54 protein-coding genes (2 of these 54 running past the window's edge) are annotated in these 55,643 nt (G+C 62.6%); 35 read left to right on the forward strand and 19 right to left on the reverse strand.

Annotated features, from left to right (window positions below):
• Window positions 1–1,709 carry the 5' portion of a S41 family peptidase gene (locus tag AACW87_RS18010; protein WP_241325720.1) on the reverse strand. The gene continues 1,441 nt to the left of window position 1, outside the view, so the window shows 1,709 of its 3,150 coding nt (coding positions 1–1,709); the start codon lies at window positions 1,707–1,709; its stop codon lies off the left edge, out of view.
• 262 nt (window positions 1,710–1,971) lie between these two features.
• Between AACW87_RS18010 and AACW87_RS18015 the strand changes: the two genes are divergently transcribed.
• The 6 genes from AACW87_RS18015 to AACW87_RS18040 all read left to right on the forward strand — a co-directional run bounded on the left by AACW87_RS18015 (window position 1,972) and on the right by AACW87_RS18040 (window position 6,728).
• A complete protein-coding gene (locus tag AACW87_RS18015; protein WP_042869032.1) occupies window positions 1,972–2,448 on the forward strand; it encodes a L,D-transpeptidase family protein in 477 nt (158 codons plus the stop codon).
• A gap of 150 nt (window positions 2,449–2,598) precedes the next feature.
• Window positions 2,599–3,318 (forward strand): AzlC family ABC transporter permease, encoded by a 720-nt coding sequence (locus AACW87_RS18020; protein ID WP_241325721.1) that lies wholly within the window; start codon window positions 2,599–2,601, stop codon window positions 3,316–3,318.
• 2 nt (window positions 3,319–3,320) lie between these two features.
• Window positions 3,321–3,662 carry an AzlD domain-containing protein gene (locus AACW87_RS18025; protein WP_043140686.1) on the forward strand — a complete coding sequence of 114 codons (342 nt, stop codon included), beginning with the start codon at window positions 3,321–3,323 and terminating at the stop codon, window positions 3,660–3,662.
• A gap of 116 nt (window positions 3,663–3,778) precedes the next feature.
• Window positions 3,779–5,305 carry a YjjI family glycine radical enzyme gene (locus AACW87_RS18030; RefSeq protein ID WP_098980813.1) on the forward strand — a complete coding sequence of 509 codons (1,527 nt, stop codon included), beginning with the start codon at window positions 3,779–3,781 and terminating at the stop codon, window positions 5,303–5,305.
• A 40-nt stretch (window positions 5,306–5,345) separates the two neighbouring features.
• Window positions 5,346–6,197, forward strand: coding sequence for a YjjW family glycine radical enzyme activase (locus AACW87_RS18035; protein ID WP_241325799.1), 852 nt, complete (start codon window positions 5,346–5,348; stop codon window positions 6,195–6,197).
• Between the two features lie 207 nt (window positions 6,198–6,404).
• Window positions 6,405–6,728 (forward strand): DUF1820 family protein, encoded by a 324-nt coding sequence (locus AACW87_RS18040; protein ID WP_241325722.1) that lies wholly within the window; start codon window positions 6,405–6,407, stop codon window positions 6,726–6,728.
• A gap of 111 nt (window positions 6,729–6,839) precedes the next feature.
• On the opposite strand, the gene AACW87_RS18045 is transcribed toward AACW87_RS18040, so the two are convergent.
• The 3 genes from AACW87_RS18045 to AACW87_RS18055 all read right to left on the reverse strand — a co-directional run bounded on the left by AACW87_RS18045 (window position 6,840) and on the right by AACW87_RS18055 (window position 9,589).
• Window positions 6,840–7,763, reverse strand: a complete 924-nt coding sequence (locus AACW87_RS18045) for a LysR family transcriptional regulator (protein ID WP_241278923.1) — start codon at window positions 7,761–7,763, stop codon at window positions 6,840–6,842.
• Between the two features lie 153 nt (window positions 7,764–7,916).
• Window positions 7,917–9,113 carry an amino acid aminotransferase gene (locus AACW87_RS18050; protein WP_241325723.1) on the reverse strand — a complete coding sequence of 399 codons (1,197 nt, stop codon included), beginning with the start codon at window positions 9,111–9,113 and terminating at the stop codon, window positions 7,917–7,919.
• Window positions 9,114–9,313: 200 nt separating this feature from the next.
• Entirely contained in the window at window positions 9,314–9,589 is a 276-nt protein-coding gene (locus AACW87_RS18055) for a metal/formaldehyde-sensitive transcriptional repressor (protein WP_005313657.1), read from the reverse strand.
• Window positions 9,590–9,660: 71 nt separating this feature from the next.
• Here AACW87_RS18055 and dmeF point away from each other — a divergent pair, with 71 nt between their 5' ends.
• Window positions 9,661–10,617, forward strand: a complete 957-nt coding sequence (gene dmeF / locus AACW87_RS18060; protein WP_241325724.1) for a CDF family Co(II)/Ni(II) efflux transporter DmeF — start codon at window positions 9,661–9,663, stop codon at window positions 10,615–10,617.
• A 62-nt stretch (window positions 10,618–10,679) separates the two neighbouring features.
• On the opposite strand, the gene AACW87_RS18065 is transcribed toward dmeF, so the two are convergent.
• Window positions 10,680–11,090, reverse strand: a complete 411-nt coding sequence (locus AACW87_RS18065) for a hypothetical protein (RefSeq protein ID WP_043140700.1) — start codon at window positions 11,088–11,090, stop codon at window positions 10,680–10,682.
• Window positions 11,091–11,355: 265 nt separating this feature from the next.
• On the opposite strand from AACW87_RS18065, the gene pulA reads away from it, so the two are divergent.
• Window positions 11,356–15,009, forward strand: a complete 3,654-nt coding sequence (gene pulA / locus AACW87_RS18070) for a pullulanase-type alpha-1,6-glucosidase (RefSeq protein WP_241325725.1) — start codon at window positions 11,356–11,358, stop codon at window positions 15,007–15,009.
• A gap of 195 nt (window positions 15,010–15,204) precedes the next feature.
• On the opposite strand, the gene AACW87_RS18075 is transcribed toward pulA, so the two are convergent.
• On the reverse strand, window positions 15,205–17,640 hold the full coding sequence (locus tag AACW87_RS18075) for a zinc/cadmium/mercury/lead-transporting ATPase (RefSeq protein ID WP_241325726.1): 2,436 nt from the start codon (window positions 17,638–17,640) through the stop codon (window positions 15,205–15,207).
• Window positions 17,641–17,878: 238 nt separating this feature from the next.
• On the opposite strand from AACW87_RS18075, the gene tpx reads away from it, so the two are divergent.
• Window positions 17,879–18,379, forward strand: a complete 501-nt coding sequence (tpx, locus tag AACW87_RS18080; protein ID WP_043140547.1) for a thiol peroxidase — start codon at window positions 17,879–17,881, stop codon at window positions 18,377–18,379.
• Between the two features lie 67 nt (window positions 18,380–18,446).
• Here the strand turns inward: tpx and AACW87_RS18085 are convergent, their stop codons facing one another.
• Window positions 18,447–19,265 (reverse strand): transporter substrate-binding domain-containing protein, encoded by an 819-nt coding sequence (locus tag AACW87_RS18085; RefSeq protein ID WP_043140550.1) that lies wholly within the window; start codon window positions 19,263–19,265, stop codon window positions 18,447–18,449.
• A gap of 170 nt (window positions 19,266–19,435) precedes the next feature.
• Between AACW87_RS18085 and AACW87_RS18090 the strand changes: the two genes are divergently transcribed.
• Window positions 19,436–20,656, forward strand: coding sequence for a DEAD/DEAH box helicase (locus tag AACW87_RS18090; RefSeq protein WP_241325727.1), 1,221 nt, complete (start codon window positions 19,436–19,438; stop codon window positions 20,654–20,656).
• A gap of 85 nt (window positions 20,657–20,741) precedes the next feature.
• Window positions 20,742–22,214 (forward strand): alkaline phosphatase D family protein, encoded by a 1,473-nt coding sequence (locus tag AACW87_RS18095; protein WP_241325728.1) that lies wholly within the window; start codon window positions 20,742–20,744, stop codon window positions 22,212–22,214.
• A gap of 74 nt (window positions 22,215–22,288) precedes the next feature.
• On the opposite strand, the gene AACW87_RS18100 is transcribed toward AACW87_RS18095, so the two are convergent.
• The 6 genes from AACW87_RS18100 to AACW87_RS18125 form a co-directional block, all read right to left on the reverse strand.
• Window positions 22,289–23,080, reverse strand: a complete 792-nt coding sequence (locus tag AACW87_RS18100; RefSeq protein WP_241325729.1) for a hypothetical protein — start codon at window positions 23,078–23,080, stop codon at window positions 22,289–22,291.
• Window positions 23,077–24,393 carry a sphingomyelin phosphodiesterase gene (locus AACW87_RS18105; RefSeq protein ID WP_241325730.1) on the reverse strand — a complete coding sequence of 439 codons (1,317 nt, stop codon included), beginning with the start codon at window positions 24,391–24,393 and terminating at the stop codon, window positions 23,077–23,079. The genes AACW87_RS18100 and AACW87_RS18105 overlap by 4 nt, the downstream gene beginning before the upstream one ends.
• 216 nt (window positions 24,394–24,609) lie before the next feature.
• On the reverse strand, window positions 24,610–26,169 hold the full coding sequence (locus AACW87_RS18110; RefSeq protein ID WP_241325731.1) for a methyl-accepting chemotaxis protein: 1,560 nt from the start codon (window positions 26,167–26,169) through the stop codon (window positions 24,610–24,612).
• Window positions 26,170–26,395: 226 nt separating this feature from the next.
• Window positions 26,396–27,226, reverse strand: a complete 831-nt coding sequence (locus AACW87_RS18115; RefSeq protein WP_241325732.1) for a CPBP family intramembrane glutamic endopeptidase — start codon at window positions 27,224–27,226, stop codon at window positions 26,396–26,398.
• 207 nt (window positions 27,227–27,433) lie between these two features.
• Window positions 27,434–27,733: a hypothetical protein gene (locus AACW87_RS18120; RefSeq protein WP_005313598.1), complete on the reverse strand. Its 300-nt coding sequence runs from the start codon at window positions 27,731–27,733 to the stop codon at window positions 27,434–27,436.
• Between the two features lie 50 nt (window positions 27,734–27,783).
• Complete coding sequence (locus tag AACW87_RS18125) at window positions 27,784–28,158, reverse strand: YacL family protein (protein ID WP_043140571.1); 375 nt, start codon at window positions 28,156–28,158, stop codon at window positions 27,784–27,786.
• A 208-nt stretch (window positions 28,159–28,366) separates the two neighbouring features.
• Here AACW87_RS18125 and AACW87_RS18130 point away from each other — a divergent pair, with 208 nt between their 5' ends.
• The 7 genes from AACW87_RS18130 (at window position 28,367) to AACW87_RS18160 (ending at window position 35,778) form a co-directional block, all read left to right on the forward strand.
• The gene (locus AACW87_RS18130; RefSeq protein WP_098980801.1) at window positions 28,367–29,482 is read left to right on the forward strand and encodes a sugar diacid recognition domain-containing protein; all 1,116 of its coding nucleotides are present in this window, start codon (window positions 28,367–28,369) and stop codon (window positions 29,480–29,482) included.
• Between the two features lie 119 nt (window positions 29,483–29,601).
• On the forward strand, window positions 29,602–30,864 hold the full coding sequence (locus AACW87_RS18135) for a GntP family permease (RefSeq protein ID WP_241325733.1): 1,263 nt from the start codon (window positions 29,602–29,604) through the stop codon (window positions 30,862–30,864).
• 9 nt (window positions 30,865–30,873) lie between these two features.
• Complete coding sequence (locus AACW87_RS18140) at window positions 30,874–32,007, forward strand: glycerate kinase (protein WP_241325734.1); 1,134 nt, start codon at window positions 30,874–30,876, stop codon at window positions 32,005–32,007.
• Window positions 32,008–32,219: 212 nt separating this feature from the next.
• Window positions 32,220–32,783 carry an NnrU family protein gene (locus AACW87_RS18145; protein WP_241325735.1) on the forward strand — a complete coding sequence of 188 codons (564 nt, stop codon included), beginning with the start codon at window positions 32,220–32,222 and terminating at the stop codon, window positions 32,781–32,783.
• A gap of 65 nt (window positions 32,784–32,848) precedes the next feature.
• Window positions 32,849–33,382, forward strand: a complete 534-nt coding sequence (locus AACW87_RS18150) for a glutathione peroxidase (protein WP_098980798.1) — start codon at window positions 32,849–32,851, stop codon at window positions 33,380–33,382.
• 82 nt (window positions 33,383–33,464) lie between these two features.
• On the forward strand, window positions 33,465–34,400 hold the full coding sequence (locus AACW87_RS18155; protein ID WP_181003630.1) for a LysR family transcriptional regulator: 936 nt from the start codon (window positions 33,465–33,467) through the stop codon (window positions 34,398–34,400).
• A 181-nt stretch (window positions 34,401–34,581) separates the two neighbouring features.
• On the forward strand, window positions 34,582–35,778 hold the full coding sequence (locus AACW87_RS18160) for a NupC/NupG family nucleoside CNT transporter (protein ID WP_042869087.1): 1,197 nt from the start codon (window positions 34,582–34,584) through the stop codon (window positions 35,776–35,778).
• A 611-nt stretch (window positions 35,779–36,389) separates the two neighbouring features.
• On the opposite strand, the gene AACW87_RS18165 is transcribed toward AACW87_RS18160, so the two are convergent.
• Both AACW87_RS18165 and arfB read right to left on the reverse strand, forming a co-directional pair.
• Window positions 36,390–36,884, reverse strand: coding sequence for a methylated-DNA--[protein]-cysteine S-methyltransferase (locus tag AACW87_RS18165; RefSeq protein ID WP_241325736.1), 495 nt, complete (start codon window positions 36,882–36,884; stop codon window positions 36,390–36,392).
• Window positions 36,885–36,927: 43 nt separating this feature from the next.
• Window positions 36,928–37,344, reverse strand: a complete 417-nt coding sequence (gene arfB / locus AACW87_RS18170; protein WP_042038790.1) for an alternative ribosome rescue aminoacyl-tRNA hydrolase ArfB — start codon at window positions 37,342–37,344, stop codon at window positions 36,928–36,930.
• A gap of 201 nt (window positions 37,345–37,545) precedes the next feature.
• On the opposite strand from arfB, the gene glnK reads away from it, so the two are divergent.
• The 6 genes from glnK (at window position 37,546) to AACW87_RS18200 (ending at window position 43,080) form a co-directional block, all read left to right on the forward strand.
• Window positions 37,546–37,884 carry a P-II family nitrogen regulator gene (glnK, locus tag AACW87_RS18175; RefSeq protein WP_042869091.1) on the forward strand — a complete coding sequence of 113 codons (339 nt, stop codon included), beginning with the start codon at window positions 37,546–37,548 and terminating at the stop codon, window positions 37,882–37,884.
• Window positions 37,885–38,135: 251 nt separating this feature from the next.
• Window positions 38,136–39,143 (forward strand): Fe(3+) ABC transporter substrate-binding protein, encoded by a 1,008-nt coding sequence (locus AACW87_RS18180; RefSeq protein WP_241325737.1) that lies wholly within the window; start codon window positions 38,136–38,138, stop codon window positions 39,141–39,143.
• A gap of 39 nt (window positions 39,144–39,182) precedes the next feature.
• Complete coding sequence (locus tag AACW87_RS18185) at window positions 39,183–40,808, forward strand: ABC transporter permease (protein WP_241325738.1); 1,626 nt, start codon at window positions 39,183–39,185, stop codon at window positions 40,806–40,808.
• 74 nt (window positions 40,809–40,882) lie between these two features.
• Entirely contained in the window at window positions 40,883–41,017 is a 135-nt protein-coding gene (locus tag AACW87_RS18190; RefSeq protein WP_276329632.1) for a hypothetical protein, read from the forward strand.
• Between the two features lie 20 nt (window positions 41,018–41,037).
• Window positions 41,038–42,072, forward strand: a complete 1,035-nt coding sequence (locus tag AACW87_RS18195; protein ID WP_098980794.1) for an ABC transporter ATP-binding protein — start codon at window positions 41,038–41,040, stop codon at window positions 42,070–42,072.
• Between the two features lie 102 nt (window positions 42,073–42,174).
• On the forward strand, window positions 42,175–43,080 hold the full coding sequence (locus tag AACW87_RS18200) for a Dyp-type peroxidase (RefSeq protein ID WP_103471615.1): 906 nt from the start codon (window positions 42,175–42,177) through the stop codon (window positions 43,078–43,080).
• Between the two features lie 88 nt (window positions 43,081–43,168).
• On the opposite strand, the gene argR is transcribed toward AACW87_RS18200, so the two are convergent.
• Window positions 43,169–43,639, reverse strand: a complete 471-nt coding sequence (gene argR, locus AACW87_RS18205) for a transcriptional regulator ArgR (protein WP_005308670.1) — start codon at window positions 43,637–43,639, stop codon at window positions 43,169–43,171.
• A 201-nt stretch (window positions 43,640–43,840) separates the two neighbouring features.
• Between argR and AACW87_RS18210 the strand changes: the two genes are divergently transcribed.
• From AACW87_RS18210 to AACW87_RS18240, 7 genes are all read left to right on the forward strand, one after another.
• Entirely contained in the window at window positions 43,841–44,581 is a 741-nt protein-coding gene (locus AACW87_RS18210; RefSeq protein ID WP_043140602.1) for an ATP-binding cassette domain-containing protein, read from the forward strand.
• Window positions 44,582–44,606: 25 nt separating this feature from the next.
• Window positions 44,607–45,344 carry a transporter substrate-binding domain-containing protein gene (locus AACW87_RS18215; RefSeq protein WP_043140605.1) on the forward strand — a complete coding sequence of 246 codons (738 nt, stop codon included), beginning with the start codon at window positions 44,607–44,609 and terminating at the stop codon, window positions 45,342–45,344.
• A gap of 3 nt (window positions 45,345–45,347) precedes the next feature.
• Window positions 45,348–45,998 (forward strand): arginine ABC transporter permease ArtQ, encoded by a 651-nt coding sequence (artQ, locus tag AACW87_RS18220; protein ID WP_043140609.1) that lies wholly within the window; start codon window positions 45,348–45,350, stop codon window positions 45,996–45,998.
• 2 nt (window positions 45,999–46,000) lie between these two features.
• A complete protein-coding gene (locus tag AACW87_RS18225) occupies window positions 46,001–46,126 on the forward strand; it encodes a hypothetical protein (protein ID WP_277606816.1) in 126 nt (41 codons plus the stop codon).
• 2 nt (window positions 46,127–46,128) lie between these two features.
• Window positions 46,129–46,791 (forward strand): arginine ABC transporter permease ArtM, encoded by a 663-nt coding sequence (gene artM, locus AACW87_RS18230; protein WP_043140611.1) that lies wholly within the window; start codon window positions 46,129–46,131, stop codon window positions 46,789–46,791.
• 221 nt (window positions 46,792–47,012) lie between these two features.
• A complete protein-coding gene (mdh, locus tag AACW87_RS18235) occupies window positions 47,013–47,948 on the forward strand; it encodes a malate dehydrogenase (protein WP_241325739.1) in 936 nt (311 codons plus the stop codon).
• A gap of 530 nt (window positions 47,949–48,478) precedes the next feature.
• Complete coding sequence (locus AACW87_RS18240) at window positions 48,479–49,078, forward strand: tetratricopeptide repeat protein (RefSeq protein WP_241325800.1); 600 nt, start codon at window positions 48,479–48,481, stop codon at window positions 49,076–49,078.
• Window positions 49,079–49,176: 98 nt separating this feature from the next.
• Here AACW87_RS18240 and hmpA read toward each other — a convergent pair whose 3' ends face one another.
• Window positions 49,177–50,370 (reverse strand): NO-inducible flavohemoprotein, encoded by a 1,194-nt coding sequence (hmpA, locus tag AACW87_RS18245; protein WP_241325740.1) that lies wholly within the window; start codon window positions 50,368–50,370, stop codon window positions 49,177–49,179.
• A 111-nt stretch (window positions 50,371–50,481) separates the two neighbouring features.
• On the opposite strand from hmpA, the gene AACW87_RS18250 reads away from it, so the two are divergent.
• Entirely contained in the window at window positions 50,482–50,949 is a 468-nt protein-coding gene (locus AACW87_RS18250) for an Rrf2 family transcriptional regulator (protein ID WP_042869116.1), read from the forward strand.
• Between the two features lie 31 nt (window positions 50,950–50,980).
• Here AACW87_RS18250 and AACW87_RS18255 read toward each other — a convergent pair whose 3' ends face one another.
• Together AACW87_RS18255 and AACW87_RS18260 are read right to left on the reverse strand one after the other, a co-directional pair.
• Complete coding sequence (locus tag AACW87_RS18255) at window positions 50,981–52,261, reverse strand: HlyC/CorC family transporter (protein WP_043140623.1); 1,281 nt, start codon at window positions 52,259–52,261, stop codon at window positions 50,981–50,983.
• Between the two features lie 43 nt (window positions 52,262–52,304).
• Complete coding sequence (locus AACW87_RS18260; protein ID WP_065402074.1) at window positions 52,305–53,096, reverse strand: cytochrome C assembly family protein; 792 nt, start codon at window positions 53,094–53,096, stop codon at window positions 52,305–52,307.
• Between the two features lie 202 nt (window positions 53,097–53,298).
• On the opposite strand from AACW87_RS18260, the gene ffh reads away from it, so the two are divergent.
• The 3 genes from ffh to rimM all read left to right on the forward strand — a co-directional run.
• Window positions 53,299–54,675, forward strand: coding sequence for a signal recognition particle protein (gene ffh, locus AACW87_RS18265; protein WP_241325741.1), 1,377 nt, complete (start codon window positions 53,299–53,301; stop codon window positions 54,673–54,675).
• 182 nt (window positions 54,676–54,857) lie between these two features.
• On the forward strand, window positions 54,858–55,106 hold the full coding sequence (gene rpsP / locus AACW87_RS18270) for a 30S ribosomal protein S16 (RefSeq protein WP_021141082.1): 249 nt from the start codon (window positions 54,858–54,860) through the stop codon (window positions 55,104–55,106).
• Window positions 55,107–55,130: 24 nt separating this feature from the next.
• Window positions 55,131–55,643, forward strand: the 5' portion of a protein-coding gene (gene rimM, locus AACW87_RS18275; RefSeq protein ID WP_043141859.1) for a ribosome maturation factor RimM. Its footprint extends 9 nt past the window's final position; 513 of the gene's 522 nt are visible here — the first part of the coding sequence; it begins with the start codon at window positions 55,131–55,133; its stop codon lies beyond the right edge, outside the window.

Genomic DNA, 55,643 nt, shown 5'->3' on the forward strand with positions numbered 1-55,643 from the left:
AGCTGCAGCGCTTCCCTGTGTGCCAGCTTGTCGCTCTCGAAGCCGTAACCCGTCTTGGGGGGGGCCTGCTCGGCGAGGAAGTCGCTCTTGGCGGCGCGGCTGCTGTAGAGGCCGAGCAGGCTGCCATCCAGCGGCTCGCCGTCGGCGCCCAGCTTGCCGTACTTGGCGGATTGCCAGTAGAGGATGCCGCCATCCTGACTCCAGGCCGGGCTGCCATCCTGATAACCGTTGAGACTGACGTTGACCGGTGTGGCCTTGGCATCCCGGGTGTCGATGACGGCGATCTCCTGCTGGGCCGAGTCGGGCTGTAGGGTCAGCGCCAGGTGGCGGGAGTCGGGGGCGAAGGCCAGCTCCACCGCATGGCGGGAGGGGTTGAACTCGGCGGCGACCAGCGGTCGCTGCTTGCCACTGGCCAGATCCAGCAGGTGCACGGCCTGACCGTCCACCACGAAGGCGAGCTGCTTGCCGTCAGGGGAGAGGGTCGGCTTGCTGATGGCGACGCCCGGCATGGCCAGCAGCTTCTCCTCGATGAGGGGGCCGGGCTCGCTGAACAGCCGGTCCGGCTGCGCCTTCTTCAGGCGATAGAGGGCGGCCGGGCCATGCTGCTCGGAGAGATAAATGAGCCCCTGTTCCTTGTCCACGTAGCGTGGCGATGACTGTTCGCTGGGGTGGCGGGTGAGCTGGCGTACCCGCTCGCGGCGGGTGTCGACCGCAAACAGATCCCCCTGACTCACCAGGATCACCTCCTCCCCATCCTGGCGGACGAGGGCCTCGTCGATGACGACCGGGGTGTCGCTCTGCTCGTCGGGAGCCTGGGCCGAGAGCGGCCGGATCGTCAGCTTGCGCGGCGTCTCGCTGCCGGCATCGAGCCGGTAGAGCTCACCCTGCCAGGACCAGACCAGATCGCCGTGGCGGGAGGCGCTGAGGCCACGCACCGGATGGCCCTGATAGTGGGTGAGCTGGCGATCCTGACCGCTGGCCAGATCCCGTTGCCAGACGTTGAAATCGCCGCTGCGCTCACTCAGGTAATAGAGCGCCTCGCCCTTGTCATCCCAGACGGGATCGCTGGCGGCGATCCTGTCTTCGGTCAGCTGGCGATGCTGCTTGCCATCGAACAGCCAGAGGCGGGAGACGGCAAAGGAGCGCTGGTGCTTGCGAAACGGCTGATCCATGCCCGGCATCTGATAAGCCAGCTGGCTGCCGTGGGGGCGGGCCAGGGTCGCGGGCAGGGGCTGGGCCGGAGTCAGGGCGCCGCCATCTATGGGGGTCCAGTAGAGGGCGCTGGCCTGCAGCCCCTCTGCCACGAAGTGATCCGCCTCCGGACTGGTCAGGCGCTGGCTGCTCAGCAGCAGCTGTTTGCCATCGGCGCTGAATGCCTGGGGCAGATCGGGGCGTGAATCCCGGGTCAGCCGCACCATCTCGCCCCCCTCGCTCGGCACCACGAACACGTCTTCATTGCCATAGAGGTTGGCGGCGAAGGCAATCTGCTTGCCGTCCGGTGACCAGAGCGGGCGCTGGCTCAGGTAGTCGCTGCCGGTGAGCGGCGTGGCGAGGCCGCCGTCCCCCGCACTCAGGTAGATGCGACCCTGCCAGGTGAACGCAAGCTGCTTGCCATCGGGGGAGAGGGCGGGCTCGCGCAACCAGCGCGGCTCGGCGGCCTGCAGGGGGGCGCAGATCAGCAGGATCAGCAAGGAGAGTCGGTATCGCATCGTGGAGGTTCCTGAGGGGTGAAAAGCGCCTTATCTTCCCCCAATCCCCCGCGGGGGACTATCCCGAGATAGGGGGGGTATCCCGTTGTTTTGGCAGTTAATTGTAACAATCTATAAAAGATGGCGCGGGATATGTTTCTCTGGATATATTGAGTATTGATGGCGATCCAATATGATGGCGCTCGCCCGCCACTCGGGGCGGTGCAGTTCAGATGATTTGGTAACAAGAAAAGCCCTTACCAGAGGCTTGTCGAGGGATGGAATGAGAGCCGTATTACTGTGTTTGCTGGGGCTGTGGCCCGCACTGAGTTTTGCCACCTTGTCGGCCGACATGATAGTGGTGAAGAAGTCTTCCTATAGCCTGACCCTGATGAAGGATGGCAAGGAGGTCAAACGCTACTGGATCGCTCTGGGGCCGGCCCCCAAGGGTCACAAGCAGCGGGAAGGGGATCAGCGTACGCCGGAAGGGCGCTACATCCTCGATTACAAGAAGACCAACTCCAACTATTACAAGGCCATCCACATCAACTACCCGAACCTGGACGACATCAAGACGGCCAACGAGCTGGGTGTGCGACCGGGTGGCATGATCATGATCCATGGTCAGCGCAACAGCATAGGCAACACCCGCTTGCAGCCGTCCAACTGGACCAATGGCTGCATCGCCATGCTCAACAAGGATCTGGACGAAGTGTGGAACGCCATCGAACCCGGCACCCCCATCGTCATTCAGCCCTGACCCTCTGCAGCGCGCCACCTCCGGGTGGCGTTCTGTTTTTCGGCTCCCCCTGTTCTGTTTCCATCCTCTCTTTGCCCGTTGCCCCTTGGTATCTGTCCCCCTGCTGTGCTAGTTTTTCCGGCTCGCCGTGGATGCAACAAGGATGATCCCATGCCGTCAGCAACAAGCTCCCAGCCCGTCGGGGCCAAGAGTAGCCGCGCGCTCTGGTGGCGCGCTTCCATCGATATTCTGCCGCTCTCCATCTCCGTCATTCCCTGGGGGATCCTGTGTGGCGCCCTGGCGCTGCAGGTGGGGCTGAGCCCGCTGCAGGCCCAGCTGATGTCGCTGCTGGTCTATGCCGGCGCCGCCCAGCTCTCGGCCACCACCCTGTTCGGAGCCGGTACGCCCCTGCTGCCCATCATGGGCTCCACCTTCGTCATCACCTCCCAGCATCTGCTCTATGGCTTCACCTTTCGCCGCGATGTGCTGCCGCTCGCCCTGCGCTGGCGTGCCAGCCTGGCGTTTTTCCTGACCGACGAGATGTTCGCGGTGGCGCTGAAAGACAGGGAGCGCAGCGGTGCCTTCAATCCCGCCTACGCCCTGATCGCGGGCTTCGTTTTCTATCTGTTCTGGAATCTGGCGACCCTGCTCGGCATCGCCGCCGGTCAGTACATAGACGGGCTGGACAAGATGGGGCTGGACTTTGCCATCGCCGCCACCTTCATCGCCATGACCATACCCGCCATGAAGAACCTGCCCATGGTGGCGGCGACCCTGGTGAGCGGCGGCACTGCGCTGCTCACCAAGCCGCTGCTGGCGGAGATCCATATCATCATATCGGCGCTGGCCGGCATGGTTGTGGGCTACGTGCTGCACCGGATGAGGAGATGACCATGAGCTGGCTGATGATAGGCCTGCTGGCCCTGATTACCTTCTTCAACCGCTTCGCCTTCTTCTCGCGGCTGACCCGCTATCAACCGGGCGCCGAGATGGGGGCCTTCCTCAGCTTCTCGGCCCAGTCGGTGTTGACCGCCATCTGGCTGCCCATCGTCTTCAGCTATGAGCCGGGCAAGGGACTGACGTGGGATCCGGACTACCTGGCCGCTACCCTGCTGGTGACGGCGCTGACCCTGTTGCGGCTGCCGACCCTGCTGGTGGTCGTGGTGGGCATGGGGGGCTTCTTCCTGCTGCGCTGGCAGGGGGGGCTGGCGGCGCTGCTGCCCTGGTTTGGCTGAGTCGTGATCCCGCATGGTGGATGTCTTTTATGGATATCCGCCATGTTGTGAATGTCACTTCAAAAAACACCTCCCAAGTGTGAGGATTTAGGGACCATCCGCCAAGGAGCTCCCCCATGTCTTTCACCGAAACCTGTCAGCGCATAGTGCGTGATCACCACCTCTCTGCCGCCCAGAAGAGTCATGCCCTGGCGCTGGCCGCCGAAAATGCGCTGCCTTACCCCGAGCTGCCCCCGGCGGTCGCCGAGGCTAGGGTGCAGGGTTTTCTCTGTGACATGTTCGAGGGGCATGCCCCCTACAAGCCGCGCTACGTGCTGCCGGACTATGAAAAGTTCCTGAGTCAGGGCTCCGCCTGGCTGGAGCTGGCGCCGCCGCAGGATTTCGACGAGGCGCTCGATGCCCTGCGCATCCTCTATCACCATGTGCCCTCCGTCACCGGCATGCCGGTCTGGCTGGGGCGGCTCGATCATCTGCTGCTGCCCTTCGTCGGTGAGCTGGATGACGAGACCCTCCATCGCAAGCTGAAGGGGTTCTGGATCTACCTGGATCGGGTGCTGCCGGATGCCTTCATGCACGTCAACATAGGCCCCGATGACAACCGTCTCTGCCGCCTGATCCTGCGCATCGACGGTGAGCTCAAGCAGGTGGCGCCGAATCTGACCCTGTTCCACGATCCGGCGCAGACCCCGGACAGCCTGCTGATGCTGGCGGTGCAGAACATAGCCAGCTGCAGCAAGCCGCACATCGCCAACTACCCGCTCCATAGCAACACCTTCGATCAGCGCGGCTTTGGCATCGTCAGCTGCTATAACGCCCTGCCCCAGGCGGGCGGTGCCAATACCCTGGTGCGGCTCTCCCTCAAGCGGGTAGCCGAGCAGGCCCACGGCATAGACGACTTCATGGGCTGTCTGCTGCCCCATTACTGCCGTCTCGCCTCCCAATTGATCGAGGCGCGCGCCGCCTTCCTCCATCAGGAGTCCGGCTTCTTCGACAGCTTCCTGGTCAAGGAGGGCTTGCTCGATGAGGATCGCTTCGTGCCCATGTTCGGCATCTATGGCATGGCGGAGGCGGTCAATTTGCTGATGGACAAGGAGAATCTGCCCGAGCGCTACGGCCGTGACGAGGAGGCCAACCAGCTTGGCTATCGCATCTCGGCCCAGCTATCCCGCCATGTGACCGAGACGCCGCAGGTGCACGCCTGGGGCGGCCGCGCCCTGCTCCACTCCCAGGGCGGGCTCAGCGTGGATCGCGGGGTGACCCCCGGGGTGCGCATCCCTTACGGCCAGGAGCCGGATCCCGCCAGCCATGTGCTGGCGCTGGCACCCCACCACGGCTTCTATCACTCCGGGATCAGTGAGATCCTAACCCTGGATCCCACCATACGCCAGAACCCGCAGGCGCTGCTGCAGCTCTGCAAGGGGGCGCTCGCCATCGGCATGCGCGAGTTCACCGCCAACGTGGCCGACAGCGACCTGGTGCGGGTGACCGGCTACATGATCCGCAAGAGCGACGTGGCCCGTTTCGCGACCGAGGGCTCGCGGCTGCAGACCACCTGCCTCGGCGCCGAGGCGAGCGAGCTGACCGGGATCCGCCAGCGGGCGCCGCGGGTGGTGGGGCGCGAGGCGACCCTGTGTGACTACTGAGTGCGGCAGCCGGGCAGAGGCGGCGGCGCGCATCGCGACGGTGAGCCGCTGGCTGCCCTTCTCCTGCGTGGACGGGCCGGGCAACCGGCTGGTGCTCTTCCTGCAGGGGTGCAACTTTCGCTGCCCCGGCTGCCACAACCCGCACACCATGGGGTTGTGCGATCACTGCGGTGACTGCGTGCCGGCCTGTCCGAGCGGGGCCCTGACGCTCGTCGAGGGCCGGGTACGTTGGCAGGCGGCGCTCTGCACAGATTGCGATCGCTGCATCGACGACTGTTCGCGCCATGCCAGCCCCAAGACCAGCCAGATGTCGGTGGCCGAGGTGCTGGCTCTGCTGCGCCGCTACGGCCCGCTGCTGACCGGCATTACCGTCTCCGGCGGCGAGGCTACCACCCAGCTGCCGTTCGTGATTGCCCTGTTCACGGCCATCAAGGCAGCGCCGGATCTGGCTCACCTCACCTGCCTGCTCGACAGCAACGGCTCCCTCGCCGCGACCGGCTGGCAGCGGCTGCTGCCGGTGCTCGGCGGCGCCATGCTCGATCTCAAGGGGTGGCGCGACTCTGTGCATCACATGCTGACCGGCCATGGCCGCGAGCGGGTGCTGGCCTCGCTGCAACTGCTGGCAAGCCACGGCAAGCTGGCCGAGCTGCGGCTGCTCCATGTGCCGGGACGCAGCGATTTTCTGGATGCCGATGGCAAGCTGGAGGCGGGCCTGGCCAGCTTTCTGCAGAGCCTGGGGCCAGTCCCCATTCGCCTCAACGGTTTTCGCCATCACGGGGTGCGCGGGGTGGCGACGAGCTGGCAGGAGGCGGACAGGGAGGCCTTGACCCGGCTTGCCGCCGCGCTGAGGGAGAGGGGGCTGGGGCCTGTGTCCCTGCCGGCGATCTTCTGAATGGTTACTCGAATCTAATCAATTGATCGCAAAGGTATTTTGTGTGGTTTCTTGGTCGATGTCCGGCGAGCAGGCGGCAAGTTTGTGGCCTGGCTCCGGGTTTTGGGCTCTGTGAGTCTCAAGATGACGTAACTGTGATTGCTGTCTATTTGAGCTCTGGGAAGGGGCGGCTAGAATGGGGCATTCGCCCACCATCAACAGACGAACATGAGTGAATCCAACGCCTTATACCGAGTGCAGTTCATTTGTCACAACGAGCGTTACGAAGTCTATGTCAGGGAAGTGAGCCAGGGTCAGCTGTTTGGCTTCATCGAGATCGCGAACTTCGTGTGGGACACCCACACGGCGCTGATCGTCGATCCCAGCCACGAGAAATTGAAGAGTGAATTTGCCGACGTCAATCGCACCCTGATCCCCATGCACCACGTGCTGCGGGTCGATCAGGTGCGCAAGCAGGGGGCTGCCCGCATCACAGAGCTGGGCAACAACGTCGCTTCCTTTCCCAGCCCCATCTATACCAAGAAGCCCTGAGGCTTCCTCCTCTCTGCGAGCCTTGCCATGGGGAGCCTTCTGGCGAGGCTCTCTTCTCTTCGGATCTGTATTGGCGCCCGCAGGATCTGCAATGGGTGCCGCCTGGGTGCGCTAACCCAGTTCCCGGGCCAGTTGCAGGATCCGCTGGCGGAACCAGCGCCGCGCCGGCTCTTCACCGGCCGGGCCGTACCACACCAGGCTGTGGGTGACGGCGCCATAGTCGAACGGGACCGGGCGGATCACCAGATCCCGGCTCATGGCCTGCTCGGCCCAGCCTTCGACGGCGGTGAGGATGAGATCGCTCTGGCGCAGCAGGGCCGCCGCGCTGCCAAAATCCGGCAGGGTGGCGCTGATTTGGCGGCGCACCTGCAACTGGGCTAGGCTCTGTTCGAAGAAGGGGTTGGCCAGCTCCTGATCGCGAATGGCGATATGGCGCCAGCTCAGGTAGGCATCCAGATCCCAGGGCTTGTCCAGCGCCGGGTGGCCCGCCCGCAACAGGCAGACCAGCTTGTCTTCCCGCAGCGTCTCCCATACCAGACCCGGTTGGCGGGGCAGGGGCTGGCTCTGATCGTGGGGCAGGATCACGAAGTCGAGCTTGCCCGCCGCCAATGCCGCCAGCCCCTGTTCATCCTTGTTCCAGATGTCGGGCACCAGACCGGGCACCTCCCGCATCAGCTGGCCGAGAATGGGGCCCATGGGCCAGACCATGCCGCTTTCGCGCAGGGCGAATTTCAGCTGTCCCTGCCAGGTGGCTGGGTCGAAACCGCCCTGGCTGGTGAGGCTGTTCAGCTCGCTCAGCAGCCGGTGCAGGGTGGGGCCGAGTCGCTCGGCAAACGGGGTCAGCAACAGCTGGTTGCCCTGGCGGTAGAGCAGCTGATCGCCGAGCAGATCCCGCAACTGGTTGAGGGTCTTGCTGACGGTGGAGGGGGTGGTGCAGAGCCGCTCGGCTGTGCGGGTGACGCTCTGGCTGTCGAGCAGCAGGTGCAGGGTGACCAGATGGCGGCCACCCAGCCGGGACAGGGCAATCAGATCCATAAAGACTCCACAAGCGAGACAGGTGCGGGCAGGGGCGGTCGATTGACCCGATGGCGACCCCTCACAGTCACACATGACAGTGCAATCAGATCCATAGCGGCTCCACAAAATCGGGACAAACAAAAAGCCCCGCCGAGGCGGGGCTTGAGCGGATTAGCCCTTGAGCACGGCCGCCATGGCGTCGGCCACATAGTCGACGTTGCGGCTGTTGAGGCCCGCCACGCACATGCGACCTGAGCGCACCAGGTAGACGGCGAACTCTTCGCGCAGGCGGTCAACCTGCTCTGGCGTGAAGCCGGTGTAGCTGAACATGCCGCGCTGGCTGATGAAGTAGCCAAAATCGCGGCCCGGCACCTTGGCGCTCAGCACCTCGAACAGCTTCTGGCGCATCGCCTTGATGCGGGTGCGCATCTCGGTCACCTCACCGACCCAGAGGGCGTGCAGGCTGGCATCGTTCATCACGGCCGCGGTGATCTGGCCGCCGTGGGTGGGCGGGCTTGAGTAGTTGCGGCGCACGGTGGCCTTCATCTGGCCCAGCACCCGGCTCGCCTCTTCGGCATCTTTGCAGATGACCGACAGGCCGCCACAGCGCTCGCCGTAGAAGGAGAGGTTCTTGGAGAAGGAGTTGCTGACGAAGAAGCTGACACCGGCGGCCACCATGGCGCGAATGGCGTAGGCATCCTCTTCCAGCCCGTCGCCGAAGCCCTGATAGGCGATATCCATAAAGGGGATCAGGTTCTTCTCGACTACCAGCGCGATCACCTGGTCCCACTGGGCGCGGGAGAGATCGACCCCGGTCGGGTTGTGACAGCAGGGGTGCAGCAGCACTATGCTTTTCGCCGGCAGGCTGCTCAGGCAGTCGAGCATGGCATCGAACTGGACGCCGCCGCTGGCTTCATCGTAGTAGGGGTAGTCGTGCACCTTGATGCCGGCCCCCTCGAACATGGCCTTGTGGTTGTCCCAGGTCGGATTGCTGACCCACACCTCCGAGGTCGGGAAGTAGCGCTTGAGCAGATCGGCGCCGATCTTGAGCGCGCCCGAGCCGCCTATGGTCTGGATGGTGGCGATGCGGCCGGCCTTGACCGCCTCATGCTCGGCGCCAAACAGCAGGTGCTGCACAGCGGTGCGGTAGTTGGCGGCACCCTCCATCGGCTGATAGGGGCGCGGTGCCGGCGCGGCGGCGCGTTGGGCTTCGGCCTGCTGCACCGAGGCCAGCAGCGGAATGCGTCCCTGCTCGTCGTAATAGAGACCGATCCCCAGGTTCACCTTCTGCTCGCGGGTGTCTTTGTGGAAGGTCTCGACCAGGGTCAGTATGGGGTCGCCAGCGTAGGCATCGACGTGTTCAAACATGGGGGGTCCTTGCGAAGTGGAATCCAGGGTAAGGCGATCAACGATCGGCGGTCATGATGGCGTAAAGTGGGCGAGGGCTCAAGTCTGAAACGGACCTGGGATGCCCGGCCAGCCCAGCCCGGCTGTCAAGCAACCCGCGCTGCCGAGGCATTTCAGCGCAGGCATGCAGGCTGGCCGCCAGCGGGCAGGCGGGGGATCCCTTACTTCAGATAGGATCTCAGCACCCGCACCACCTGATCCAGATCCTCCAGCCGCTCGGCCGGGGTGGCCTCCTCGGCGCCCAGATGTTCGCGCATATGGCCCTCAAGCACCTCCAGCATCAGGCCGTTGACGGCGCCGCGGATGGCGGCTATCTGCTGCAAAATGGCGGCGCAGTCACCTTCCTGCTCCAGCGCGCTTTCCAGTGCGCCTGTCTGGCCCTTGATGCGGCGCACCCGCGCCAGCAGCTTCTTCTTGCCGTGAATGGTGTGTGACATGCAGGATCCTCTCGATCAATAAAACTATACTGGGGTATAGTATATTGCATTGTCGCCCTCAGGAGAAATTCATGTCATCCCTCGTCTCATCCCATTGCCATCAACCCGTCGTACACCAGGGCAATCCGCTGGCCGAACAGAAGACCCGCTGGGCCGTGCTGCTCACCGTCATCATGATGGTGGCGGAGATCAGCGGCGGCTGGTTCTACAACTCAATGGCGCTGCTGGCCGACGGCTGGCACATGAGCTCCCACGCGCTGGCGCTCGGTCTCTCGGTGCTGGCCTACCGCGCCGCCCGCCACTTCGCCCGTGACCACAGATTCAGCTTCGGCACCTGGAAAATAGAGGTGCTTGGCGGCTTCACCAGTGCCCTGCTGCTGGTGGGAGTGGCGGCTCTTATGCTGTTCGAGTCGTTCGCCCGCTTGCTGGATCCCAGCCCGATCCACTATCAGCAGGCCATCGTCATCGCCATCGTCGGCCTGCTGGTGAACCTGGCCTGTGCCTGGCTGCTGAAGGACGATCATGGTCATCACCACGGTCATGACCATGGCCATCATCATGATCATCACGGCCACGATCATCATGACCATGCTGACCACCAGGGGCATCAGGATCTGAACCTGCGTGCCGCCTACATCCACGTGCTGGCGGATGCGGCCACCTCGGTACTGGCCATACTGGCGCTGGTGGGTGGCATGTGGTGGGGGGCCGACTGGCTGGATCCCCTGATGGGCATAGCGGGCGCCGTGCTGGTGGCCGTGTGGGCCTGGGGTCTGCTGCGCGATTCGGGCCGGGTGCTGCTGGATGCCGAGATGGATACCCCGCTGGTGGCGGAGATCCGCGAGGTGATAGCCGAGTTGCCGGAGGCCGAGATCCGCGATCTGCACGTCTGGCGGGTGGGGCAGGAGCAGTATGCCTGCGTGCTCTCCCTGCTGATGGCGACCCCCATGCCTGCCCGGGAGATCCGCGAGCGACTCGCCATCCATGAGGAGCTGGTGCACGTCACCATAGAGATTGCCCAGCCCTGATCATGCCCGGCCGGTCGCATGAGACATGAAGAAGGGGCCCAGGCCCCTTCTTGTGGTTTGAATCAGTGGTGCTGGCCGTGATCATCGTCCGGCTTGTGCTGCCAGATGGCCCCCAGCAGCAGCTTGAGCAGCAACTGGGGCGGGTTGTCCAGCAAGGAACCCGACTCCAGCTGCAGGTGGCCATCGGCCCGAAAGCCCAGGCTGGCGTGGACTGTGCCATCTTCGCTGCCCACCTGGATGAGACCGCTCAAGGTGCCACGCTCCCCCGGCTGGCAGCGCAGGCGCAGCTCGCGCGGCTCCCCCAGCAGGGTGAAGGCCCGGCAGAGGGGCGGTGTGTCTTCATAGTCGGGCCAGTTGAAGAAGTGGTACTGCTCGGCGAGCACGCCCGCCTGCTGGCAAAATTGGTCAAACAACTGCGCGATCGCCTGATACTCCTGATCCAGCCGTTTGGCCTGTTCCTCAATTCGCTTCATATGCCGTGACTCCCTCTCTATCCACTTGATCGGAAATTGATTTTTCCGGTATGGACTCGTCTGTCTGCTGGTATGGGCCGAAAGTTAGGCCGGGTCTGTGAGCCCGATCCAACTTTCGTTATGAAAACGTTATCTTGTTGAAAATGGTTGGTTTTTTTGCCCTGCTGCTCACATTTGAAACGATTGCCGCTGATTAATATGACACCGCTCGGCAATGACCGGGTACTCGACTATCGAGACTAACTACAGCGGGAATTATAAAAAAATGGATATGAAAAAGACCAAAGTGGCGCTGGTAACAGCCTCACTGCTCGCGCTTTTGTCCGGCTGCAATGACAACAGCTCCTCCCCCACCCCTGACCCCACGGACGGCCCCGTCGCCCGTCTGCCCAATGTGCAACCCCCTGCCGAGCAACTGGTGGCCGGGCCCGATCAGGCGGTGATCGCCCTGGTGGATACCCAGACCAGCGCGGCGCGTGGGGTGGATGGCCCCTTTGCCAACTACAGCCTGCACCTGTGGAACAACGACGCCTGCAGCGCCACCGCCGAGAGCGGCCTCAACGCGGGCTGGGATGACAAGGTCAATACCCCGGCGGCGGCCGACGGCTTCGGCCCCAGCTGGGTGGTGCCGCTGGCCAAGCTGGAAGGCTGCATCAACTTTATCGCCCGCAACGGCGATCTGGCGAACCTTACCGGCAGCGACATGAAGGTGGTCTTCAGCGATCACCCGGATCGCACAGTGGCCATCGTCGCGGGCAAGAGCGAGGTCTTCGGCAGTCGTGCCGACGCCTTCACCGCCGCCTTTGGCGTGGCGGGGGCCAGCGCCCATCTGATCGATGGCAACACCCTGATCTGGCAAGGGGGCAAGGACAAGCCCCATGTGCGCCTCTATTACACTGAGTCGGGCACCATCAAGGCCAATGCGGAAGGGGTATTCGACTTCCCCTACATTACCCTGACCCCGACCAGCCTGACCGCCGAGCAGCAGGCCAAGTATCCGCACCTCAAGGATGCCGCCGCTTTCGCCCTGCCGGCAGGCAAGGATCTCAAGCCCCTGCTCAAGGGCGAGCTGGTGGCCATAGGCACAGATGCCGACGGCATTCTGCAGGGGGCAACCCTGGTGCAGAGCGCCGGTGCCCTCGATGCCCTCTATGCCGACGCCGCCGCCAAGCTGGCCTATGGCGCCGTGGTCGAGGGGGGCAATGTCACCTTCCGGTTGTGGGCGCCGACCGCCAAGTCGGTCAAGCTGGCACTGTTTGATGACAAGCACAGGGCGCTGGGCGAGCGCACCATGACTCGGGACGAGGCCAGCGGCAGCTGGAGCGTGCAGGGCGGCAGCGAGCTGGTAGGCAAGTTCTACCGCTACGACATCCAGGTCTATCACCCGGTCAGCCGCAAGCTGGAATCCTATCAGGTGACAGACCCCTACTCCCTGAGCCTGGCGATGAACTCAGAGTTCAGCCAGGTGGTGGATCTCGATGATCCGGCCCTCAAGCCGGAAGGGTGGGACAGCCTGAAGGCGCCCCACAGCCAGCAGAACCCTGCCGACATCACCATCTATGAGGCCCATGTCCGCGATCTGACCGGCAACGACGACTCCACCTTGCCTGCGCACCGCGGCAAGTTCCTGGGGCTGACCGACAGCGACAGCGTGCCGGTCAAGCACCTGCAGGCGCTGGCCAAGAGCGGCGTCAGCCACCTGCATTTGTTGCCGGTGTTCGACATCGCCACCGTCAACGAGGATCCGGCCAAGGTGGCCAACCTTGCCGATGACTTCAGCAAGCTGTGTCAGGTCAACCCCGAGGTGCAGAACTCCAAGTTCGCCAGCCATTGCGGTGGCGGTCAGACCATAGAAGCCGTGCTCACCGATCTGCAGGGGGCCGACAGCAAGGAGAACCCGCAGGTACAGGAGCTTTACGGCTATCTGCGCGGGGTGGACTCCTTCAACTGGGGTTATGACCCTTACCACTACACGGCGCCGGAAGGCTCCTATGCCACCAATGCCGAGGGCAGCCAGCGCATCCTGGAGTTCCGCGAGATGGTCAAGGCCATCAAGCAGAACATCGGCATGAACGTGGTGATGGACGTGGTCTACAACCACACCAACGAGGCAGGCCTGGGTCCCAAGTCGGTGCTCGACAAGATAGTGCCCTGGTACTATCAGCGCCTCAATCCGGAGACCGGCTCGGTCGAGAACTCCACCTGCTGCTCCAACACGGCGCCGGAACATGCCATGTTCGCCAAGCTGATGGATGACTCCCTGGTCACCTGGGCCCGTGACTACAAGATAGACGCCTTCCGCTTCGACCTGATGGGCCACCACCCGAAAGATCAGATGGTGCAGGCGCTGGCCGCGGTGAAGAAGGTCAACCCCGAGATGTACTTCTACGGCGAGGGCTGGAACTTCGGCGAGGTGCAGGATGACAAGCGCTTCGTGCAGGCGACCCAGAAGCACCTGGGCGGCACCGGCATAGGTTCCTTCTCCGACCGGCTGCGGGATGCGGTGCGCGGCGGCAGTCCGTTTGACGGCGGCGACACCATTCGCAAGACCCAGGGCTTCGGCAACGGTGCCCTGGTGGATGCCAACGAGATGGACGGCGTCGAGCTGGCCACGGCGCTGCATCAATCCGACCTGGTTCGCCTCGGCATGGCCGGCAACCTCAAGGATTTCGTGCTGACCGACAAGGATGGCATGCCGAAGAAGGGTTCCGACATCGATTACAACGGTCAAGCTGCGGGTTATGCCCAGGATCCGACCGAGATCCAGAACTATGTCGACAAGCACGACAACCAGACCCTGTTCGACAACCTGATCTACAAGGCACCGGAAGGAGCCGATCTGGTGCGGATGCAGGGGGTATCGCTGGCCACCGCCATGCTGGGGCAGGGCATTCCGTTTACCCACGCCGGTGTCGAGCTGCTGCGCTCCAAGTCCATGGAGCGGGACAGCTACGACTCGGGTGACTGGTACAACAGAGTCGACTACACCCTTGCCGACAACAACTTCAACAAGGGGTTGCCGCGCAAGGACAAGGATGGCGACAACTATCCGCTGATCGAGCAGGTGCTCGACAAGCACGTCAAGCCGAGCGGGGCCGACATGGCGACCATGGTGGGCTTCTACCAGGAGCTGGCCGAGCTGCGTCAATCCTCCCGCCTGCTGCGTCTTGGCAGCGGCGCTGAGGTGATCAAGCGGGTCGACTTCCGCAATACCGGCCCGGATCAGGAGCCCGGCCTCATAGTGATGACGGTAGATGACGGCATCAATGCGGGTGCGGATCTGGATCCCGCCATCGACGGTCTGGTGGTGATGATCAACGCCACCAATGCCCCCCAGAGCATCGGCGACTTCCGTGACGGCAATGATCAGCCCATCGATCTGAGCACGCTGCAACTGAGCCCGGTCCACCATGCCGGTAGCAGCATAGCCCGTGATGCCGCCGTCAATGGCGGTACCCTGACCCTGGGGGCCTGGTCCGCTGCCGTGTTCGTCAAGCCGCAGGCCGGTGCCCAGGGCGCGGGTCTGCCGGTGAGCAAGAAGACAGATCTGAGCACGGTTCCGCCGTTTGGTGACACAGATGTCTTCGTGCGTGGTTTCCTGAACCAATGGGATCCGGTCAACAAGATGATCTTTGGCGGCAACTTCACCTACGAGTTCACCACAGAAGTGACGGCCGACAAGCTGGGGATGACCCAGGTGAAGATTGCCGGTAGCGACTGGGGCGGTTCGATCAACTACGGCAAGTGCAGCAACACCGACCAGCTGGCGGTAGGCCAGGTCAGTGTGCTCTGTGCCAATGGCGGTGATTTGCCGTTCAATGCTGACAAGGCGGGCAGCTACAAGTTCGTCTTTACCGCCATGAACAAGGAGAAACCAAGCTTGAGTGTCAGCTTTACCGCACCCACTGCGACCAAGTAAGCAGCCCCATCGAGCCCGGGGCTGGCTCGGCGGCCCAGGGTTGAATTCCACCTTGCCAAGGGTGGGATAACGCCGAGAGCGTAAGCAAAGCGCGACTGCCAACCGGCAGCCGCGCTTTTTCTTTGTCGTCGTGGGCGAGGCAATAAAAAAGCCGCCCCACTGGGGCGGCTGTTGGCTGTGCCGTTAACGGCTGGCTTAGCGCTTGCGCAGCAGGCGCAGGGCGTTGGCCGTCACCAGGGCGGTGGCGCCGGTATCCGCCAGCACGGCAATCCACAGACCCGTGATGCCGAGCAGACTGGTGACCAGGAAGATGGCTTTCAGTCCCAGCGCCAGCGCTATGTTCTGGTGGATGTTGGCCAGCGCCGCCCGCGACAAGCGGATCATAGCGGCGATGCCACCGAGCTGGTTGTGGGTCAGGGCGGCATCGGCCGTCTCCAGCGCCACGTCTGTGCCGCCACCCATGGCGATGCCGATGCTGGCGCGCTTCATGGCGGGGGCGTCGTTGATGCCATCCCCTATCATGGCGACCTTCTGGCTGATGGCCAGCTTGGCTATCTCCTCCACCTTGCCCTCCGGCAGCAGGCTGGCGCGCCAGCCCATGCCGAGTTCGTTGGCAATCGCCTCGGCGGCGCGCGGGTTGTCGCCGGTCAGCATTATGCTGCGCAGTCCCAACCCCTTGAGCTCCGCCAAGGCCGCTGCCGCTTCGGGCCGGATCTGATCCCGCAGCGCCAGCAGGGCCGCCGGCGCGGCACCCGGCTGGCCGAGCACCACTACCGTCTTGCCCTGCTGCTCCAGGGTGGCTATCTGGGCGTTGAGGGCATGGCTCAGCGAGTCAATCCGGCTCGGCGCCAGCAGTTGCCAGAGGGTGCCGTCGATGCGCCCCTCCACCCCCATGCCGGGCAGGGCGCGCAGATCCTGAGCCGCGGCCAGAGTCAGTCCCTGCTCGGTCGCTTTGGCTACCACGGCCCGGGCCAGCGGGTGGTGGGAGCCCTGCTCTATGGCGGCGGCCAGTGCCAGCAGTTCAGCCTCGGGCCGGCCATTGAGGCTGACCAGCTCGGTCAGTTGCGGCTTGCCCAGGGTCAGGGTGCCTGTCTTGTCAAACGCGACTGTATCTATGTGGGCCAGCCGCTCCAGCGCGGCGCCGCCCTTGATCAGGGCCCCCTGTCGGGTCGCCGCCGCCAGGGCGGAGGTGACAGCCGCCGGAGTGGAGATCACCAGGGCGCAGGGGCAGCCGATGAGCAGCAGCGCCAGTCCGCGATAGACCCACTCGTCCCAGCTCTGGCCGAAGGCCAGCGGCGGCACTATCACCACCAGCAGGGCGACCAGCATCATGGCCGGGGTATACCAGCGACTGAAGCGGTCGATGAAACGCTCTATGGGGGCGCGCTGGGTCTCGGCCTCCTCGATCAGGTGCAGTATGCGGTCGATGGCGTTGTTGCCGGGCTCGGACACCACCTCGAGGCGCAGCACCCGATCCGCCGCCAGACTGCCGGCGGGTACCTTGTCACCCTGGCGACGCTCCACCGGAATGGATTCACCGGTCAGGGCGCTCTCATCAAAGGCGCCGAGGGCATCGAGCAAACGGGCATCCGCCGGCAGGCGGGCGCCGGGGGCTATCTCTATGATGTCGCCGGGACGCAGCTGGTCGGCCGCCACCTCTTCCCGCACGTCACCGTCAACCGTGGTGCGGATCCGCAGCGCCTTGTCGGGCACCAGCGCCATCAGGGCCGTGACCCCGGCGCGGGCGCGGCCGGCGGCATAGGCCTCCAGATGTTCCCCCAGCATGAAGAGCAGCAGCACCATGGCCGCTTCGGCGGTTTCACCTAGGAAGAGGGCGCCCAGTGCCGCCACCGTCATCAGGGTCTCGATGGCGAAGGGGGAGCCGCTCTTGGTCAGGGCCCAGGCCTTGCGGGAGATGGGCCACAGGCCCCAGAGGGTGGCCAGGGTAAACAGCGGCTGACCGAACTCTTTCGGCAGCAGGGCCGCTACCAGCATCAGGCCGGCCAGCGACAGCGGCTGCCAATATTTGGCGAGCAGGGTCATCTGCGGGCTGCGCCGCCTGGCGTTGTCGTCTCCGGGCTGAGTTGCGCCCTTGAGCCGGAAACCCGCGGCCAGCACGGCGGCGGTGACGGGATCGGGGGAGAGGCCGGGGGCCAGATCCACCACCAGCTTCTCGGTGGCAAACAGCACCCGGGCCTGCTGCACGCCAGCGACCCGGCTGACGGCTGTCTCGATCTTGCGGGCGCAGCTGGGGCAATCCATCCCCAGCACCTGCCAGCTGTGGCGGCGACTGTCCTGCTCCGGCGCGATTAACGGCTCGGCGGTGTCGGCGGTGTGCTCATGGTGATCATGCTCATGATGGTCATGGTCATGGTCATGGTCATGAGGCGGCTGCGGGCTGCAGCAGCCCTGGCTGTGACAGCCTGCTCTGGGGGGCTCTTCATCCCCCGGCGATTCACTCCCCCCCTGATCCTGATGATCATGGGGGGCCTTGCTGGCACAGATGCTGACCTGCGTGGCACTGTCACAGCAATGGCTGTCGTGCTGATGCTCGTTCTGACTGGTGGCAGACTTGCTGACGGCCTTGATGGGGGCGGCGGCAGCTTGATGGCTGCAGCAGGATTTGCTCATGATGAGTCCCTCTTGGATGGATCCCGCCGGTGCGAGATCTTCGATAACTGAGCCGAGTGTAAACCTTGGTGTTAAGTCCAAGGTCAAGCTCCTTTATCTTGCTGACTGAGGCGGCAGGGGCTAGCTGTCCGGGTCAGGATGAAGCGCCCTTATATCCTTGTGGTTGGCGGGTGTTTGTCACCGCCCGGCGCGCCTATACTGGGGAGCCCTATCCTCCCTCGATAATCAAGGACATAACATGAGCAATTCCGTTACCCTGCAAGGCAACCCCGTCTCCGTCGCCGGTCACTTCCCCGTTGCCGGTGAGCAGGCCAAGCCCTTCTCCCTGGTTGCCAAGGATCTGTCCGACCTGACCCTGGCGGCCTACGCCGGTCAGCGCAAGATCCTGAACATATTCCCGAGCGTCGATACCCCGACTTGTGCCACCTCAGTGCGCAAATTCAACGAACAGGCCAGCGCGCTGGAGAACACAGTCGTGCTCTGCATCTCCGCCGATCTGCCGTTTGCCCAGTCCCGCTTCTGCGGCGCCGAAGGTCTGGACAAGGTGGTGACCCTCTCCACCCTGCGTGGTGCTGCCTTCCTGCAGGACTACGGCGTGGCCTTCTCCTCCGGTCCGCTGGTTGGCCTGGCCGCCCGCGCCATAGTGGTGCTGGATGCAGACAACAAGGTGCTGCACAGCGAGCTGGTGGCCGAAGTGGCCGACGAGCCGAACTACGCCGCTGCCCTGGCCGCGCTGTAAGTTTGTGAGTGCAACAATCCCGCCACGGCACGCCGTGGCGGGATTTTTTATGGATGGCGTCTGGTCATCAGGGCGTGCTGGATGACGCCGGCGGGGCCAATGGCTCGGGATGGGGCTGCCACACCTCATAAGGGCGATGCAGTCTGGAGTAGATCTCGGCCAACTTGCCGGACGCGGCCAGCCGGTCGATGGCCGTGCTGAGGAAGTGATCCATATCATCACCCGCCGCCCCCTTGGCGATGATGAAGACATCCTCGAAATCACCGAAGTGCTCCCGATGAATGTTGGTCAGCCCCAGCTGGCGCAGCACCAGGTCGGCTTCCTCCTGGGCCCAGATGAAGGCATCGATGCGACCGCGTGAGAGCTTGCGCAGCGACTGCTCTATGCTCATGGACCTTTGCAGCGGAATGGGCAGAAAGCCCGGGGTGGCTTCGATCAGCAGATCCCGTTGGGTAGGCTCAACCCCATAGGCCATGTCGGTGGTGACGGGGTGAGCCGTGTTGCTGTAGATGACATGGGTGACTTTGCCAAAGCTGCGGGTGCTGAAGCGATAGGGCAGCATGTCCGCATCGTGCAGATTGCGGATCGCAGGCAGGCTGAAGTCGGCCTTGCCTGCGATGACTCCGGCCATGGCACGGGCAATGGGGTATATGGTGATACGGATGCTGACTTCGGGAGACTGCTCATCAATCGCCCGCACCAGATCGACGAAGGGGCCCGTCTTGTCGGCGTTGATGAGGCCCGGCAGCTCGCCAAGATGGGCGTTGAGGATGCGAACCGGTTTGTCCGACGGCGTGGCCGGCGTGCCTGCCAGGGAGAGGCTCAGGGTGGTGACCCCCAGCAGGCCGAGCAGGAGAAACAGCAAGATGTAGATATGTCTGGTCATGATCTGGTCACACCCTTGGGAGATGGTTCCAGAAGTGTAGTCAGAGCCGCTTCGGCCAGATCGAACCGGGCTTGCCTGCAGGGCCGCGATGGATGGGGTTTTACTTATCGCTCCCTGCTCACTAGACTTCGCCTCCCACTTCTTTATTCAGCCGATATCTGCGTAGCCCCATGACCTTTAGCGAACTCGACCTCAATCCCGCCCTGCTGGCGGCCCTGCCTGCCAGCCTGCACACCCCGACCCGCATCCAGCAGCTTGCGATACCCGTGGTATTGGCGGGGCAGGATCTGCTGGCGCTGGCCCAGACCGGCAGCGGCAAGACGCTGGCATTCGGGCTGCCGCTGCTGCAACGACTGGATCCCGCCTCCAGTCTGGTGCAGGGGCTGGTGCTGGTGCCGACCCGCGAGCTGGCCACCCAGGTGAGCGCCGTCTTGCAAGGGGTCGCCGAGGCGCTGGGGTTGCGCGTTTTGACCCTGTGCGGCGGCGTGGCACAGGAGCGGCAACAGGCCGAGCTGGCGCTGGGGCCGCAACTGCTGGTGGCGACGCCGGGGCGGCTGCGGGATCTGCTCACTCAGCAAGTGCTGGGGCTGGATAGCCTGCAACAGCTGGTGCTGGATGAGGCGGATCGCCTGCTGGAGATGGGCTTCTGGCCCGACATCCAGTGGCTGATGAATGAGATGCCCGCCGAGCGTCAGACCCTGCTCTTCTCCGCCACCCTGCCCGCCGAGCTGGATGAGCTGGCGACCGGCCTGCTGACAGAGCCGACCCGCATCGAGGCCAATCCCCTCAACAGCCTGGTGAACGAGATCGAGGAGCGGCTCTATCTGGTCAACAAGAGCAGCAAGGTGCCGGCGCTGATCAGCCTGCTCAAGGAGCAGGCCTGGCCGCAGGTGCTGGTCTTCATCAGTGCGCGGGACGATGCCGACGGCGTGGCCAGGAAGCTGGCCAGGGCGGGGATCCCGGTTGCCGCCCTGCATGGCGAGAAAGAGCAGGCGGTGCGGGATCAGGCGCTCGACGATTTCAAGGCCGGCAAGGTGCGGGTGCTGGTGGCCACCGACCTGATGGCGCGGGGCATACACGTGGAGGCGCTGCCGCTGGTGATCAACCTGGATCTGCCCGCCAGCGCCCCTGTCTATGTGCACCGCATCGGCCGCACCGCCCGCGCCGGGCGCGAGGGGCTGGCCATTTCGCTGGTGTGCCACGGCGAGAGCGATACCCTGGCGGCGATCCGCACCCTCACCGGCCGTGAGTTGCCGCTGGCGGAACTCGCCGGTTTCCCGGTGACCGACCTGCCCGCCAGCGGGGAGGGCAAACGCCCCCCGCGCGACAAGCAGGCAAACCGCCGTACCGCCAACAAGCGCAGCGTCAAGCAGTTCAAGGGCAAGGCCTGATTCAAGGATGGACTGCCCGATTGGGCAGTACCAAAGGGCGCCGGTTTCACTATGCTCCATGGGTTCAACCACGGAGGGATAGGCAATGGCGAGTCTGGTAATGGGGCCCCTGCTGGGGCTCGAAGCTGAGACGCAATACAGCATCTGTTTTCTGGCGGGGCCCGGCTGCAAGGGCGCCAGCATCAGGATCAACGGCACCTTGCTGCCTGCCAGCAAGCAGGCGGATACCCCCAGAGGGGGTTTCTGGCGGGCCAGCTGGACGGCCAACCCGGCCGCCGGGGGGGCGAGCGTGGAGTACCAGATCCTGCTGGATGGGGAGCCCGCCCGGGATCTGGCCGGGGACGACCACTGGCAGTTTCATCTGGCGGGGTCGGCGGAGCAGGTGCGTATCGGTTATGCCTCCTGCAACGGTTTTTCCGACTTCAAGCTGCTCACCTCCACGCCTCAGCCCTATGTGATGTGGGATCGGCTTGCTGCCGAGCACACCGCACACCCCTTCTCGCTGTTGCTGATGGGGGGTGATCAGGTCTATGCCGACTCCCTCTGGACCACAGTGCCCAGCCTCAAGGCCTGGAACGAGCTGGACAGGACGGAGAAGGTCAAGCGCAAGGCGACCCGCACCATGGAGGAGCAGCTCGATCGCTTCTATTGCGATCTCTACTGCAAGCAGTGGGGACGGCCCGAGGTGGCGCGCCTGTTGTCCCGGGTGCCAAGCGCCATGATGTGGGATGACCACGACATCTTCGATGGCTGGGGCAGCTATCCCGAGGATCTGCAGGGCTGCGATGTCTATCGGGTCATCTATGCCGCCGCCTCCCGCTATTTCCGGCTGTTCCAGCTGCGCAGCGGCGCCAATGCCTCCCTGCTGGACCCGGTCAACTTGGCCCACCACTCCTGGCTGCTGAGCTTGCGGGGCTACCGGATCCTGGCGCTGGACAACCGGGCGAACCGCACCCCGGCCCAGGTGATGAGCCAGTCCCAGTGGGATCAGGTCAACGGTGCGCTGGCCGGCTGCGACGCGGGCCACCTGCTGGTGATGGCGGGCGTGCCCGTGGTCTACCGGGACTTCTCCTTCACCGAGGCGGCGCTGGATGCCACCCCCTGGGAGGAGGAGCTGACCGACGATCTCAAGGATCACTGGCGGGCCAAGGCCCATCAGGGGGAGCGGGCCCGGCTCATCATGCGGTTGCTGGACAACGCCCGAGTACGGCGCCAGCACAAGACCCTGATCCTCTCCGGCGACGTGCACGTAGGCTGCCTTGGCGTCATTCAGGACAAGCGGGAAGGGGTTACCAATGTGCACCAGCTGGTCTCCTCCGGCATAGTCCATCCCTGTCCCACCCAGTTCCAGTGGATGGGGATCCTCGCCATGACCAACGACAATCCCGAGTACCTCGACGAGAACCGCTCGATCCGCGCCGAGCTGATCAAGCCGTTCGGCGCCCCCGTCTACCTGCGCACCCGCAACTTCGCCACCCTGCTGATGGGCAGCGACAACAAGCTGTGGGCCAACTGGCATTGCGAGAACGGGCTGGCCGCCAGCTACCCGCTGGCCTGAAGGGCTGGCAAACGCAAAGGGCCCTGGCGGGCCCTTTTTCTTTTCAACGTCAGGCTCCCCGGGCCGTCTCCCGCTCAGGGCTTGCCCTGTGCCTGGGCGAAGAAGTCGCGCCTAAACTGGCCGAGCACCTCCTCCCTGTGCTGCTGCCAGCGCTCGGGATCCATGTTTCCCTGACTGGCCGCCAGCTGCTGCTCCAGCTCGGCCAATTGCTGCTGGTAGTGGCCGCGTTGATCCAGCTGCTGCTGGCGGGTGGCGGCAAAGGCCAGGCTGGCCTCGGCCCGATCGGCGGGCAGGAAGTGGCGGGCCAATGTCTCCAGCTCCTCGTCCCCCCACAGCTGGCGCGCCTGCTGCAGGCGGGCGTCCGGGTTGAACAGATCCGCCGCCAGATCCGGATGATCCGCCGCCCACTCATCCTGCAGCCGGGTCAGGGCGGCCAGCCGCTCCGCCAGGGTCAGCTGCTCACCCTCGCTGGCCAGCTGTGCCAGCGCCTCGGCATAGCGCCCCTGCAACCGGGTCAGGCTCTCCCCCTCGCTCATCCACTGCGACTCCAGTTCACTCAGGTTGGCGAGGCGCTCGGCGAGCGGCTGCTCGCTGTCGCCTACCTCGCTGGCGAGCAGCTGGCTCATCTCCTGCGGCATCTCCCGCCAGCTGGGGTGCGGATCCGTGGGCTGGCTCCCGCTGGCAGCCGGGGTGAGCCGGGTCATGAGGGCCGTCACAGGGGAGGCTGGCGCCTGCTGTGGCTGACGTGCCCCGCGCAGGCTGACCTGTGCGTCGGCCGGCGTCTGCGGTGGTTCATATTGCCAGCCGAGGTTGAGCAGCAAGAGCGAGAGGACCGCCAGGGCCAGCAAGCCGTAGCGGCGCTTCATCGGCTGATCTCTCCCTTGACCGGGAAGTGATCGGATAGGTTGCTGGCGGGCCAGAGGCTGCCATCGCTGCTGCGCGGGATCCAGACGCTGTTGAGGTTATGGCTGGCGGCGCCGTACTCCCGGCTCACCACCAGATAGTCCAGGTACTCGACGTTGGCACCACCCGAGAGGGGCCCGCCGGCATAGGGGTTGAGCCTGGGGTCGAAGGTGGCCTCTGTGTAGCCGCCATAGGCGGGCTCATGGGCATTGAGGTTGCTCAGCATGTTGGCGTAGTCGTCGGCAAACTTGCGCTTGTTGACGTTGAAGTCGCCGCCGTAGATGACGGTGTCACCGGTCGGGATCTTGAGGCTGGCGGCCAGGGTGCGCATCTGGCCGAACTGGATCTGGCGCAGCCGTCTCGCCTCGTCGGTGTCGAAGCTGGCGGTGTGGGTGGCGAACAGGTGCCAGGCCTTGCCGCCCTTGATCACCTCGGCGTACATGACCCCCTTGTCGGCGAAGCAGTCGGTGCCTGTGCATTGGGGATAGACCAGCTGGGCCTCGCGCACGATTGGGTAGCGGCTGACGATCACCACACCGCCGTCGTGGATGTTGACCCCCGGCTTGTCGAGCACCTTGGTCTGATAGGGATACTCTTTCGCCAGCGCCTGCAGGAAGCCCTCGCGGCGGCCATCGAACACCTCCTGCAGCAGCAGGGCGTCATATCCCTTGAGGTGCTCGGGCAGCAGCGCCAGCCGCTCGCCTATGCTGGAGGCGATCACCGGCAGGGCCCAGACGTTGTAGCTGGCCACCTTGAGCTTGCTCTCCGCCGGTTCCGGCTGCTCCCGCTTTTGTGGCGGCGTCAGCATATAGTGCAGATCGTCGTAACGGCCGGTGAACTTGGCGGCGAAGGCCAGCTCCTGGGGCCCCTGGGTACGATGCAGGGCGCGATCGCTCTGCCAGCCCGAGCTGGCTGTCGGGGTGTCGCCACCGTGCTGCAATGTGGTGTTCCACCAGGTGCCCTCCATCAGCTGGCTGAGACGATAGGTGTCGCCCCCGGCCGTGGTGACCCGGGTTTCGAACAGATAGCTTTTGCCCGCCTTCACCCCCTCGTAACGATTGAAGCTGAGCACCATGGCGCTCTCCCAGGGGCCCAGCTCAGTCCTGTGCTGGATCCACTGGCTGCCCGCCTGCAGCTGGCCGGAGCCGCTCTGGCGGATCTCCAGCTGCAAGGGCTCGGGGCCGTTGTTGGTGAGGTAGACATCGGTATCGGCCAGCGCCTGCAACGGAAACTGGCTGGCCAGCAGCAGGGCGGCATAACTGAGAGGCTTGTGCATCATTAAGTCCTTTTGGTTGAGGCACGATGGAAAGTGACTGTTATGGCGGGCACAGAGGTCATTTCATTTACATTTTTGTTACAAATAAATGAAAGGCCCCATATGGGGAGAGGGGGCATTGAGGGGAGGGATCTGTGCCCTGCCCACGTGGAGGGCAGAGCAGGCTCGGCAATCAGGGGCGCGCGTGCCGGCCGGCATGCGCGCCCCTGTGACGGGTCAGTGGCGGAACTGGTTGATCAGGCGGGAGAGGGCATGCAGCCGCTCCACCAGCAGCGTGATGCCGTCCAGGGCCTGTCTGCTGTTGTCGGCTGTGTGGCTGGCCAGCTGGTGGATCTGGTGGATGCCCTGATCCAGGGTGCTGGTGACATCCGCCTGCTGGCTGACGGCCTGGGCTATCTCGTCGCTGGTGTGGGTGACCTGAGCCAGCATGCGGTTGATCTGGTTGAGCACCTCGGCTGTGGTGCTCACATGCTGCTGGCAGCGCTCCGAGGTCTGGGCCCCCAGGGTCATGCCATCGGCCAGCTGGCGGGTGGTCTGCTGCAGCGCCTGGATCATCTCGTTGATCTCGCCGGTGGAGCTGCGGGTCTTCTGGGCCAGCGCCCGTATCTCGTCGGCCACCACAGCAAAGCCGCGCCCCTGCTCACCGGCCCGCGCCGCCTCGATGGCCGCATTGAGGGAGAGCAGGTTGGTCTGATCGGCGATCTGGCTGATCACCGCCAGGATCCCGCTGATCTTCTGGCTGTCGCCGGTCAGCTGCGCCAGTACCCTATGGTTGGCGTCAAGCTCCTGATGGAGCTGGTTGACCGATGCCTGGGTGGTCGTCAGCGCCTGCAGCCCCTCGGCCGACACTTGCTGCACCTCGCCCACCAGGGCATTGGCCTGATGGGCGTTGCTCGCCACGTCGCGAATGGAGTGGCTCAGTTGTGTGATGGCGGCGGCCAGCTGCTCGCTCTGGGCCCGCTGCTGTTGCAGATGGATGTCTATGGTCTGGATATTGCCCCTGTCATCCTCGGCGGCCTGCAGTATCTGCTGGTTGGTGTCGGCGCTGCGCCCCACCACCGCCTTGAGCTCGGCCCGCTTCATGCGCAGGGCCAGCTCGAGAGCCGCCAGTGTGTCCCGCCGTTTGGTGTAGAGCACCTGACAGAGCGGGGTGCCCATCTCCTCGCCAGCCGTGACGGCCAGCCGGTTGAGCCGCTGTTGCAGCCGCCCGCCGTGGATCATCTGGGCCAGCAGCGCCGCCGCGCCGGGCGCTCCCCACAGGGGATTGCCGGTGGCGAGGGCCGCCAGCAGGGCGAGCAGGGCCGTGCCGGAGAGGAGCAGGGTGAGCTGGCCCGGCTCCAGGGTGAGCCGGCTGAGCCAGGGCAGTGCCTTGCCTGCCCGGATGCGGGCGTAGAGCTGCTCAGCCCAGGCGATGTCCTGCTCGCTCGGGCGGGTACGCACCGACTGGTACTCTATGATCTGCTGCTGTTCATTGAGAATGGGGGTGACGTAGGCGTTGACCCAGTAAAACTTGCCGCTCTTGGCGCGGTTCTTTACCAGTCCCATCCAGCTCTTGCCCTGTCGCAGCCGTTGCCACATGTCGGCAAAGGCGGCCTTGGGCATGTCGGGGTGACGCACCAGATTGTGGGGGACCCCCTCCATCTCGTCGGCGTTGTAACCGGCCACCTCGCAGAAGTGCTGGTTGGCATAGGTGATGTGGCTGGCGGGATCCGTGGTCGAGATCAGTGATAGATGGTCGGGGAAGCGTATCTCCCCCTCCCGTTGGGTTGTTGTCATGTGAGCATCCTGAGTGAGCCAAGTAACTGATAGTTTTGTTTTTATTTTTTGTGATGGTTACCGGCCCATTTTATGGGGCAAAGATGACGCTATCTTGGCTTGGGTCAATTAATCGACACGCGAGCCTGGCAAAAAAGTGCAAATAGAAAGTCTATATCGAACGGACAGGCCGCAGGCAGGGGGCAGAGGAGGGGAAACAAGGGCGCCCCGGGCGGGGCGCCCGGGATCAGCGGCTGGCCAGGGGGTAGGTAAAGAGGGCCAGATGGGAGAAGTTGAACAGGAAGTGGATCGCGATGGCGACGCTCAGGCGGCCACTGAACTGGAACGCCAGGCCGTAGCAGGCGCCCGCCAAGGCGGCAAACAGCATCAGCAGCGGGCCGCCGGCCAGGTGGGCGGCGCCGAACAGCAGGCTGGCCACCAGGATGCCGAGCCAGAGCCGGCTGCGGGCGGCCACTCCTTGCTGGATGAAGCCGCGAAACAGCGCCTCTTCCGCCACGCAGGTGAACAGCAGGTTGTTGAGGGCAAACAGCCACCACCAGTGGGGCAGGCCTGCTTCGGGTTTGAGCGCCCCCAGCTGCCAGGCGGTGATCAGCAGGGCCGCCAGCGGCAACAGCAGCAGGGCCAGCGCTCGCCAGCGGATCGCACCGCCCTGGCCGAGCAAGGCGGGCCAGGCCAGCAGCAGGCCGAAGAAGACCAGCGGCTTGTCCAGATTGAGGTACATGTTGAAGGGCACGCTGGCGGGACCGGCCTGCACCTGATCCAGCACCTTCAGATTGCTGAAGCCGGGGATGAGGTGCAGCATCAACGCTATGGCCCACAGCAGCATCAGGGTCAGGGCGGCGCCACGCCAGGGCTGGGGAAGGCTGGGGGTGCGCCAGGCCAGCAACAGGCCCGCCAGCGTGATCAGCAGGGCGAAGGGGCTGAGATGGTCGAGGTAGAGGGCGGCCAGCAGGGCGACCCCCAGCAGGATCAGGCCGGGCAGGCGTTGCCGGGCCAGACAGAGCAAGACGGCCAGCGCCAGTGCTCCCCAGATGAGCGAATCAGGTAGAGGTAACATTGAGTCTCCAAGGCCGATAAAAGTCCCGCACCTTAACAAGTCGTTACATCATGACACAAGGCTTAATAGGCTGGTCGGATCCCTGCAAGGGCGAGTCCGCGGCGGCGCGCAGCCATGAAAAAGCCGGAGCTTGGGCTCCGGCTTTTCTGATACGGCATTGCCAGGTCTGGGGCGTTTTCGCGGCCCGCCCCGGCAATCACCCGGGATTTATCGACCGGATTCGGCGATGACGCGGGCTATGATGTCGGCACGCTTGGTGGCTTCCAGCTCGCCCAGGGCGATGAGGCCGGCCTTGAAGATGACGTTCTTCGGCAGGCTGACGTCGTCCAGGGTGGTGATGGCTTCGACGTGCAGGCCGTTCAGACGGCTGGCATCGCGCGGGCTCAGGTTGACCTGAGTGTTCATCACCTGCTTGCCTTTCTTCTTGGCAGGTACGGCCTGTTTGGTCTGGTCCTGTTCGTCTTCCGGCTGTTCTGGTTGTTCGCCGTCAAAATCGTAAATAGACATAGTCAATCCTGTTGGGTTGCAAGGGGCATGCTCGCCCGAAATGTGGGTATTCAGCCCATATCCTCGTTGCGGATAAAGGCGCGCCAGGAGCCGAGCACCTGGGCAAAGTCTTCCAGTCCGCACATGGCCAGCTGCTCATCATCGTAGTAGGCGAGATCGTCGAGATCCTCATCCAGCTCGATATTGAGGACGTTGGCCTTCACTTCGGCCTCCTCAGGGGTGAGCAGCAGTGAATAGTCACCGCCGTGCAGCAGGTATTCAGTGCGGGTGCGATTGGACAGCTGGTCGATGATGGAGAAGAGCTCGTCGAGCTTCTCCTCATCCTTGCCAACTTCATCGATCAACCACTGACCGATGGCCTCATGGCCCATGGAGAACCGGGCGCGATAGCCACCGAACGGGTCGCGGCGAAATTCATAGTCCATAGCGGAGTCCATATCGGAAGGATGAAGCCACCACGCCACACAGCGGCATAACGCCAGATCCATGATCCATGGTGGGGCACACATAGCGTAAAGTGGCCTATTCTAGCGATCCCCCCCGCGCTTGTCTTGATGATGTGGGATCTTTGCGCGTCGGCCCGTGCGATTGTGGGCCCCCAGGCGTCATGCCAGCTTGTTGTCCGGAGATGTTATGCAGCTAAACGATACCCTGGCCCGTCAGATTGTCAGTCGGGCGATGAAGATATTGTCGTTCTCGGTCAACGTGATGGATGAACACGGTTTGATCATCGCCTCCGGCAATCCCGAGCGCCTGCATCAGCGCCACGAAGGGGCCGTGCTGGCGCTGACCGAGAACCGGGTGGTGGAGATAAGCGAGGCGACCGCCCGGCAGCTCAAGGGGGTGAGGCCCGGCATCAACCTGCCCATCGCCTATCAGGGGGAGCTGCTCGGGGTCATCGGCATCTCGGGCGATCCGGACGAAGTGCGTGCTTACGCCGAGCTGGTACGCATGACGGCCGAGCTCATTCTGGAACAGGCGGCGCTCACCGAGCAGTTGCAGTGGGACAAGCGCCACAAGGAGGAGCTGGTGCTGCAGCTGATCCGTGGCGAGGGGCGGGTCGATCAGCTGCAGCAGGCGGCCCGTTTCCTCGAGCTGGATCTGGACCAGCCTCGGGTGGTGGCCGTGCTGGCGCTGGAGGAGGCGGATCCGGCCCGCCTGCGGGAGCTGGTGCACCTGCTGGAAAATCCGGAGCGGGACAATCTGGTGGCCATCAATGGCCTTGACGAGATAGTGGTGCTCAAACCGGCCCAGCTGAGCGAGGGCGTCTGGCAATCGGAGCAGGAGCGCAGCCGCATCAAGCAGTTGCTGGCCCGCATTCCCCACTTCAAAGTGCGGATCGGGGTGGGTGATTACTTCGGCGGCATAGACGGGCTGGCACGCTCCTACCAGACGGCGCGGGACACCTTGCGCCGGGGCATGCGGCAGGCGCCGCGCAAGCAGGTCTACTTCTTCGAGGATTACCGGTTGCCTGTGCTGCTCGGCAGTCTGGCGGACTCCTGGCAGGCGGATCAGCTGCGGGCCCCCTTGCTCAAGCTGGCGCAGGAGGACACAAAGGGAACGCTGCAAAAGACGCTGCGCCAATATTTCTTGCAGGATTGTGATCTGCATCCCTGCGCCGAAGCCCTGTTCATCCACCCCAATACACTGCGCTACCGGCTGACCCGGATTGAGCAGATAACCGGGTTGAATTTCAACAAGTTAGATGACAAGTTCCTGCTCTACCTCGGGCTCAATCTCGATAGCTGATTTGTTGTAATGAACAATAAGTATCTCTTTAAAGAGACCTTATTTGGCTTTTCAGCCAAAGCATTCCGATCCCGGATCACCATAATGGCCACCACTCACTCATTTGAAAGGTGCCCGTCATGATCCCTGTATCCGCGCTCGGCGCTCTCGCCGCGCTCTCCATCGCCATCTTCCTCATTCTGAAGAAGGTACCGCCCGCCTACGGCATGATAGTCGGCGCCCTGGCCGGTGGCCTGATCGGCGGGGCCGATCTGACCCAGACGGTCGCCCTGATGATAGGTGGCGCCCAGGGGATCACCACGGCTGTGATGCGAATCCTGGCGGCGGGCGTGCTGGCGGGCGTGCTGATCGAATCGGGCGCGGCCACCACAATCGCCGAGACCATAGTCAAGAAGCTGGGCGAGACCCGCGCCCTGCTGGCGCTGGCGCTGGCCACCCTGATCCTGACCGCGGTCGGCGTCTTCGTGGACGTGGCCGTCATCACGGTCGCCCCCATAGCGCTGGCCATAGCGCGCCGTGCCGACCTCTCCAAGGCGGCCATACTGCTGGCCATGATAGGTGGCGGCAAGGCGGGCAACGTCATGTCCCCCAACCCGAACGCCATAGCCGCGGCCGATGCCTTCCACCTGCCGCTCACCTCCGTCATGGCGGCTGGCATCATACCGGGCCTGTTCGGGCTGGTGATGGCCTACTGGCTGGCCAAACGGCTGAACAACAAGGGCAGCAAGGTCGCCGCCGACGAGGTGGTGAGCTTCAGTGGCAGCAAGCTGCCCGGCTTTGCCGCCGCCATCAGTGCGCCCCTGGTCGCCATACTGCTGCTGGCCCTGCGCCCCATCGCCGGCATAGTCGTGGATCCGCTCATCGCACTGCCCCTCGGCGGCCTGGTCGGCGCCCTTATGATGGGCAAGTTCAGCAAGGTGAACCAGTTTGCGGTCTCGGGCCTGGCCCGCATGGCGCCGGTGGCCATCATGTTGCTGGGTACAGGTACTCTGGCGGGCATCATAGCCAACTCGGGTCTGAAGGATGTGCTGATCAGCGGCCTGACCGCCTCAGGTCTGCCCTCCTACCTGCTGGCCCCCATCTCGGGCGCCCTGATGTCGCTGGCGACCGCCTCGACCACGGCCGGGACTGTAGTGGCTTCCAACGTGTTCAGCTCCACCCTGATCGAGCTCGGCATCAGCAGCCTGGCGGGGGCCGCCATGATCCATGCCGGTGCCACCGTGTTTGACCACATGCCCCACGGTTCCTTCTTCCATGCCACCGGTGGCAGCGTCCACATGGGCGTGGGGGAGCGCCTCAAGCTCATCCCTTATGAAACTGCCGTCGGCCTGACCATAGCAGCCGTCTCCACCCTGATGTTTGGCGTGTTTGGTCTCGCCTGAGGAATTGATATGAAAATTGTTATCGCACCGGATTCATTCAAGGAGAGCCTGAGCGCCATGGCGGTGGCCGATGCCATCGAGGCGGGTTTCAAGCAGGTGTTGCCAGATGCCACCTACATCAAGCTGCCCATGGCCGATGGCGGCGAGGGCACTGTGCAATCCCTGGTGGATGCCACGGGGGGCAGCATACTGCCGTTTTATGTGACAGCGCCGCTCGGCAACCAGGTGCAGGGCTTCGTCGGCCTGCTGGGGGATGGCGAACGCGCCGTCATCGAGATGGCGGCTGCCTCCGGCCTGCACCTTGTCCCCCCCGAGCTGCGCAATCCGCTGCACACCTCCAGCGTCGGTACAGGTGAGCTGATCCTGGCGGCCCTCGACATGGGGGTGAAGCACCTGATCCTCGGCATAGGCGGCAGCGCCACCAACGATGGCGGTGCCGGCATGATACAGGCGCTCGGCGGCAAGCTGCTCAAAAGCGATGGCACCCCCATAGCGCCGGGCGGCGCCGGGCTGGCGGAGCTGGCCACCATAGACCTGAGCGGGCTGGACTCCCGGTTGGCCAGGACCACCATAGAGGTGGCCTGTGACGTGGACAATCCGCTGTGCGGCCCGACAGGCGCCTCCGCCGTATTTGGCCCGCAGAAGGGAGCCAACGCGGAGATGGTGGCCCAGCTGGATGCCAACCTCTCCCACTACGCCGACTGCATCGAGCGCGCCCTCGGCTGCCAGGTGAAGGCGATCCCGGGGGCCGGCGCCGCCGGTGGCATGGGCGCGGCCCTGGTGGGCCTGCTCGGTGCCGAGCTGAAACCCGGCATCCAGATCGTCATAGCGGCGCTGAAACTGGCCGAGGCGGTGGCCGATGCGGATCTCGTCATCACGGGGGAGGGGCGTATCGACAGCCAGACCATTTACGGCAAGACGCCAATCGGTGTCGCACGCTGCGCCAAGCAGTTCGGCAAGCCGGTGATAGGTATTTCGGGCTGCCTCACCGACGATTACGGTGTGGTGCATGAGCACGGACTGGATGCGGTGTTCGCCGTGGTCAACCGCGCCATGTCCCTGCCGGAGGCGCTGGCCACCGCCACCACCAACCTGCAGCTCACGGCCCGCAACGTGGCCGCCCTCTATATGCTGCGCAGTTAATCCTTTTCTGGCTGGTGCCTGGCACCGGCCAAACCCTGCCCCGTGTCGCGGTGATGACCGGCATCCACTGCCGGTCTGCCCGAAACACCTTGCCGATCTGTCGATCGGCTTTTTTCATTATCCTGCTGTATCCCCACCACTTTTCTGCGGTTTCTGTGTTCCGGTTGCGCACTTTGCGGCATAGTGATCCCCCATAGTACAAGGAGCAACCCATGATCTTGCTGACCCTGGGGGTACTGCTGTTTACCCTTATCCACCTCTACCCCTGCTTCGCCGCTGCCCACAGGGAGCGCCTGCGCGACCGGCTGGGGGAGAATCGTTACAAGGGGCTCTTCTCGCTGCTGGTATTTGTCGCCATCGGCTTCATTCTTGCCGGCTGGCGCAGTGCCAGCCCCATGCCGCTCTACTTGCTGCCCGCCTGGGGCCCGACCCTGATGATGGCCGCCATGCCGGCCGCGCTGATCCTGTTCTTCTCCGGCCAGGGACCCAATCACCTGCGGCGCTGGCTGGTGCATCCCCAGCTGCTCGGCACCCTGATCTGGGCCGGCGCCCATCTGGCGGTCAACAGCGAGGCCCGCTCCCTGGTGCTGTTCGGTGGCATAGGTCTGTGGGCGCTGATCAGCATCATCTGGATTTCGGTGCGTGACTGGCAGCGTCATCCCCGTCCCGCGGCGAACTGGGTTGGCACAGGGATAAGCGTGGGGGCCGGGCTCGCGGTCACGGCGCTGCTGATCTTCTGGGGCCATGGCTGGCTGACCGGCATTCCGCTGCGCTGAGGCAGGGTTGAACCGGCTGCGCCGTTTGTGCGTATGACGCTCATCTGTTCAAAAGGAGTTGCCCGATGAAATGGTTCACTTTGTTATTGCTGCTCGGTGCGGGAGCCGTGTCTGCCGCCTGTCCCGACTACTTCAATGTGGAGATGCGAGAGCTCAACAACACCCAGCGCCACAACCTCTGCCAGCTGACCGAGGGCAAGGTGGTACTGGTGGTTAATACCGCCTCCTATTGTGGCTATCGCGGCCAGTTTCGGGATCTGGAGCAGCTCTATCAGACATACAAGGACAAGGGATTGATAGTGCTGGGCTTTCCGTCCAACGACTTCTGGCAGGAGGCGGGGGATGAGGGCAAGACAGCCGCCGTCTGTCGCCGTGACTACGGGGTGACCTTCCCCATGTTCAACCGACTGGCGGTGCGCGGTGACGATGCCAGCCCGCTCTACAAGGGGCTGGCCGCGGCGGCGGGCGAGGCGCCGGGCTGGAACTTTCACAAGTACCTGATCGGGCGCGATGGCAAGCTGGTCGCGAGTTATGGTGCGAACCAGAATCCGGCCGACGATCCCCTGCAAAAAGAGGTCAAACGGGCGCTCGGTCTTTAGGCCTACCCCGCTGCGGGCGGCTCTGGAATAATGGAGGCCCGCTTTCCTATCTGGTAATCCCGTGCTGCAACGTCTGCCCCAAATGGTGATCTTCGATGCCCTGGTCCGTGAACAGGGTATCTCGGCGGCCGCGCGACGGCTCGGCGTATCCAAGTCCCACATCAGCAAGCAGCTGGCCCAGCTTGAGACCGAACTCGGTGCCCAGCTGGTGCAGCGCACCACTCGTCGCTTCTCCCTGACCGAACTCGGCCAGGAGTATGCCCGTCACTGCCGCGCCCTGGTGGCGGTGGCGCTGGAGGCGGACTCCATGGTCGCGGAGCGTCGTGGCAAGGTGAGCGGTATCCTGCATCTGGGGGTCGGTCAGTCATTTGGCAGGTTGCACGTGATCCCGCGCCTCAAGGCGTTTCAGGATCGCTACCCCGAGCTGGAGCTGGAAGTCTCCCTGTTCGATCACAGAACCAACCTGGTGGATGAGGGGCTGGATCTCTGGATCACCACCTATGAAGACAAGCCAGAGGCGCTGGTGGGGCAGCGGCTGGCGGATATCCACTTCGTGCTGGTGGCCTCGCCGGACTATCTGCTGAGCCACGGCACCCCGCTGCACCCTAAAGATCTGGCCCAGCACAACTGCATCACTTACCAGAGTCGGGAGCGGCGCTACCACGAGTGGTCGTTTCGCCAGGGCAAGGAGCGCCAGACGGTGCAGGTGGCCGGTAACTACCGGGTGGATCTGGCGGAGGCGGTGCGCGATGCCGCCCTGGCCGGGCTCGGCATCGCCTATGTCGCCAATTACTTGCTGGACAAGGAGTTGCAGTCCGGTCAGTTGATCCCCTTGCTGCCCCAGTGGCGGCCGAACCAGAAGATGGCGGTGCACGCCGTCTACGCCAGACGCGAACATCTGGATCCCAAGATCCGGCTGTTCATCGATTTCCTCAAGGAGAGCTTCGGCCCCAATCCCTATTGGGAGCAGCGACTCGCCCCCTGGCTCGGCGGCAAATTGTCCGGCACAGAGGAATAATCGTTTCCATATACGAACACTGGCTTTCTCGTGATACCAAAATTGAACCAAATCAGCGGGTTGGCGCAACCGGTATCGTGCAAACGTTTTTGCTAACAGGGCTGTAACCAAGCGGGCTTGCAGTGGCGGAGCATGGAGCGCAGAATCCGCGCCCATCTTTTGCCCCCTTGATGGAATCCCTATGATAGCCCTGCTCGGCATACTGAGTATCCTGGCCCTGGCCGTGCTCTGCTCTGATAATCGTCGTCGTATCCCGTTGCGAACAGTGGGTCTCGCCCTCTGCCTGCAAGTTCTCTTCGCCGGCCTGGTGCTCTGGCTGCCTGCCGGTCAGCACGTGCTGAACGGGGTCAGCGAGAGCGTCAGCAGCGTGATCGGTTACGGTCAGGAGGGGATCGCCTTCCTGTTCGGCGATCTGGCCAAGTTCAAGCTGGGTTTCATCTTTGCGTTCAACGTGCTGCCGGTCATCATCTTCTTCTCCGCGGTGATCGCCATCCTCTACCACATAGGCCTGATGCCGCGGGTCATAGCCCTGCTGGGCGGCGGCTTGCAGAAGCTGCTGGGTACCGGCCGTGCCGAGAGCCTCTCCGCCACCGCCAACATCTTCGTCGGCATGGTGGAGGCGCCGCTGGTGGTCAAACCCTATCTCTCCAAGATGTCCGACTCCCAGTTCTTCGCCGTGATGAGCTGCGGTCTCGCCTCCGTGGCCGGCGGCACTCTGGTGGGCTACGCCAGCATCGGGGTCGAGCTGAAATACCTGATAGCCGCTGCCTTCATGTCGGCCCCGGCCGGTCTGGCCATGGCCAAGATCCTGGTACCGCCCGGAATCGGCGAGGTGGATCACCATCAGGACGTGGAGATTCCCCGTGCGACCAACGTGATCGAAGCGGCGGCCGACGGTGCCATGGCTGGCCTCAACATAGCGGTCGCGGTCGGTGCGACTCTGCTGGCCTTCGTCGGGGTGATCGCCATGCTCAACGGCCTGCTGGGCTGGGCCGGTGATCTGGTGGGGCTGGAGCTGAGCTTCCAGATCATCCTGGGCTGGCTGTTCGCCCCCGTCTCCTGGCTGATCGGCGTGCCCTGGGATCAGGCCCAGGCGGCCGGCGCCCTGATAGGGACCAAGATAGTCATCAATGAATTCGTCGCCTTCATCGCCCTGGTGCAGGATCAGACCCTGAACGAATCGAGCAAGGCCATAGTCACCTTCGCCCTGTGCGGTTTCGCCAACATCTCCTCCATGGCGATCCTCATCGGTGGTCTGGGTGCCATGGTGCCGGAGCGCAAATCCTTCATCGCCCGTTACGGCATGCGCGCCATACTGGCGGGTGTGCTGGCGAACCTGATGAGTGCCTCCCTGGCGGGGCTCTTCCTCGCACTCTGATTGACCCTGAAGCTAGCACCTTCCGGTCAGAGCCCGCTTCGGCGGGCTTTTTTGTGGCCGCGTTCGGGCAAAAAAAAGCGCCTCAGAGGAGGCGCGGGGAAAAAAGACAGATTGGAAGCGTCACATGGGTGCCACTTGAATGAGGGATGAGCCATGCCATCCAAGTGTGAAGCCATGATGCCTGACCCTGTCTGAAGCCCTTCTGAGGCGATTCTTCATACTGTGTTCATTTTGCTAAACGCGAAACGGGGCCAAACCAGCGGCTGAAGCCAGAGTTTTACAGGGATGCCGCTGTTATCAGGGAGTCAATTCAAATGAACCGGCGGTCTGCTGCTCCAGAGCCAGCAGCGAGTGTTTTACGGGGATGCGCTGTTATCAGGGGGTCAGCCTGAATGAACCGGCGGTCTGCTGCTCCAGCGCCGGCAGCCAGTGTTTTACAGGGATGCCGCTGTTGTCAGGGGGTCAATTCAAATGAACGGCGGTCTGTTGTTCCAGAGCCAGCAGCGAGTGTTTTACAGGGATGCCGCTGTTGTCAGGGGGGCAGTCTGAATGAACCGGCGGTCTGCTGCTCCAGCGCCGGCAGCCAGTGTTTTACAGGGATGCCGCTGTTATCAGGGAGTCAATTCAAATGAACCGGCAGTCTGTTGTTCCAGTGCCAGCAACCAGCGTTTGATGGGTATGCCGCCGGCATAACCGGTCAGCTCGCCACTGCGTCCTATCACCCTGTGACAGGGCACTATGATGCTGAGGGGGTTGCGGCCATTGGCGGCGCCCACCGCCCGCACCGCCTTGTGGTTGCCGATGGACTGGGCTATTTCGAGATAGCTGACGGTCTCGCCGTAGGGAATGTCGCACAGGGCGCGCCATACCGATTGCTGGAACGGGGTGCCTTTGGCGGCGAGCGGCAGCTCGAAGCGCTGCAGCCGGCCGGCGAAATAGGCGGCGAACTGCTCGACATAGGGCGCCAGCGCCAGATCATCCTGACGCCACTGAGGGGTAGGCATTATGGGGCGCTCACCCTGCATGAACTCCACGTGGCGCAGGCCATCCTTATCGATGGCGATGAGCAGGGGGCCGTGGGCGCTGTTGCAAAAACTGTATCTCATCTTCTCTCATCCTTGGCGTGGGCAAGTCGTAAGGCTGGCGGTATTACTCCAGCACGGGTTTGCCGCGGGCCGACTTGATGTCGCCCTTGCGCTTCTTGGCATCGACCCGCTTGCGCTGGGAGCTGCGGGTCGGCTTGGTGGCATGACGGGCCTTGGGGCGCCAGGCGGCTTTCTTCAGCAGCTCCACCAGGCGGCTCATGGCCTCCTTGCGGTTCATGTCCTGGCTGCGATGGGTCTCGACGCGGATCTGGATAAAGCCGTCGTGTACCCGGCTGTCGCTCAGCTTGTCGAGTCCCTCCTTGTAGAGATCCGGCAGGCTGGGGGAGCTGCGGTAATCGAAGCGCAACCAGACGGCGGAGTCGGTCTTGTTGACGTGCTGGCCGCCGGCACCCTGAGCCCGCATGGCTTGAAACTGCAGCTCATGCCAGGGCAGGGTCACGCTGTTGGAGATGACTAACATACTGCTGTGCTCTTGTTTGGTGCATCGGGAGAGGCTGGTTCAGCTTGGTGCCTCATTATGGGGCGAGATGCGCTCCCTTGGTGATGTTGGGGGGTATCTATCCCGGACACAAACACTATCCTTTTGAAATTAAACAATAAAAAGACTTGGCACAAGAATTGATTCCCAATTCATGACATACCATGGATTGGGAGCAACCAGATGAAGCTGATTACTGCGATTATCAAACCCTTCAAGTTGGACGATGTGCGCGAAGCCGTCGCCAACCTGGGGGTCGAGGGTCTGACCGTGTCCGAGGTCAAAGGGTTTGGCCGCCAGAAGGGGCACACCGAATTATACCGGGGAGCCGAGTACCAGGTCGACTTCTTACCCAAGGTGAAGCTGGAAATAGCGACGGCCGATGACAACGTCGAAGGTGTGATAGAGGCGATCTGCAAGGCGGCCTACACAGGCAAGATCGGTGACGGCAAGATCTTCGTATACGACCTGCTGCAGGCGGTGCGCATTCGCACCGGCGAGAGCGACGACGAGGCGCTCTGATCCCTCGCGCCTGATACCGGTTCGAGCAAGGGCACTCTGTTGCGGCTTGGCCGGACCGGGCAGATTGCCGATGTGAAGTCGCGGATGGACTCCATGGTGGGGCTGGATAGGATTCTATCCGGCCCTTTTGTTTGCACGGCGTTTAAATATGTGATCCCGCACTCGATGTTTTCTTGATCCCGCTGTCGCGGCCAATGCAAAATACAAACAGCAATGGTTATCACTCGATATAGCAACTCAAGGAATGGATGATGAAAATGAAGATGCTGGCTCTGGTTTTCTCGACTCTGGCTGCTCAGGGAGCGTTGGCGGCAGGGGAGGTGAACGTCTACTCCAACCGGCAGGATGAGCTGATCAAGCCCATCATCCAGCAGTTCGAGAAGGAATCGGGCATCAAGGTCAACGTGGTGTTCGCCAAAGAGGGGCTGAACGAGCGTCTGGAGCGGGAAGGCAAGCTCTCCCCGGCCGATCTCATGCTGACCGTCGACATCAGCCGGCTGACCGATCTGGTGGACAAGGATCTGGTGCAGCCGGTGGACAGCAAGATACTGCAGGAGAATATCCCCGCCATCTATCGCGATCCGGACAACAAGTGGTTTGCCCTGACCACCCGGGTGCGCACCATCTATTCCAGCAAGGAACGCCTCGGCAAGCTCGACACCATCAGCTATGAAGATCTGGTGAAGCCTGAATTCAAAGGGAAAATTTGTACCCGCAGCGGCAAGCATGAGTACAATGTGGCGCTGGTTTCCTCCATGATCGCCCATCACGGCATGGCGGATGCCAAGACCTGGCTGGAAGGGGTCAAGGCCAACCTGGCGCGCAAACCGCAGGGCAACGACCGGGATCAGGTCAAGGCGATCAAGGATGGCATCTGTGACCTGTCGCTCGGCAACAGCTACTATCTGGGCGCCATGCTGAAAGATCCGGCGCAGAAGTCCTGGGCCGATGCGGTCTACATCAACTTCCCGAACCAGGCCGACCGCGGTGCCCACGTCAACGTGAGCGGCGTGGCCATGACCAGGTACGCCAAGAACAAGGATGAAGCCCGCAAGTTGATGGAGTTTCTGGCTGGCGACACGGCCCAGCACATGTATGCGGACGTGAATGCCGAGTATCCGGTCAAGGCCGGGGTCGAGCCGTCCGCCATGGTCAAGTCATGGGGCAGTTTCAAGTCTGATCCCATGCCGGTCAGCGATTATGCCAAGCACCGCAAGGACGCCTTGCAGCTGCTGGATGAAGTGAAATTCGACTTGTAATCAGATGGGGCCAAGGGCCCCATCAACTTCTGTGGTCTCATGAAAAATTGTGGATGGATTGCCAGCAGCTGGGCCACCGCCCTGCTGCTGGGTTTGCCGGTGCTCGCCCTGATCTTCTCTGCCTTCTCGGCAGAGGAAGACCTGTTTCGCCACCTCGCCGATACGGTACTGCTCGACTACCTCGGCAATACGCTGGGGCTGGTGGCGGGTGTGGTGCTGCTCAGCCTGCTGTTCGGGGTGCCCACCGCTTGGCTGGTCGCCATGTGCCAGGTACCGGGGCGCCGCGCCCTGCAGTGGGCGCTGATGCTGCCCATGGCCATGCCCTCCTATATCGTTGCCTACGTCTATACCGACCTGCTCGACTACTCGGGGCCGCTGCAGGCGGGATTGCGAACCCTGTTTGAGTGGAGCAGACCGACGGATTACTGGTTCCCGGCCATTCGATCCCTCGGCGGCGCCGCCTGGGTGCTGGCGCTGGTGCTCTTCCCCTACGTCTATCTGCTGGCCCGCGCCTCGTTTCTGGAGCAGTCGGTCAGCCTGATCCACTCCAGCCGCTTGCTCGGCTGTACCCCCTGGCAGAGTTTTCGTCGCCTCAGCCTGCCGCTGGCGCGACCGGCCATCATGGTGGCCATCTCCCTGGTGGCGATGGAGACCCTGGCCGACTTCGCCACAGTCCACTTCTTTGCCATCAACACCCTGACCACGGCGGTCTACGACACCTGGCTCGGCTACGGCAGCCTGGCCACCGCCGCCAAGCTCTCCTGCCTGATGCTGCTGGCGGTGGTGCTACTGATCGCCGTCGAGCGTCGCTCCCGTCGCCGGCAGCAGGTGTTCCAGAAATCCATGGGTCATGAGCCGCCGCTGCGCTACCCGCTCAAGGGAATGAGTCGTTGGCTGGCCGGTCTCTGGTGCTGGGGGTTGGTACTGGCCGGTTTCGGCCTGCCGTTCGTCATCCTGCTGGACTACGGCGTGCGTTACTTCGAGTTGTCTTGGACGCCGGAGTTTGTCCGCTTCGCCGGCAACAGTCTGCTCATCTCGACGCTGACCGCCCTGTTCGCCATGGGCATAGCCCTGCTGCTCGGCTTCTTCCGCCGCCTCGATGGCGGAGTCAGGAGCCTGTTGCCCCTGCGCATCTCTGCCATGGGATATGCCATGCCGGGCACTGTGCTGGCCATCGGCGTGCTGGTACCGCTGACGGCCCTCGATTTTGCCATCAACGATCTGGCCGAGTGGCTCGGCCGTCAGGGCCCCGGCCTGCTGCTGACCGGCACCATCACAGCCATCGTGTTCGGTTACCTGGTGCGCTTCGTGGCCATCGCCATCGGCTCGGTAGAGAGCAGCATGGGCAAGATCTCCCCCAGCCTCGACATGGCGGCCCGCTCCCTGGGGCAGGGGGATGGCGGCATGCTGCGGCGGGTTCATCTGCCGCTGGTGCGGCGCGGCCTGTTTGCCGGCGCCATGCTGGTGTTCATCGAATCCATGAAGGAGCTGCCCGCCGCCCTGCTGCTGCGGCCCTTCAACTTCGATACCCTGGCGACCCACGTCTATCAATTCGTCTCGGACGAGATGCTGGAGCGGGGGGCGCTCGGCGCCATCGTCATAGTGCTGGTGGGCTTGCTGCCGCTGATCTGGGTCAACCGCAGCCTGGACAGTCCGGGCCACTGAACGGGCAGATGAATCTCTGCAATCTTGTCCGGCCGCAGGTCGGTTTGAACCAAAAGAATATGAGGAAGTCAGCCGTGTCTTGCTTGCAGGTTGAAAATGTCAGTTGCCGTTACAACGGCCGCAATGTGCTGGAGCAGCTCTCCCTGACGGTGGCCGACAACGAGATCGTCTGCCTGTTTGAGGGTAGCGAGTGGCTGCGTCGAATTTAAAACATAAGGGGAAGCCAGCCGTGTCTTGCTTGCAGGTTGAAAATGTCAGTTGCCGTTACAACGGCCGCAATGTGCTGGAGCAGCTCTCCCTGACGGTGGCTGACAACGAGATCGTCTGCCTGCTGGGTGCGAGCGGTTGCGGCAAGACCACGCTGCTCAAGGCCATCGCCGGTCTGCTGCCGCTGGCCGGGGGCGCTATTCGCCTTGGCGATACCCTGCTCGACGGGCCCGGTGGCTGCGTGCCCCCCGAGGCGCGCAACATCGGCATGATCTTTCAGGATTACGCCCTGTTTCCGCACCTGACGGTGGCCGACAACGTCGGCTTCGGCCTGACCCGGCTCGATCGCAGCGCTCGCCAGCAGCAGGTGGATGAGGCGCTGACGCTGGTCAATCTGCAGGGGCTGGGGGCGCGTTATCCGCATGAGCTCTCCGGCGGCCAGCAGCAGAGGGTCGCCATCGCCCGCGCCTTGGTGTGCAAGCCCAGGCTGATGCTGCTGGACGAGCCTTTCTCCAACATAGATACCCAGGTGCGGATGAAGCTTATTCTCGAGATCCGCGCCCTGCTCAAGCAGCAGGGGATAGGCGCCATCTTCGTCAGCCACAGCAAGGAGGAGGCGTTTGCCTTCGCCGACCGGCTGGCGTTGTTTCGGGCGGGTCACATCGAGCAGGTGGGCCAGCCGGAGCAGCTCTATCGTCGCCCGCAGAACCGCTTCGTGGCGGAGTTTCTCGGCGGGGTCAACTACCTGGCGGCCGAGGTGGTGGACAGCCACTGCGTGCAGACGTCGCTGGGGGTGGTGTGCGGCACCGAGCCTCACGGCCGTGCCGTGGGCGAGCTGCTGCAATTGATGCTCAGACCCCAGCAGCTGTTGCTGGAGGCCGTCGACGGCGGTGAGCTGGCGGTGCTGGAGCAGCAGTTCCTCGGCCATCACTGCCGGGTGTTGTTCGAGTGTGGCGGCCAGCGGCTCGAGGCCAGCATTGGCGAGCCGCTTGGCGGGATGCGGGCCAGGGTCAACCTTGCCCCGCATGCGCTAGTGCTGTTTGATCCATTGCCGTGACAGACCTGATATCGTTGTGAAATCAAGGAACTGGATTCACTCTGGTTTATAATCGCGCAACGCAACGCCAACATAGCTAATGCCTGTTCAGGGGAGAGATATATGAAAGCCCAAGCCGGGATCTGTGCAGAGCCGAATCTGCACGCCCTCTATCTGATGTTCAATCGCACCGGTGACGGCGCCGAACTGGTGGCCCGTCTGGCCAGCTTGCCTGCCCTGTGGGAAGCCGTTGCCGCCGATTTCCCCGATGCCGGTTTCAGCGGTCTGGTCGCCGTCGGCGCCGATGCCTGGGATGGTCTCTACCCTGCCGCCCGTCCGCCCCAGTTCCGTGGTTTTATGGCTCAGGAAGCCAATGGTCATAAGGCGCCGAATACCCCGTTTGATCTCTTCGTGCAACTGCGCGCCGATCGGGTCGATGTGCTGCACCACGCCGGTCAGCGCGTGATGGCCCTGCTGGCGGGGCTGGTGGCGCTGGCGGAAGAGGTGCGCGGTTTCCGCAATCTGGATTGCCGGGACCTGACCGGCTTCGTCGACGGTACCGAAAACCCGCAGGATGAGCACAGGGCCGAAGTGGCGCTGCTCGAGGGAGGCGAATTTGCCGGTGGCTCCTATATCCACGTCCAGCGCTGGGTGCACGCCATGAGCGACTGGGAGAGGCTGGCCCTGAAAGAGCAGGAAGACATCATAGGTCGCACCAAGGCCGACAACATAGAGTATGAGTCGGCAGACAAGCCGCTGACCGCCCACATCAAGCGGGTCAACCTCAAGACCCCGAAGGGCGAGTCCATGGAGATACTGCGCCAGAGCATGCCCTGGGGCACCATGACAGAGCAGGGGCTCTACTTCATCTCCTGCTGCCGCACGCCGCAGCACTTCAACGCCATGCTGGCCAGCATGTACAAGGGGGAGGGCAGTCACTTCGACCACCTGCTGCGCTTCACCAGCGCCGTGACCGGTGCCGCCTTCTTCGCGCCGTCCGAGGATTATCTGGTGTCGCAGGGTAAATAAGCGCGGTTGAGATAACCAACAAAAATCCCGGCCTTGGCCGGGATTTTTCGTTCAGGGGGCGTCACCACAGCGGGACGGCCAAGCCTGATTAAGGGGTCTGTTCGAACAGCTCGAGGGCGGAGAGGTAGAGCTCCTCGATGTCGGTGTCGCTGGTCGGGGTGATGAAGATGGTGTCATCACCGGCTATGGTGCCGAGGATCCCTTCGGCCTTGCCGAGGGAGTCGAGCAGACGGGCGATGAGCTGGGCCGCACCCGGGCTGGTGTGGATCACCACCAGGGCGCCGTTGTGGTCGACGTCCAGTACCAGGTTCTTGAGCGGGCTGGAGGTGGTGGGCACGCCCAGTTCCACCGGCAGGCAGTAGACCATCTCCATCTTGGCATTGCGGGTGCGAACGGCGCCGAAGCGGCTCAGCATGCGCGATACCTTGGACTGGTTGATGTTCTCGAAGCCCATCTCTTGCAGGGCAGTCACTATCTCTGCCTGGGAGCCAAATCGTTCTTCTTTCAGCAAGGCTTTAAAGGCCTTGGCCAGTTTTTCTTGCTTGTCGTTATGCTTCATCTTGGACTCACGAATGAGGAGGTGTGGCTGCCTGTCACGCTCAGGCGGCAGATATGAACAGCGTGCCCATTTTGCATTCATGTGCCTATTTTTGCAAGGAAGCGGCGCTTGTTCTGCATATTGATTCAAAATTAGCTTGCATCCACCCATGTTGGGGCTAAAATCGGGACGAAATTTTGAAAACTTATTCAATTGGGCTGTATGGGTATTGAATTAATCGGTATCGAAAAATCCTGGCACAAGGTGCCGGTACTGCAAGATGTCAGCTTTCGGACTGCACCCGGTGAGACCTTGGTGCTGCTGGGCCCGAGCGGTGCCGGCAAGAGTTCGCTGCTGCGCATGATGAACCTGCTGGACACCCCGGATGCCGGTGTATTGCGCATAGGCGAAAGTGAATTTTCTTTCCCGTCCAGCCTCTCTGCCGCCGAATTCAACCGTCAGGCGCAGGCACTGCGCCGCAAGGTGGGCATGGTGTTCCAGCAGTACAATCTGTGGCCACATCTGACCGTGATGGAGAACCTGATCGAGGCCCCCGTCAAGCTGCTCGGCATGAGCAAGGCGGCGGCCATCGAGAAGGGCGCCTACCTGCTGACCCAGCTGCAACTGGCCGACAAGCGCGATGCCTGGCCTGCCCGGCTCTCAGGCGGCCAGCAGCAGCGGGTGGCCATCGCCCGTACCCTGATGATGGATCCGCAGGTGCTGCTGTTTGACGAGCCGACGGCGGCCCTCGATCCCGAGATCACCAAAGAGGTGGCGGAGATCATCCGCAATCTGGGCCAGACCGGCATCACCCAGGTGGTGGTGACCCACGAAGTGGAGTTCGCCCGCAAGGTGGCCAGTCAGGTGATCTATCTGGAGAAGGGACGGATCATCGAATCCGGTTCCGCCGCCATTTTCACATCCCCGCAAACCAGCCGGTTTGCCGAGTTCTTGATGCATTGATATTCAAATCGATAAGGAAGCTGTCATGAAAAAGAGTCTGTTGCTGGTTGCTGCCATGGGCCTGTTGAGCACCTCGGTGCTGGCCAAGGAGATCAAGTTCGCCACCGAGGCCACTTATGCTCCGTTCGAATACCTGGATGACAAGAACGAGTTCCAGGGCTTCGACATCGATCTGGCCCGTGCCATCTGCACCCAGGCCAAGCTGGAGTGCAGCTTCCACAACCAGGCCTTCGACAGCCTGATCCCCAGCCTCAAGTTCCGTCGCTATGACGCCGCCATCGCCGCCATGGACGTGACTCCGGAACGGGCCGCCCAGGTCGACTTCTCCGACATCTATTACGAGAACTCCGCCGTGTTCGTGGCCAAGAAGGGCGCCTTCAAGGGGCCGGAAGAGCTGGTGGACAAGACGGTCGGCGTGCAGAACGGCACCTCTCACCAGTCCTATCTGGTGGACAACTGGATCAGCAAGGGCCTGCTGACCGTGCCCTACGCCAGTTACCAGAGCGCCTTCCTCGACATGATGAACGGCCGTACCGACGGCGTGTTTGCCGATACCGCAGTCGCCGCCGACTGGCTCAAGCAGCACAAGGAATATGCCGTGATCGGTACCCCCGTGACCGACGCCAAGTACTTCGGTACCGGCTTTGGCATCGCCGTGGCCAAGGGCAACCAGGAGCTGCTGACTCAGCTGAACAAGGGGCTGGCCGAGATCAAGGCCAACGGCACCTATCAGAAAATCTTCGACAAATACTTCGCGCACTAAGCCATGTTGAGCCTGTTGTTGGATGCAGCCTGGATGACCCTGGGGCTGGCCTTGGCATCACTGGTCGGGGGCATGGTGCTGGCGCTGGCGTTCAGCGCCGCCGAACTGAGCAAGCAGCGCGCGTTGGTGTGGCCTGTGGCCACACTCACCACGCTCATTCGTGGCCTGCCCGAGTTGCTGGTGGTGCTGTTCATCTACTTCGGCTCGACCCAGGTGCTGTTCCTCATCACCGGCGAGTATGTGGAGTTCAGCCCGTTCGCCTGCGGCGTGCTGGCGCTCTCCCTGCTGTTTGCCAGCTATGCCACCCAGACCCTGCGGGCCGCGCTCAATGCGGTGCCCGCCGGACAGCGGCTGGCGGCGCTGGCGCTCGGTCTTGGCAAGGGACACATCTTCTTTCGCATCGTGCTGCCCCAGGCCTGGCGTCATGCCCTGCCGGGGCTCGGCAACCAGTGGCTGGTGCTGCTCAAGGACACGGCGCTGGTCTCCCTCATAGGGGTGAACGAGATGATGCGTCAGGCCCAGATGGCCTCGGCCAGCACCTATGAACCCTTTACCTGGTATGCCGCCGCGGCCCTCATCTATCTGGCCATCAGTCTGGTGAGCGAGTTCGGGCTCAAGCAGGCAGCCCGCTATACCCGTCGCTACGGAGGTTGACCATGCAGGACTATCTCATGACTCTGCTGGGTGGTCTGGCGATCACCCTGCAACCGATCGTCTTCAGTCAGCTGAGTGAATTCGGGTTTAAGCAGACCGCCCGCTATACCCGCCGCTACGGAGGTTGACCATGCAGGATTATCTTATGACGCTGCTGGGTGGTCTGGCGATCACTCTTCAACTGACGGCACTGAGCTTGCTGCTCGGCGTGTTGCTGGCCGCCGCCATGACCTGGGTGCTGGAACGACGGATTCCGGTGGCGACCCAGCTGGTACAGCTGTGGGTGCTGATCTTCACCGGCACGCCGCTGCTCATCCAGATCTTCCTCATCTACTACGGGCCGGGCCAGTTCGAGTGGCTCAAGTCCGGGCCGCTCTGGCCGCTGCTCAAGCAGCCCTGGTTCTGCGCCGTGCTGGCCCTTGGCTTCAACACGGCGGCTTACTCTACCCGGTTGTTCAAGGGGGCGCTGGATGCCATTCCCTCCGGCGAGGTGGAGGCGTGCCGTGCACTCGGCTTCTCGGCCGGGCAGACCCTGTGGATGAAGGTGCGCCACGCCGCCAGGCGGCTGGTACCCGCCTATTCCAACGAGGTGATCCTGGTACTCAAGGGGAGTTCGCTCGCCAGCACCATTACCATCATGGATGTGATGGGTCTGGCCCAGCGCCTCAACGCCCAGACGTATGACACTCTGGCGGTGTTCACCGTGGCCGGTGGCCTCTATCTGACCATGAACGGATTGTTAACAATTGGGTTTCGCTGGTGTGAACGGCGAGCCCTGGCATTCCAGGCCTGAGTTCGGTAAATCTACCTATTTATGGTAAGGGGAAGTGCAGGAAATCTGTGCTTCCCCTCTGATTTTCTGCATTTCCCCCCATTTTTATTCACCGCCTGTTTCTTGGCTCACAGAACCCGTGATTGCAACTGTTATCAGATTGTTTTTTAGGGGGGGATCCATTAAGGTTGGGCCCACAACAAGAAACAACCTTAAACCTACGCTTAAACATGGAGTTGATCATGAAAGTTGCCGTTCTGGGTGCCGCCGGTGGCATAGGCCAAGCCCTCGCTCTGCTGTTGAAAAATCGCCTTCCTGCTGGTTCCGAACTGAGCCTGTATGACATAGCCCCGGTCACTCCGGGTGTGGCGGTCGATCTGAGCCATATCCCGACTGACGTGAAAGTAAAAGGTTTCTGCGGTGAAGATCCGAGCCCGGCTCTGGTCGGCGCCGATGTGGTGCTGATCTCCGCCGGTGTGGCGCGCAAGCCCGGCATGGATCGTTCCGATCTGTTCAATATCAACGCCGGTATCGTCAAGAATCTGGTGGAAAAATGTGCCGCTACCTGCCCGAAAGCGCTGATCGGCATCATCACCAACCCGGTCAACACCACGGTCGCCATCGCCGCCGAAGTGCTGAAGAAAGCTGGTGTCTATGACAAGCGCCGCCTGTTCGGTGTCACCACCCTGGACGTGATCCGTGCCGAGACCTTCGTGGCCGAGGCCAAGGCTCTGAACGTCGACAAGGTGCGTGTCAACGTGATCGGTGGCCACAGTGGCGTGACCATTTTGCCGCTGCTGTCCCAGATCGAAGGCGCCTCCTTCACTGCTGAAGAAGTGGCTGCCATGACCAAGCGTATCCAGAACGCCGGTACCGAAGTGGTGGAAGCCAAGGCCGGTGGCGGATCTGCCACCCTCTCCATGGGCCAGGCGGCCTGCCGTTTCGGTCTGTCGCTGATCAAGGGTCTGCAAGGCGAAGCTAACGTCATCGAGTGCGCCTATGTGGAAGGCGACGGCAAACATGCCGCCTTCTTCGCGCAACCCATACTGCTGGGCAAGAACGGCGTCGAAACCGTACTGGACTACGGCAAGCTGAGTGCCTTCGAGCAAGCGGCTATGGATGGCATGCTGGCCACCCTGAAAGCCGATATCCAGCTGGGTGTCGACTTCGTCAAGTAAGCCGTATGGCTGGTAAACAAGGGGAGCTTCGGCTCCCCTTTGTCATGGGTGACAGATGCAGATGGCGATGGGCTAAGGGGATGGGGCCGGCTGCCGATAACAGAGAGCAGCAGGAGAACCTTATGATGAAACCACTTACCCTTGTCGGCCTTGTCTGTTTGCTGACCACCCAGGTACAGGGCGCTGAGCCTCAGGCATCCGCCGCCACCCCCACAGCGAGCAGTGCGGTTTCCGCTGCCGAGCAGGCGATGGCATCCCAGAGCGCAGTGTCTGCCGCCGAGTCGCCAGCGGTTGCAGCTCAGAGCGCAGTGTCTGCCGCCGAGTCGCCAGCGGTTGCAGCCCAGAGCGCTGTGTCTGCCGCCGCCCCCCAGCCTGCCGGATCCGGCGCCGTTCCCGCTGCCGCGCCCTTGCCTGTGGCGTCCGAGTCGACACCCGCAGCTGAGCCCGCTCCCGTCGCGACGGGATCTGCGCCCGCGACCCCATTCCCCGCCGCCACAGCGGAGAGCGGACTCTCTCCGACCAGCCGGCCCATGACCAGCACGCCATCGGGTGGCGGCGGTCTGGGTATCGACAGCAGCAATTTGCAGGCGGTCCCCCTCTATCGCCAGGACGAGCTGCTCAACTGGATTGAACAGGGTCGTCACTTGCAGCAGGTGAAGCTGGACAGGTGCCAGCTTACCCAGGATATAGAGGTGCGGGCCGAGGTGATGAAGGTGCCCGCCTATCAGTTCCTGTGGGGCGACATGCTGGCCTGGGGGGTGTGCATCAAGCCCGATGCCGAGCTCGGGGTCAAATTCATGTGGGAGGCGGCCAATCAAGGGCTGGCGCCGGCGCTGGAACAGCTGGGCCGCTACTACTGGAAGGGCACCCTGGTGCAGAAGGATCTGGTCAAGGCTGAGACCCTGATGCGTGAAGCCGCCAGTCTGGGGTTTCAACGGGCACAGGTCGAGTGGGTCGAGATGCTGCTGCAGGGGATGGGCAGCCCGCTGGATTATGAAGAGGCCTACCACTGGCTGCATAGCACTGTGATCGGTGACAAGGCGCTGCACCAGAAGGCGACCAGCCTGCTGAGCCGCCTGGCCAACCGCATGCCGGCCAATGCCATCGCCCGTGCCAAGGCGATGCACTGAATAAAAAAACGACCCACAGATCTGCATCTGTGGGTCCGGATCCGGCCGCCGTGCCATGACAGGCTGGATCCTCCTTGCTTTATAGGGGGCAGCCCCGCTTAAAGATCCTGATGGGGACCAAAAACTTCGTAGTGCAGCTGGTCGGCCGATATGCCCGCCGCGCTCAACTGCGCCTTGATCGCCTGCATGAAGCCAAGCGGACCACAGAAGTAGTAGTGGGCCTGCGGCGCCAGCAACTCGGCCACCTGGCTCAAGTCCATGGTGCCGTGGAAGTCGTAGTCCTTCCCTTGCTCATCCTGAGCCTCCGGCTCCCGATACCAGACCCGGCTCCGCAGCTGGTCGTGCTGCTCGTGCTTGTGCCGGATATCTTCCTTGAAGGCGTGCAGTGCACCCTGTTCACAGGCATGCAGCCAGCAGATGTCGGCCGCATGGCCCTTGGCCAGCAGCTGGTTGAGCATACTCAGCATGGGGGTGAGGCCCACGCCGGCGGAGAGCAGTACCACGGGCGTGCTGGCATCGGCCTGCAGGAAGAAGTCGCCGGTTGGTGGCATCAGTTCCAGCTGATCGCCAGCATGCAGATGGTCGTGCAGCAGGTTGGAGACCTGGCCCTGGGGCTCGCGCTTGACGCTGATGCGGTAATCGCGACCGTTCGGCGCATCGGAGAGGGAGTATTGGCGGATCTCCTGATATTCGAGCTCGGGGTGGGCCAGCTTGATGCTGAGGTACTGGCCCGGCTTGAAGTCCAGTACCGGCTTGCCATCCACCGGCGCCAGTATGAAGGAGGTGATGAGCTCGCTCTCTTTGCGCTTCTCCTTGATGATGAAGGGGCGGGGACCCTGCCAGCCACCGATCTCGCTCGCCTTCTCCTGATAGATCTCGCTCTCCCGGCCGATGAAGATGCTGGCCAGCACACCGTAAGCCTTGCCCCAGGCATCCAGCACCTCTTCGGTGACCGCACTTCCACCCAATTCTTTGAGCGTGGCCAAGAGATGACTACCTACAATGTGATATTGTTCCGGCTGGATCATGAAACCCGTGTGCTTGTGGGCGATGCGTTCCACCGCGCCGGCCAAGGCTCCCAGGTTGTCGATATTCCTGGCGTAAGCCGCCACCGCATTGAACAGCGCCAGCGGTTGACCGCCGCTGCGCTGGTGCGCCAGGTTGAAAATATCCTTCAGTTCCGGGTTGTGGCTGAACATGCGCTGGTAGAAATGCTGGGTGAGGGCAGGCCCCGCCGATTCGAGCAAAGGGATGGTGCTTTTGATGACGGCGATGGTGGCTTGGTCTAACATAGGAGGTCCTTGCTAATTGAACATCTAAAATGTCACTTATTAAGCTGCATCCTAGATGTTTATTTGATCTGAATCAATAATCAATTTTCCGCGTTATGCGACACAGGCACTATGAGACTAACTAGCTATACCGATTTTGGATTGAGAGCCCTGCTCTATCTGGCGACCCTGCCACAGGGCGAACTGTCGAGCGTGGCCAAGGTCTCCGCCTTGTATGGCGTCTCCCGCAACCACATGGTCAAGGTGGTGAATCAACTGGTGAAGCTGGGCTATCTGCAATCCCAGCGCGGCAAGAATGGCGGGATCCGCATGGCCTGCGCGCCGGAGACAGTCAATATCGGCCAGGTGATCCGGGCGCTGGAGGGCAATCTGGACGGCATCGACTGCAACTCGCCCGCCTGCCACATAGTCTCTGTCTGCTTGCTGAAGAATGCCCTGAAGGAGGCGATGAATGCCTTTTTGGCGGTGATGGACAGCTACACGCTGCAAGACCTGCTGGCCAATCGCGAGGAGCTGCAGAAGGTGTTCGGCGACTTGATCCCGACCCTGGTGCTGGAGCCGGACGAGGAGAGCGAGTGAGATAAAAAAGGCTGCCATCGGCAGCCTTTTTTCAATCTTCGAATCCCGACTCGTTGCGGTATAAATCTGGCATGATCCGCGCCATCTTCACCATGTTGTTCTCCACTTCCAGGATCTCGATGGGATAGCCGGCCAGCCGCAGGCTGATGTTGGGCTGGGGGATCTCCTCCAGGTATTCCAGGATGACACCGTTCAGGGTTCTGGGCCCGTCGATGGGCAACCGCCAGCTCATCTCCTTGTTCAGCTCGCGAATGCTGGCCGAGCCCTCCACTAGAAACGAGCCATCCGGCTGGGGGTGGATCTCGTCGCTGGGCGCCGGTGTCATGGAGGTGGTGAAGTCGCCCACTATCTCTTCCAGTATGTCATCCAGGGTGATCAACCCCTGAATATCTCCGTACTCATCCACTATGAGGCCTATCCGCTCCTTGTTGCGCTGGAATTTGGCCAGTTGCACGTTGAGCGGCGTGCCTTCCGGGATGAAGTAGATCTCGTCCACTTCCCGCAGCAGGCTCGACTTGTTGAACTGATCCCTGGCCATCAGCCGCAGCGCATCGCGGGCGTGCAGGAAGCCCACCACATCGTCGATGTTGTCGCGGTAGAGCAGGATCTTGGTGTGGGCACAGTGGGCCAGCTGACGCAGTATGGTCTTCCAGTCATCGTTGATGTCGATGGCGTAGATATCGCTGCGCGGCACCATGATGTGTTCCACCGTCATCTTGTCCAGATCCAGAATGCTGAGCAGCATCTCCTGATGGCGCTGGGGGATCAGGCTGCCCGCCTCGTTGACTATGGTGCGCAGCTCCTCGGTGTTGAGGGAGTCATCCTTGTTGGGATGGAGCCTGAGCAGCTTGAGCAGACCGCTGGTGATGCCGTTGATCAGCCAGACAAAGGGGTAGAGCGGCACCATCAGCCCCTTGAGGATCCAGGAGGCGGGATAGGCGATCTTCTCCGGGTACATGGCTGCCAGCGTCTTGGGAGTCACCTCGCCAAACACCAGCACTATCAGGGTCAGGCCGAAGGTGGCGATGGCTACCCCGAAGGCGCCAAACAGCCTGATGCAGACTATGGTGGCGATGGCCGAGGCGAGGATGTTGACCAGGTTGTTGCCGATCAGGATCAGCCCCAGCAGGCGATCCGGGCGGGACAGCAGCTTCTCTACCCGACGGGCAGCCTTGTGCTTGGTTTGAGCCAGATGCCGCAGCTTGTAGCGGTTGAGCGACATCATGCCGGTTTCAGAACTTGAGAAAAAAGCAGACAAGAGGATCAAAATAACGAGAACAATCAATAATGTGCTCGTTGATATGCTGTCCAAGAAGGGCTCCTGTGGGGGCTGGATGAGTAAAGGGGGGTGAGTATCAGCTCAGCAGGACTTCTTTGACGAAGCGGCTGCCAAAGTAGGCCAGGGTCAGAATGAAGCTGCCGATCAGGCTCAGGGTGATGACCTTGCGACCGCGCCAGCCACGGGTGTGATGACCCCACAGCAGCAGCACGTAGACGCACCAGGCCAGGATCGAGAGGATCGCCTTGTGGGATTTGCCCTGGGCGAACATGTCTTCCAGGAAGAAGAGGCCGGAGGCGATGGAGAGGGTCAGCAGAAACAGGCCCGCCGAGATGAGCTGGAACAGCCGTTTCTCCACCGTCATCAAGGGCGGCATGGCAGGCAACTGACTGATCTTGCGGGACTTCAGCTGCCTGTCTAGACAGGCGAGCTGCAGCGCGAACAGGCAGGCGATCATCAGCACCGAATAGGCCATCAGCGCGAGCCCTATGTGCAGCAGCAGCTGGGGATGGGCCTCCAGATGGGTGATATAGCGACCCGGGATCAGGGCGCTGGCGGCCAGCAGCAGGGCGGAGAAACTGTAGACCACGGGCAGCAGGATCCAGCCGTTGAAGCGGCGGGTGACGCAGGTCATGAAGCAGCTGATGATGAGGCTGACCAGGGACGCGACGTTGAGCATGCTCAGATTCTGGCCTGAATGGGTCACCAGCACTTCGCCGGCCACGGCGGCGCCGTGCCCGATCAGGGCCAGTCCGATACAGGCAAACAGGGGAGCTTGCCCCACAGGTTTGGCACTGAGCAGCAGGTGCAGCGAGGCGATGATGGCCAGCAGATAGAACGCCAGGGCCAGAACAGAGATCACGATCATAACCAGGTCGTTGTTGAACAGGCAGTTGGGAATAGGAGAGGCAGTATACCTTGCACAAGATGTGCTCGCCAGTTGTGCTACCGCCGATCTGCCCATATATAGGGAGCAGGTCCCCATTGCTGCCGTGCGGTGAATAATCGTCCTCGCGTCCGCTCTGGGTTATAATGCCCCCAATTTATTACGCCAAGAACCGGAATCCGTCATGTTTGAGAATTTGACTGAACGACTCTCGCGCACCTTGCGCAATGTCAGTGGGCGCGGTCGCCTGACCGAAGAGAACATCAAGGATACCTTGCGCGAAGTGCGCATGGCGCTGCTCGAGGCGGACGTCGCCCTGCCGGTGGTGCGTGACTTCGTCGCTCGCGTCAAGGAGCGGGCGGTCGGCCAGGAAGTGGCCAAGTCCCTGAGTCCGGGCCAGGCCTTCATCAAGATAGTGCACGGTGAACTGGTCTCGGTGATGGGCGAGGCCAACGAGCAGCTCAACCTGGCCGCCCAGCCGCCGGCCATCATACTGATGGCGGGTCTGCAGGGTGCCGGTAAGACCACGACCGTAGGCAAACTGGCCAAGCTGCTCAAAGAGCGCAGCAAGAAGAAGGTGCTGGTGGTCAGTGCCGACGTCTATCGCCCCGCGGCGATCAAGCAGCTGGAGACGCTGGCGAGCGACATAGGCGTCGATTTCTTCCCGAGCGATGCCAGCCAGAAACCGGTCGACATCGCCACCGCCGCCATCGATCTGGCGCGCAAGAAGTTCTATGACGTTGTGATAGTGGATACCGCCGGTCGTCTGCACGTCGACAGCGACATGATGGACGAGATCATCCATCTCCACGCCACCATCAAGCCGATCGAGACCCTGTTCGTGGTGGACGCCATGACGGGTCAGGATGCCGCCAACACCGCCAAGGCGTTCAACGAGGCGCTGCCGCTCACCGGCGTGATCCTCACCAAGGCGGACGGCGACGCTCGCGGTGGTGCCGCGCTTTCCGTGCGCCACATCACCGGCAAGCCGGTCAAGTTCATCGGTATGGGCGAGAAGACAGATGCGCTGGAGCCGTTCCATCCGGATCGTCTCGCCTCCCGCATCCTCGGCATGGGCGACGTGCTGTCGCTTATCGAGGAAGTGGAGCGCAATGTCGACAAGGAAAAAGCCGCCAAGCTGGCCAACAAGGTCAAGAGTGGCAAGGGCTTCGATCTGGAAGACTTCCGCGAACAGCTGGCCCAGATGCGCAACATGGGCGGCATGATGGGCATGCTCGACAAGCTGCCGGGCATGTCCGGTCTGCCGGACAACGTCAAGGATCAGATGGATGACAAGCTGACCGTGCGGATGGAGGCCATCATCAGCTCCATGACGCCCAGGGAGCGTGCCCATCCCGACCTCATCAAGGGCTCCCGCAAGCGCCGTATCGCCGCAGGGTCCGGCATGCAGGTGCAGGACGTGAACAAGCTGCTCAAGCAGTTCACCGAGATGCAGCGCATGATGAAGAAGATGTCCGGCAAGGGCGGCATGCGCAAGATGATGGGGCAGATGAAGAACATGTTGCCGCCAGGATTCGGTGGCGGTCGCGGTCCCTTCTGATCCCGACCGTTTCAGCCAGGCCAGGGGCTCACCAGAGGTGGGCCCTTTTCATTGTGAGCCTTGTGCAAAAAATGGCTGGCTTGGTTGCAATTATTACGAATCCAAGTAGAATTACGCGGCTTATTTTAAGCTAGGGTCCGCGTGTTTGCGGGCCTTGTTCATTAGATGTTAATGAGGACGATATGGTAACCATTCGTTTACAACGTGGTGGCGCGAAAAAGCGTCCGTTTTACCAGGTAGTAGTTTCTGACAGCCGTTGCGCCCGTGACGGTCGCTTCATCGAGCGCGTTGGTTTCTTCAACCCGGTTGCTTCTGGTTCTGCCGAAAAGCTGAACCTGGACCTGGCTCGTATCGAGCATTGGGTTGCTACTGGTGCCGCTGTTTCTGACCGCGTTGCCAAGCTGATCAAAGACGCTGCCAAAGCTGCTTAATCAGCCAAACGGTAAGGAGTTAAGGTGGAAAAACCTATAGTTCTGGGCACCCTGGGTACCGTTTATGGCATCAAGGGCTGGCTTAAAGTGAACTCCTTCACCGATGTTGCCGAAGCGATTTTCGATTACAACCCCTGGCTGATCAATCAGAACGGGGCGTGGCGTGAACTCAAGGTTTCGGCCTGGAAGCGTCACAACAAGGGTTTGATTTGCAAGATCGATGGTATCGATCTGCGTGAAGATGCCCTGGCATTGACCAATGTCGAGATTGGCGTTCCCGCCGATCTGTTGCCTGCGTTGCCTGAAGGTGAGTTCTACTGGCGTGACCTGATTGGTTGCTCGGTATCGACCACCAAGGGATACGACCTGGGCAAGGTGACCGAATTGATGGAAACCGGCTCCAACGATGTGTTGGTGGTTGAGGCCAATGTAAAAGATGCCTTTGGTGCAAAGGAGCGGTTGATTCCGTTCCTGGAAGAGCAGGTGATCAAGCATATTGATCTGACTGCTCGAACAATCGAAGTTGATTGGGATCCT

This window comes from Aeromonas sp. MR7 (assembly GCF_963899385.1).
GTDB classification, from domain to species: Bacteria; Pseudomonadota; Gammaproteobacteria; order Enterobacterales; family Aeromonadaceae; genus Aeromonas; species Aeromonas bestiarum.

What these genes read in the sequence shown, in the direction of transcription:
- AACW87_RS18160 (WP_042869087.1), top strand. Translation starts at nt 34,582, where the DNA reads ATGATAGCCCTGCTCGGCATACTGAGTATCCTGGCCCTGGCCGTGCTC.
- AACW87_RS18025 (WP_043140686.1), top strand. Translation starts at nt 3,321, where the DNA reads ATGAGCTGGCTGATGATAGGCCTGCTGGCCCTGATTACCTTCTTCAAC.
- AACW87_RS18260 (WP_065402074.1), bottom strand. Translation starts at nt 53,096, where the DNA reads ATGATCGTGATCTCTGTTCTGGCCCTGGCGTTCTATCTGCTGGCCATC.
- AACW87_RS18225 (WP_277606816.1), top strand. Translation starts at nt 46,001, where the DNA reads ATGCAGGACTATCTCATGACTCTGCTGGGTGGTCTGGCGATCACCCTG.
- AACW87_RS18055 (WP_005313657.1), bottom strand. Translation starts at nt 9,589, where the DNA reads ATGTCACACACCATTCACGGCAAGAAGAAGCTGCTGGCGCGGGTGCGC.
- AACW87_RS18125 (WP_043140571.1), bottom strand. Translation starts at nt 28,158, where the DNA reads ATGGACTATGAATTTCGCCGCGACCCGTTCGGTGGCTATCGCGCCCGG.
- glnK (WP_042869091.1), top strand. Translation starts at nt 37,546, where the DNA reads ATGAAGCTGATTACTGCGATTATCAAACCCTTCAAGTTGGACGATGTG.
- AACW87_RS18045 (WP_241278923.1), bottom strand. Translation starts at nt 7,763, where the DNA reads ATGGATCTGATTGCCCTGTCCCGGCTGGGTGGCCGCCATCTGGTCACC.
- tpx (WP_043140547.1), top strand. Translation starts at nt 17,879, where the DNA reads ATGAGCAATTCCGTTACCCTGCAAGGCAACCCCGTCTCCGTCGCCGGT.
- AACW87_RS18105 (WP_241325730.1), bottom strand. Translation starts at nt 24,393, where the DNA reads ATGCACAAGCCTCTCAGTTATGCCGCCCTGCTGCTGGCCAGCCAGTTT.
- AACW87_RS18085 (WP_043140550.1), bottom strand. Translation starts at nt 19,265, where the DNA reads ATGACCAGACATATCTACATCTTGCTGTTTCTCCTGCTCGGCCTGCTG.
- rpsP (WP_021141082.1), top strand. Translation starts at nt 54,858, where the DNA reads ATGGTAACCATTCGTTTACAACGTGGTGGCGCGAAAAAGCGTCCGTTT.
- AACW87_RS18065 (WP_043140700.1), bottom strand. Translation starts at nt 11,090, where the DNA reads ATGAAGCGAATTGAGGAACAGGCCAAACGGCTGGATCAGGAGTATCAG.
- AACW87_RS18015 (WP_042869032.1), top strand. Translation starts at nt 1,972, where the DNA reads ATGAGAGCCGTATTACTGTGTTTGCTGGGGCTGTGGCCCGCACTGAGT.
- dmeF (WP_241325724.1), top strand. Translation starts at nt 9,661, where the DNA reads ATGTCATCCCTCGTCTCATCCCATTGCCATCAACCCGTCGTACACCAG.
- AACW87_RS18020 (WP_241325721.1), top strand. Translation starts at nt 2,599, where the DNA reads ATGCCGTCAGCAACAAGCTCCCAGCCCGTCGGGGCCAAGAGTAGCCGC.
- AACW87_RS18150 (WP_098980798.1), top strand. Translation starts at nt 32,849, where the DNA reads ATGAAATGGTTCACTTTGTTATTGCTGCTCGGTGCGGGAGCCGTGTCT.
- AACW87_RS18145 (WP_241325735.1), top strand. Translation starts at nt 32,220, where the DNA reads ATGATCTTGCTGACCCTGGGGGTACTGCTGTTTACCCTTATCCACCTC.
- AACW87_RS18075 (WP_241325726.1), bottom strand. Translation starts at nt 17,640, where the DNA reads ATGAGCAAATCCTGCTGCAGCCATCAAGCTGCCGCCGCCCCCATCAAG.
- ffh (WP_241325741.1), top strand. Translation starts at nt 53,299, where the DNA reads ATGTTTGAGAATTTGACTGAACGACTCTCGCGCACCTTGCGCAATGTC.
- AACW87_RS18135 (WP_241325733.1), top strand. Translation starts at nt 29,602, where the DNA reads ATGATCCCTGTATCCGCGCTCGGCGCTCTCGCCGCGCTCTCCATCGCC.
- AACW87_RS18040 (WP_241325722.1), top strand. Translation starts at nt 6,405, where the DNA reads ATGAGTGAATCCAACGCCTTATACCGAGTGCAGTTCATTTGTCACAAC.
- AACW87_RS18050 (WP_241325723.1), bottom strand. Translation starts at nt 9,113, where the DNA reads ATGTTTGAACACGTCGATGCCTACGCTGGCGACCCCATACTGACCCTG.
- AACW87_RS18240 (WP_241325800.1), top strand. Translation starts at nt 48,479, where the DNA reads ATGACCAGCACGCCATCGGGTGGCGGCGGTCTGGGTATCGACAGCAGC.
- AACW87_RS18215 (WP_043140605.1), top strand. Translation starts at nt 44,607, where the DNA reads ATGAAAAAGAGTCTGTTGCTGGTTGCTGCCATGGGCCTGTTGAGCACC.
- mdh (WP_241325739.1), top strand. Translation starts at nt 47,013, where the DNA reads ATGAAAGTTGCCGTTCTGGGTGCCGCCGGTGGCATAGGCCAAGCCCTC.
- AACW87_RS18030 (WP_098980813.1), top strand. Translation starts at nt 3,779, where the DNA reads ATGTCTTTCACCGAAACCTGTCAGCGCATAGTGCGTGATCACCACCTC.
- AACW87_RS18250 (WP_042869116.1), top strand. Translation starts at nt 50,482, where the DNA reads ATGAGACTAACTAGCTATACCGATTTTGGATTGAGAGCCCTGCTCTAT.
- AACW87_RS18090 (WP_241325727.1), top strand. Translation starts at nt 19,436, where the DNA reads ATGACCTTTAGCGAACTCGACCTCAATCCCGCCCTGCTGGCGGCCCTG.
- AACW87_RS18200 (WP_103471615.1), top strand. Translation starts at nt 42,175, where the DNA reads ATGAAAGCCCAAGCCGGGATCTGTGCAGAGCCGAATCTGCACGCCCTC.
- AACW87_RS18140 (WP_241325734.1), top strand. Translation starts at nt 30,874, where the DNA reads ATGAAAATTGTTATCGCACCGGATTCATTCAAGGAGAGCCTGAGCGCC.
- AACW87_RS18130 (WP_098980801.1), top strand. Translation starts at nt 28,367, where the DNA reads ATGCAGCTAAACGATACCCTGGCCCGTCAGATTGTCAGTCGGGCGATG.
- AACW87_RS18110 (WP_241325731.1), bottom strand. Translation starts at nt 26,169, where the DNA reads ATGACAACAACCCAACGGGAGGGGGAGATACGCTTCCCCGACCATCTA.
- AACW87_RS18210 (WP_043140602.1), top strand. Translation starts at nt 43,841, where the DNA reads ATGGGTATTGAATTAATCGGTATCGAAAAATCCTGGCACAAGGTGCCG.
- AACW87_RS18180 (WP_241325737.1), top strand. Translation starts at nt 38,136, where the DNA reads ATGAAAATGAAGATGCTGGCTCTGGTTTTCTCGACTCTGGCTGCTCAG.
- AACW87_RS18100 (WP_241325729.1), bottom strand. Translation starts at nt 23,080, where the DNA reads ATGAAGCGCCGCTACGGCTTGCTGGCCCTGGCGGTCCTCTCGCTCTTG.
- AACW87_RS18120 (WP_005313598.1), bottom strand. Translation starts at nt 27,733, where the DNA reads ATGTCTATTTACGATTTTGACGGCGAACAACCAGAACAGCCGGAAGAC.
- AACW87_RS18095 (WP_241325728.1), top strand. Translation starts at nt 20,742, where the DNA reads ATGGCGAGTCTGGTAATGGGGCCCCTGCTGGGGCTCGAAGCTGAGACG.
- AACW87_RS18185 (WP_241325738.1), top strand. Translation starts at nt 39,183, where the DNA reads ATGAAAAATTGTGGATGGATTGCCAGCAGCTGGGCCACCGCCCTGCTG.
- artM (WP_043140611.1), top strand. Translation starts at nt 46,129, where the DNA reads ATGCAGGATTATCTTATGACGCTGCTGGGTGGTCTGGCGATCACTCTT.
- arfB (WP_042038790.1), bottom strand. Translation starts at nt 37,344, where the DNA reads ATGTTAGTCATCTCCAACAGCGTGACCCTGCCCTGGCATGAGCTGCAG.
- AACW87_RS18155 (WP_181003630.1), top strand. Translation starts at nt 33,465, where the DNA reads ATGGTGATCTTCGATGCCCTGGTCCGTGAACAGGGTATCTCGGCGGCC.
- artQ (WP_043140609.1), top strand. Translation starts at nt 45,348, where the DNA reads ATGTTGAGCCTGTTGTTGGATGCAGCCTGGATGACCCTGGGGCTGGCC.
- AACW87_RS18165 (WP_241325736.1), bottom strand. Translation starts at nt 36,884, where the DNA reads ATGAGATACAGTTTTTGCAACAGCGCCCACGGCCCCCTGCTCATCGCC.
- hmpA (WP_241325740.1), bottom strand. Translation starts at nt 50,370, where the DNA reads ATGTTAGACCAAGCCACCATCGCCGTCATCAAAAGCACCATCCCTTTG.
- argR (WP_005308670.1), bottom strand. Translation starts at nt 43,639, where the DNA reads ATGAAGCATAACGACAAGCAAGAAAAACTGGCCAAGGCCTTTAAAGCC.
- AACW87_RS18115 (WP_241325732.1), bottom strand. Translation starts at nt 27,226, where the DNA reads ATGTTACCTCTACCTGATTCGCTCATCTGGGGAGCACTGGCGCTGGCC.
- pulA (WP_241325725.1), top strand. Translation starts at nt 11,356, where the DNA reads ATGGATATGAAAAAGACCAAAGTGGCGCTGGTAACAGCCTCACTGCTC.